At 60.5% G+C, this 57,412-nt stretch carries 50 protein-coding genes and 1 tRNA gene (2 of these 51 running past the window's edge); 19 read left to right on the top strand and 32 right to left on the bottom strand.

The genetic code is table 11. The annotated features are described in order from the left end of the window. From OH720_RS29270 to OH720_RS29260, 3 genes are all read right to left on the bottom strand, one after another. On the bottom strand, nt 1-1,107 hold the 5' portion of the coding sequence (locus tag OH720_RS29270; RefSeq protein WP_272603799.1) for a PhoX family protein. 795 nt of this gene lie to the left of the window's left edge; 1,107 of the gene's 1,902 nt are visible here — the first part of the coding sequence; it begins with the start codon at nt 1,105-1,107; the stop codon falls past the left edge of the window. Nucleotides 1,108-1,174: 67 nt separating this feature from the next. Further along, nucleotides 1,175-1,939, bottom strand: coding sequence for a TOBE domain-containing protein (locus tag OH720_RS29265; protein ID WP_272603798.1), 765 nt, complete (start codon nt 1,937-1,939; stop codon nt 1,175-1,177). Nucleotides 1,940-2,002: 63 nt separating this feature from the next. Beyond that, on the bottom strand, nt 2,003-2,743 hold the full coding sequence (locus tag OH720_RS29260; protein WP_272603797.1) for a ComF family protein: 741 nt from the start codon (nt 2,741-2,743) through the stop codon (nt 2,003-2,005). A gap of 94 nt (nt 2,744-2,837) precedes the next feature. On the opposite strand from OH720_RS29260, the gene bioB reads away from it, so the two are divergent. From bioB to OH720_RS29210, 10 genes are all read left to right on the top strand, one after another. Beyond that, on the top strand, nt 2,838-3,893 hold the full coding sequence (gene bioB, locus OH720_RS29255) for a biotin synthase BioB (RefSeq protein ID WP_008054545.1): 1,056 nt from the start codon (nt 2,838-2,840) through the stop codon (nt 3,891-3,893). A gap of 155 nt (nt 3,894-4,048) precedes the next feature. Continuing rightward, the gene (gene bioF, locus OH720_RS29250) at nt 4,049-5,227 is read left to right on the top strand and encodes an 8-amino-7-oxononanoate synthase (RefSeq protein WP_272603796.1); all 1,179 of its coding nucleotides are present in this window, start codon (nt 4,049-4,051) and stop codon (nt 5,225-5,227) included. Beyond that, a complete protein-coding gene (locus tag OH720_RS29245; protein WP_272603795.1) occupies nt 5,220-5,951 on the top strand; it encodes an alpha/beta fold hydrolase in 732 nt (243 codons plus the stop codon). The genes bioF and OH720_RS29245 overlap by 8 nt, the downstream gene beginning before the upstream one ends. Continuing rightward, nucleotides 5,944-6,756, top strand: coding sequence for a malonyl-ACP O-methyltransferase BioC (bioC, locus tag OH720_RS29240; RefSeq protein ID WP_272603794.1), 813 nt, complete (start codon nt 5,944-5,946; stop codon nt 6,754-6,756). The genes OH720_RS29245 and bioC overlap by 8 nt, the downstream gene beginning before the upstream one ends. Further along, on the top strand, nt 6,753-7,433 hold the full coding sequence (bioD, locus tag OH720_RS29235) for a dethiobiotin synthase (protein ID WP_272603793.1): 681 nt from the start codon (nt 6,753-6,755) through the stop codon (nt 7,431-7,433). Before bioC ends, bioD begins: the two co-directional genes overlap by 4 nt. Nucleotides 7,434-7,560: 127 nt before the next feature. Continuing rightward, on the top strand, nt 7,561-7,857 hold the full coding sequence (locus OH720_RS29230) for a pyrroloquinoline quinone biosynthesis protein PqqE (protein ID WP_272603792.1): 297 nt from the start codon (nt 7,561-7,563) through the stop codon (nt 7,855-7,857). Between the two features lie 250 nt (nt 7,858-8,107). Beyond that, nucleotides 8,108-9,913 carry a phenylacyl-CoA dehydrogenase gene (locus OH720_RS29225; RefSeq protein WP_272603791.1) on the top strand — a complete coding sequence of 602 codons (1,806 nt, stop codon included), beginning with the start codon at nt 8,108-8,110 and terminating at the stop codon, nt 9,911-9,913. Between the two features lie 295 nt (nt 9,914-10,208). Then, nucleotides 10,209-11,501: a GGDEF domain-containing protein gene (locus tag OH720_RS29220; RefSeq protein ID WP_272603790.1), complete on the top strand. Its 1,293-nt coding sequence runs from the start codon at nt 10,209-10,211 to the stop codon at nt 11,499-11,501. 87 nt (nt 11,502-11,588) lie between these two features. Beyond that, entirely contained in the window at nt 11,589-13,385 is a 1,797-nt protein-coding gene (locus OH720_RS29215) for an acyl-CoA dehydrogenase C-terminal domain-containing protein (protein ID WP_272603789.1), read from the top strand. Nucleotides 13,386-13,649: 264 nt separating this feature from the next. After that, on the top strand, nt 13,650-15,428 hold the full coding sequence (locus OH720_RS29210; protein WP_272603788.1) for an acyl-CoA dehydrogenase C-terminal domain-containing protein: 1,779 nt from the start codon (nt 13,650-13,652) through the stop codon (nt 15,426-15,428). A 227-nt stretch (nt 15,429-15,655) separates the two neighbouring features. Here OH720_RS29210 and OH720_RS29205 read toward each other — a convergent pair whose 3' ends face one another. Beyond that, the gene (locus tag OH720_RS29205) at nt 15,656-16,585 is read right to left on the bottom strand and encodes a LysR family transcriptional regulator (protein WP_272603787.1); all 930 of its coding nucleotides are present in this window, start codon (nt 16,583-16,585) and stop codon (nt 15,656-15,658) included. Nucleotides 16,586-16,754: 169 nt separating this feature from the next. Here OH720_RS29205 and OH720_RS29200 point away from each other — a divergent pair, with 169 nt between their 5' ends. Then, a complete protein-coding gene (locus OH720_RS29200) occupies nt 16,755-18,038 on the top strand; it encodes an aspartate aminotransferase family protein (RefSeq protein ID WP_272603786.1) in 1,284 nt (427 codons plus the stop codon). Nucleotides 18,039-18,255: 217 nt separating this feature from the next. Further along, on the top strand, nt 18,256-18,414 hold the full coding sequence (locus tag OH720_RS29195) for a YqaE/Pmp3 family membrane protein (protein WP_003228885.1): 159 nt from the start codon (nt 18,256-18,258) through the stop codon (nt 18,412-18,414). A gap of 6 nt (nt 18,415-18,420) precedes the next feature. Here the strand turns inward: OH720_RS29195 and OH720_RS29190 are convergent, their stop codons facing one another. From OH720_RS29190 to OH720_RS29145, 10 genes are all read right to left on the bottom strand, one after another. After that, nucleotides 18,421-20,247: a S9 family peptidase gene (locus OH720_RS29190; protein ID WP_272603785.1), complete on the bottom strand. Its 1,827-nt coding sequence runs from the start codon at nt 20,245-20,247 to the stop codon at nt 18,421-18,423. Continuing rightward, nucleotides 20,213-21,343, bottom strand: coding sequence for a pyrroloquinoline quinone biosynthesis protein PqqE (gene pqqE / locus OH720_RS29185; RefSeq protein WP_442967324.1), 1,131 nt, complete (start codon nt 21,341-21,343; stop codon nt 20,213-20,215). Before pqqE ends, OH720_RS29190 begins: the two co-directional genes overlap by 35 nt. A gap of 13 nt (nt 21,344-21,356) precedes the next feature. Then, nucleotides 21,357-21,632, bottom strand: coding sequence for a pyrroloquinoline quinone biosynthesis peptide chaperone PqqD (gene pqqD / locus OH720_RS29180; RefSeq protein WP_272603783.1), 276 nt, complete (start codon nt 21,630-21,632; stop codon nt 21,357-21,359). Next, nucleotides 21,629-22,381: a pyrroloquinoline-quinone synthase PqqC gene (gene pqqC / locus OH720_RS29175; protein ID WP_272603782.1), complete on the bottom strand. Its 753-nt coding sequence runs from the start codon at nt 22,379-22,381 to the stop codon at nt 21,629-21,631. The genes pqqD and pqqC overlap by 4 nt, the downstream gene beginning before the upstream one ends. 146 nt (nt 22,382-22,527) lie before the next feature. Continuing rightward, on the bottom strand, nt 22,528-23,439 hold the full coding sequence (gene pqqB / locus OH720_RS29170; RefSeq protein ID WP_272603781.1) for a pyrroloquinoline quinone biosynthesis protein PqqB: 912 nt from the start codon (nt 23,437-23,439) through the stop codon (nt 22,528-22,530). Between the two features lie 81 nt (nt 23,440-23,520). Next, nucleotides 23,521-23,595, bottom strand: a complete 75-nt coding sequence (pqqA, locus tag OH720_RS29165) for a pyrroloquinoline quinone precursor peptide PqqA (protein ID WP_003444522.1) — start codon at nt 23,593-23,595, stop codon at nt 23,521-23,523. 158 nt (nt 23,596-23,753) lie between these two features. Then, nucleotides 23,754-26,183, bottom strand: coding sequence for a pyrroloquinoline quinone biosynthesis protein PqqF (gene pqqF / locus OH720_RS29160; protein ID WP_272603780.1), 2,430 nt, complete (start codon nt 26,181-26,183; stop codon nt 23,754-23,756). 48 nt (nt 26,184-26,231) lie between these two features. Next, nucleotides 26,232-27,026: a carbon-nitrogen hydrolase family protein gene (locus tag OH720_RS29155; protein ID WP_272603779.1), complete on the bottom strand. Its 795-nt coding sequence runs from the start codon at nt 27,024-27,026 to the stop codon at nt 26,232-26,234. Between the two features lie 12 nt (nt 27,027-27,038). After that, nucleotides 27,039-28,721, bottom strand: coding sequence for a flavin monoamine oxidase family protein (locus OH720_RS29150; protein WP_272603778.1), 1,683 nt, complete (start codon nt 28,719-28,721; stop codon nt 27,039-27,041). Nucleotides 28,722-28,889: 168 nt separating this feature from the next. Next, nucleotides 28,890-29,351 (bottom strand): Lrp/AsnC family transcriptional regulator, encoded by a 462-nt coding sequence (locus OH720_RS29145; RefSeq protein ID WP_272603777.1) that lies wholly within the window; start codon nt 29,349-29,351, stop codon nt 28,890-28,892. A gap of 184 nt (nt 29,352-29,535) precedes the next feature. Between OH720_RS29145 and OH720_RS29140 the strand changes: the two genes are divergently transcribed. From OH720_RS29140 to OH720_RS29125, 4 genes are all read left to right on the top strand, one after another. Beyond that, entirely contained in the window at nt 29,536-31,893 is a 2,358-nt protein-coding gene (locus OH720_RS29140) for a glucose/quinate/shikimate family membrane-bound PQQ-dependent dehydrogenase (RefSeq protein WP_272603776.1), read from the top strand. A gap of 196 nt (nt 31,894-32,089) precedes the next feature. Beyond that, nucleotides 32,090-32,743 (top strand): hypothetical protein, encoded by a 654-nt coding sequence (locus tag OH720_RS29135; protein ID WP_272603775.1) that lies wholly within the window; start codon nt 32,090-32,092, stop codon nt 32,741-32,743. Between the two features lie 89 nt (nt 32,744-32,832). After that, nucleotides 32,833-33,513 (top strand): peptidase M41, encoded by a 681-nt coding sequence (locus OH720_RS29130; protein ID WP_272603774.1) that lies wholly within the window; start codon nt 32,833-32,835, stop codon nt 33,511-33,513. 250 nt (nt 33,514-33,763) lie between these two features. Beyond that, nucleotides 33,764-34,111 (top strand): type II toxin-antitoxin system RelE/ParE family toxin, encoded by a 348-nt coding sequence (locus tag OH720_RS29125; protein WP_272603773.1) that lies wholly within the window; start codon nt 33,764-33,766, stop codon nt 34,109-34,111. Here OH720_RS29125 and OH720_RS29120 read toward each other — a convergent pair. From OH720_RS29120 to rpsU, 6 genes are all read right to left on the bottom strand, one after another. Continuing rightward, nucleotides 34,108-34,428, bottom strand: a complete 321-nt coding sequence (locus OH720_RS29120) for a helix-turn-helix domain-containing protein (RefSeq protein ID WP_272603772.1) — start codon at nt 34,426-34,428, stop codon at nt 34,108-34,110. The genes OH720_RS29125 and OH720_RS29120 overlap by 4 nt on opposite strands. A gap of 196 nt (nt 34,429-34,624) precedes the next feature. Beyond that, nucleotides 34,625-34,701 (bottom strand) — tRNA-Ile (locus OH720_RS29115). Nucleotides 34,702-34,714: 13 nt separating this feature from the next. After that, complete coding sequence (locus OH720_RS29110; RefSeq protein WP_272603771.1) at nt 34,715-38,461, bottom strand: bifunctional diguanylate cyclase/phosphodiesterase; 3,747 nt, start codon at nt 38,459-38,461, stop codon at nt 34,715-34,717. Nucleotides 38,462-38,583: 122 nt separating this feature from the next. Then, nucleotides 38,584-40,431, bottom strand: a complete 1,848-nt coding sequence (rpoD, locus tag OH720_RS29105) for an RNA polymerase sigma factor RpoD (protein ID WP_008061537.1) — start codon at nt 40,429-40,431, stop codon at nt 38,584-38,586. A 67-nt stretch (nt 40,432-40,498) separates the two neighbouring features. Then, nucleotides 40,499-42,466: a DNA primase gene (dnaG, locus tag OH720_RS29100; protein WP_272603770.1), complete on the bottom strand. Its 1,968-nt coding sequence runs from the start codon at nt 42,464-42,466 to the stop codon at nt 40,499-40,501. 482 nt (nt 42,467-42,948) lie between these two features. Further along, the gene (gene rpsU, locus OH720_RS29095) at nt 42,949-43,164 is read right to left on the bottom strand and encodes a 30S ribosomal protein S21 (protein WP_002551877.1); all 216 of its coding nucleotides are present in this window, start codon (nt 43,162-43,164) and stop codon (nt 42,949-42,951) included. 199 nt (nt 43,165-43,363) lie between these two features. On the opposite strand from rpsU, the gene tsaD reads away from it, so the two are divergent. Continuing rightward, nucleotides 43,364-44,389, top strand: a complete 1,026-nt coding sequence (gene tsaD, locus OH720_RS29090) for a tRNA (adenosine(37)-N6)-threonylcarbamoyltransferase complex transferase subunit TsaD (protein ID WP_272603769.1) — start codon at nt 43,364-43,366, stop codon at nt 44,387-44,389. A 23-nt stretch (nt 44,390-44,412) separates the two neighbouring features. Here tsaD and plsY read toward each other — a convergent pair whose 3' ends face one another. Then, the gene (gene plsY, locus OH720_RS29085) at nt 44,413-44,982 is read right to left on the bottom strand and encodes a glycerol-3-phosphate 1-O-acyltransferase PlsY (protein ID WP_008061541.1); all 570 of its coding nucleotides are present in this window, start codon (nt 44,980-44,982) and stop codon (nt 44,413-44,415) included. Between the two features lie 74 nt (nt 44,983-45,056). On the opposite strand from plsY, the gene folB reads away from it, so the two are divergent. Further along, nucleotides 45,057-45,413, top strand: a complete 357-nt coding sequence (gene folB, locus OH720_RS29080; protein WP_008061543.1) for a dihydroneopterin aldolase — start codon at nt 45,057-45,059, stop codon at nt 45,411-45,413. After that, nucleotides 45,404-45,922: a 2-amino-4-hydroxy-6-hydroxymethyldihydropteridine diphosphokinase gene (folK, locus tag OH720_RS29075; protein WP_272603768.1), complete on the top strand. Its 519-nt coding sequence runs from the start codon at nt 45,404-45,406 to the stop codon at nt 45,920-45,922. The genes folB and folK overlap by 10 nt, the downstream gene beginning before the upstream one ends. 64 nt (nt 45,923-45,986) lie before the next feature. On the opposite strand, the gene OH720_RS29070 is transcribed toward folK, so the two are convergent. The 11 genes from OH720_RS29070 to OH720_RS29020 form a co-directional block, all read right to left on the bottom strand. Beyond that, complete coding sequence (locus OH720_RS29070; RefSeq protein ID WP_272603767.1) at nt 45,987-47,216, bottom strand: multifunctional CCA addition/repair protein; 1,230 nt, start codon at nt 47,214-47,216, stop codon at nt 45,987-45,989. 63 nt (nt 47,217-47,279) lie between these two features. After that, entirely contained in the window at nt 47,280-48,842 is a 1,563-nt protein-coding gene (locus tag OH720_RS29065) for a SpoVR family protein (protein ID WP_020798817.1), read from the bottom strand. Further along, complete coding sequence (locus tag OH720_RS29060) at nt 48,839-50,110, bottom strand: YeaH/YhbH family protein (protein ID WP_175387577.1); 1,272 nt, start codon at nt 50,108-50,110, stop codon at nt 48,839-48,841. The genes OH720_RS29065 and OH720_RS29060 overlap by 4 nt, the downstream gene beginning before the upstream one ends. A 204-nt stretch (nt 50,111-50,314) precedes the next feature. Further along, nucleotides 50,315-52,237 carry a PrkA family serine protein kinase gene (locus tag OH720_RS29055; RefSeq protein ID WP_008061555.1) on the bottom strand — a complete coding sequence of 641 codons (1,923 nt, stop codon included), beginning with the start codon at nt 52,235-52,237 and terminating at the stop codon, nt 50,315-50,317. Between the two features lie 296 nt (nt 52,238-52,533). After that, complete coding sequence (gene glpE, locus OH720_RS29050; protein WP_008061556.1) at nt 52,534-52,863, bottom strand: thiosulfate sulfurtransferase GlpE; 330 nt, start codon at nt 52,861-52,863, stop codon at nt 52,534-52,536. A 33-nt stretch (nt 52,864-52,896) separates the two neighbouring features. After that, nucleotides 52,897-53,781, bottom strand: a complete 885-nt coding sequence (locus OH720_RS29045) for a symmetrical bis(5'-nucleosyl)-tetraphosphatase (RefSeq protein WP_272603766.1) — start codon at nt 53,779-53,781, stop codon at nt 52,897-52,899. Further along, nucleotides 53,781-54,161, bottom strand: a complete 381-nt coding sequence (gene apaG / locus OH720_RS29040) for a Co2+/Mg2+ efflux protein ApaG (protein ID WP_272603765.1) — start codon at nt 54,159-54,161, stop codon at nt 53,781-53,783. Before apaG ends, OH720_RS29045 begins: the two co-directional genes overlap by 1 nt. Nucleotides 54,162-54,282: 121 nt before the next feature. After that, nucleotides 54,283-55,101, bottom strand: coding sequence for a 16S rRNA (adenine(1518)-N(6)/adenine(1519)-N(6))-dimethyltransferase RsmA (rsmA, locus tag OH720_RS29035; protein WP_008061562.1), 819 nt, complete (start codon nt 55,099-55,101; stop codon nt 54,283-54,285). Beyond that, nucleotides 55,098-56,087 carry a 4-hydroxythreonine-4-phosphate dehydrogenase PdxA gene (gene pdxA, locus OH720_RS29030; protein ID WP_272603764.1) on the bottom strand — a complete coding sequence of 330 codons (990 nt, stop codon included), beginning with the start codon at nt 56,085-56,087 and terminating at the stop codon, nt 55,098-55,100. Before pdxA ends, rsmA begins: the two co-directional genes overlap by 4 nt. After that, entirely contained in the window at nt 56,084-57,400 is a 1,317-nt protein-coding gene (surA, locus tag OH720_RS29025) for a peptidylprolyl isomerase SurA (RefSeq protein WP_272603763.1), read from the bottom strand. Before surA ends, pdxA begins: the two co-directional genes overlap by 4 nt. After that, nucleotides 57,381-57,412, bottom strand: the end of a protein-coding gene (locus OH720_RS29020; protein ID WP_272603762.1) for an LPS-assembly protein LptD. Its footprint extends 2,767 nt past the window's final position; 32 of the gene's 2,799 nt are visible here — the last part of the coding sequence; its start codon lies beyond the right edge, outside the window; the stop codon is at nt 57,381-57,383. Before OH720_RS29020 ends, surA begins: the two co-directional genes overlap by 20 nt.

The following is a 57,412-nucleotide window of genomic DNA, read 5'->3' as shown; positions in this document are numbered from 1 at the left end:
GCCGTGGTCCAGCAGGTCGCGGTTGGCCTTGGGATTCTGGTGATTGATCTTGTCGCGGCTGACGAACTTGTAGATGAACTCGCCGCGCTCATCGTCGCCCATGTAGACCACGGCGCGGCCGTCCGTGGTTTCGGCCAGGGCGGCGTTTTCATGTTTGAAGCGGCCCAGTGCGGTGCGCTTGACCGGCGTCGACTGCGGGTCGAACGGGTCGATCTCGACCACCCAGCCGTGCCGGTTGAGTTCGTTGGGGTTGTGCGCCAGGTCGAAGCGCGGATCGTGTTGATGCCAGTTGATGTCTTTGCTGGCCGCCACCACGCCGTAGCGTTTTTGTGCGCCATCGAATTTCTGTTCGGCATCGCTGCTGCCAAAGCAGTCGGTGAAGTTCTCTTCGCAGGTCAGGTAGGTGCCCCACGGCGTCTTGCCGTTGGCGCAGTTCTGGAACGTGCCGAGGACTGTCTTGCCTTGCGCATCGGCACGGGTTTTCAGCAGTTCGTGACCGGCGGCCGGCCCGCTCAGGTTGATCGGCGAATTGCCGTGGATGCGCCGGTTATAGCGCGAGCCCTGGACAAACTGCCAATGACCACTCTCGCGCTGCACCTCGATCACCGACACGCCTTCGCAGGCCAGGGCCTTGTGCACTTCTTGTGCCGATTGCGGCATGCCAGCGTGGGGGTAGAGGTAACGGTAATTGGTGTATTCGTTGTTGATCGCCATCAGCGCCCGGTTGTTGTCATCGGGGAAGGCGAACAGGCTCATGCCGTCGTTGTTGTCGCCGAACTGGACTTCCTGATGTTCGGCGGTGCCGTTGCCGCTCACGTCGAACGCCGGGCCGTTTTTCTGCAGGGGCTGGCCCCAACTGATCAGGACCGAAGACTTGTAGCCGGGTGGCAGGCTGATCGCGTCGCTGGTCGCGGCGGGAATGCTTTCGAAACCCAGCAACCGGCTGGTGCCGGCGCTGACACTGGCAGCCAGCACGCTGCGGCTCAGCAGATTGCCGCCGAGGAACATGGCGGCACCGCACAAGGCGCCTGCGCTGATAAAGCCGCGACGGCTGAGGCCGACCATGCGTTCGAGGTCGGTGGACTGGTTTTCTTCTAATAGGCTCACATCAGGCTCCCTGCGATTTTTGCAGTCACCTTAATGGTGGGCGATGACGCTTTTGTTGCAGTTGTATTTAAAGTGGCGTGCCGAGCAATACATTGGAGGGAGAGAATTGCGCACGCACCGGTTTTCCGCAGGTCAGCTTGCGCGATTGCAAATGCCGGGGCTCAGCCAGCGCGCAGAGGGTCTGGCCATTGGGCAGGCCGATTCGCACTTCACAGGGGCCGTCTTCGGCGTCGAGGATCTCCTCGATCACGCCTTCAAGGCAATTGTGTCCTGGTGTTGCTTCATCGCCGCTGCCGAGCACATCGAGCCATCCGGCCTTGATCAGGGCGACGACTTCGGTGCCGGTTTGCAGGTCCAGGCGCACGGTGCTGTCGTGTGTGATCTGCGCCTCGATGCTCAAGCCTTCGGCCAGTTCAAGGCGAACCCGATCGTTGTGGCCCTGGGTTTCAATGGCCGCGATTTTTCCGTGCAACTGATTGCGTGCGCTGGTCCTGAGCATCAGGCGACCGAGCAGGTCAAGGTCGCTGGCGTCTTCAGCGGCTTCCAGTACCTGGGCTTGCAGCGCCTGCAGCTTTTGATAGAGGCGCAGCACACGCTCGCCTTCGGCGGAGAGTTTTGCGCCACCGCCGCCTTTGCCGCCGACACTGCGTTCCACCAGCGGTTTCTGCGCAAGGTTGTTCAGCTCATCGATGGCATCCCAGGCGGCCTTGTAGCTCAAGCCCGCGCTTTTCGCCGCGCGGGTGATCGACCCCTGCTCGGCGATGTGTTGCAGCAGGGCAATGCGTTGCGGGCGACGGACAATGTGCTGGGACAACAACGTAGGCAAGGACATGGCAGGACGCTTTGGGCTATGACGATGGTGAGGACGTTGGCGGCTCGGGGCCCGGGAGTCAAGTCACGGCGACTCGCCGGGTTTGGGTGTGCGTGCCAGGCAATAGACGTCGACCCGCGTAGCGCCTGCGTCCATCAGCAGTCGAGCCAGTGCTTGCGCCGTGGCACCAGTGGTCAGCACGTCGTCCACCAGCGCCAGGTGGCGCCCCCTCACTGATGCGTCGGGTGCCAGGGCGAAGGCGTGGTGCAGGTTCTTTTTGCGTGCCTTGGCGTTCAGGTCTTGTTGGGCATTGGTGTCCTGGGGCCTCGATAGCAGCCGTTCATCGCAAGGTATCTCGAGGCGCTCGCTGAGCCAACGCGCCAGCATCACGGCCTGATTGAAGCCGCGTTGGCGCAGGCGCCGGGTAGCCATCGGCACGGGTACCAGCACCTCAGGTCGCGGCAGATCATCGTCGAAGCGATGTTGCAGCGATTGGACAAGAAGTTCGCCGAGCAGGTGGCCAAACGGCCATTTCGCGCTGTGCTTGAAGCGGGTAATCAGGCTGTCTACCGGGAAGCTGTAAGTCCAGGGGGCGACCACCTGCTCGAAGGCCGGCGGCTGCATGAGGCATTGGCCGCAAGTCATGCCGGCGGCGGGCAAGGGCAGCGCGCAGGTCTGGCAGTGATCGCCGAGCCAGGGCAACTCGGTTTCGCAGGCCATGCAAATGGGCGTGGCGCCATCGGCGACTTCATCGCACAGCAAACAGTGCTGGTTGTTTTTTAACCAGATGTAAACCTGCTTATCGTGTCGTGGTTGACAGTGCATGACTCTTCCTTAAATATGCCGAAACACCTGTGATGCGCCGGCGGAAATTCCATTTCCCGGTCGCCTGCCAAAGCATAAAACAAAGGAAACGCCCATGAGCGCCAGCACCTCTGCAACTTTGCGTCATGACTGGTCTTTGGCCGAAGTCAAAGCACTCTTCGTTCAGCCATTCAATGACCTGTTGTTCCAGGCGCAGACGGTGCACCGCGCGCATTTCGACGCCAACCGCGTCCAGGTATCGACCCTGCTGTCGATCAAGACCGGTGCTTGCCCGGAAGATTGCAAATATTGTCCGCAGTCCGGTCACTACAACACCGGCCTGGAAAAAGAAAAGCTGATGGAAGTGCAGAAGGTCCTCGAAGAGGCCGCGCGTGCCAAGGCCATCGGGTCGACCCGCTTCTGCATGGGCGCGGCGTGGAAACACCCGTCGGCCAAAGACATGCCTTACGTGCTGAAGATGGTCGAAGGCGTCAAGGCCCTTGGCCTGGAAACCTGCATGACCCTCGGCCGCCTCGATCAGGACCAGACCGAAGCGCTGGCCAAGGCCGGCCTCGACTACTACAACCACAACCTCGACACCTCGCCTGAGTTCTACGGCAGCATCATCACCACCCGCACTTACAGCGAGCGCCTGCAAACCCTGGCCTACGTACGTGAGTCGGGGATGAAGATCTGCTCCGGTGGCATCCTCGGCATGGGCGAATCCCTCGATGACCGCGCCAACCTGCTGATCCAGCTGGCCAACCTGCCGGAGCATCCGGAGTCGGTGCCGATCAACATGTTGGTGAAAGTCGCCGGCACGCCGCTGGAAAATGCCGACGACGTCGACCCGTTCGACTTCATCCGCATGCTCGCGGTAGCGCGGATCCTGATGCCCAAGTCCCACGTGCGCCTGTCCGCTGGCCGCGAAGCCATGAACGAGCAGATGCAGGCCCTGGCCTTCTTCGCCGGCGCCAACTCGATTTTCTACGGCGAGAAACTGCTGACCACCGCCAACCCGCAGGCCGACAAGGACATGCAACTGTTCGCACGCCTGGGGATCCTGCCGGAAGCCCGCGAAGAGCACGCCGACGAAGTGCATCAGGCCGCCATTGAACAGGCGCTGGTGGAGCAGAAGAGCAGCGAGCAGTTTTATAACGCGGCTGTCTGATCTCCGATCCTTCTGAAGAAATGCAAAACCCCTGTAGGAGCGAGCCTGCTCGCGATTGCGGTATGACATCCAATAACGATGTCGACTGACACACCGCCATCGCGAGCAGGCTCACTCCTACAAGGGATCTGTGTCATCTGAAAGTCGAGGCCTGCATGTCTTTCGATCTCGCCGCACGCCTGGCTGCCCGTCGTGCTGAAAACCTCTACCGCCAACGTCCATTGCTCGAAAGCCCGCAAGGCCCGCAAGTGGTGGTGGACGGCCAGCCATTGCTGGCGTTCTGCAACAACGACTACCTGGGCCTGGCCAATCACCCACAAGTGATCGAAGCCTGGCGCGCAGGGGCTGCAAAGTGGGGCGTGGGTGGCGGGGCTTCGCATCTGGTCATCGGCCATAGCGGTCCGCATCACGCCCTCGAAGAAGCCTTGGCCGACTTCACCGGTCGCCCGCGTGCCCTGCTGTTCACCACCGGCTACATGGCCAATCTCGGGGCGGTCACGGCGCTGGTGGGGCAGGGCGATACGGTGCTCGAAGACCGGCTCAATCACGCCTCGTTGCTGGACGCGGGACTGTTGTCCGGGGCACGTTTCAATCGTTACTTGCACAACGATGCGGCGAGCCTGGCCAATCGTCTTGAGAAAGCCACCGGCAATACGCTGGTCGTCACCGACGGTGTCTTCAGCATGGACGGCGACATCGCCGACCTGCCGGCGCTGGCGCGAGAAGCCAAGGCCAAAGGTGCATGGTTGATGGTCGATGACGCCCACGGTTTCGGCCCGCTGGGCGCCAATGGTGGCGGGAGCGTCGAGCATTTCGGCCTGGGCATGGACGACGTGCCGGTACTGGTCGGCACGCTCGGCAAGGCGTTCGGCACGGCGGGAGCTTTTGTGGCCGGCAGCGAAGAGTTGATCGAGAGCCTGATCCAGTTCGCTCGCCCCTACATCTACACCACCAGCCAGCCACCGGCCCTGGCCTGTGCGACCCTCAAAAGCCTGGAACTGCTGCGTAGCGAGCATTGGCGCCGCGAGCATTTGCAGACGCTGATCCGCCAGTTCCGCCAGGGCGCCGAGCAGATCGGCCTGGAGCTGATGGACAGCTTCACGCCGATCCAGCCGATCATGATCGGTGACGCCGGGCGCGCGGTGCGCTTGTCGCAGATGCTGCGCGAACGCGGCTTGATGGTGAGCGCGATCCGCCCGCCCACCGTGCCGGCCGGCAGTGCCCGACTGCGCGTGACCCTGACCGCCGCCCATAGCGAGGCGCAAGTACAGCTATTGTTAGAGGGACTGGCCGATTGTTACCAACGACTGGGAGCGGAGCCTGGCCATGCGTGATCGACTGATTCTGCTGCCCGGCTGGGGCCTCGGAATTTCACCGCTGCAACCCTTGGCCGCAGCCTTGCAGGGCCTGGACGAACACCTGCGAGTCGAAATCGAGCCGCTGCCTGAGCTGGAGTCGAGCAATCTTGAGCACTGGCTCGATGAACTCGACGCCAGCGTGCCACAGGACGCCTGGCTGGGCGGGTGGTCGCTGGGTGGCATGCTCGCGTCCGAATTGGCGGCGCGCCGCGGCGACCGTTGCTGTGGCTTGCTGACCCTGGCGAGCAACCCTTCTTTTGTGAGCCATGAACAATGGCCAAGCGCAATGCCCGGCGAAACGTTCGATGCCTTCCTGGCGGGTTGCGCTGCCGATCCGCGCACGACCTTGAAGCGCTTTTCATTGCTCTGCGCCCAAGGTGGGGAAGACCCGCGCGGCTTGTCGAGGCTGTTGCTCGGGGGTGCGCCACACTCCACGGCGGCCGTGCTGATGAGTGGCCTGGAGTTGCTTGCGCAACTGGACACCCGCCAGGCCCTGCAGACTTTCCGCGGTCCGCAATTGCACCTGTTTGCCGGCCTCGACGGGCTGGTGCCGGCTGAAGCCGCCGAGGCGTTGTTGGCGTTGCTTCCGGATGTCGAAATCGGCCTGATCGAACAGGCCAGCCACGCGTTTCTCCTGGAAAATCCCCACGGTGTCGCGGGGGCGATCCAGGCCTTTTTGCATGAGTGCGGCGATGACTGATTTAGCCTTTCCAAAATTGCCCGGCGGCTTGCCTGACAAGCGCCAGGTAGCCGCCTCGTTTTCCCGTGCAGCGGCAAGCTACGACAGCGTGGCCGAGTTGCAACGTGATGTCGGTGGCCAGTTGCTGCGCCGTTTGCCGCAGGCGTTCGTACCCCGGCGCTGGCTCGATCTTGGCTGCGGCACCGGCTATTTCAGCCGAGCGTTGGGTGAGCGCTTTCCCGACGGCCAGGGCGTGGCGCTGGATATCGCCGAAGGCATGCTCAATCACGCCCGGCCATTGGGTGGGGCTACACACTTCATCGCTGGCGACGCCGAGCGCATGCCGTTTCGCGATGCGACCTGCGACCTGATTTTCTCCAGCCTGGCCGTGCAATGGTGTGCGGACTTCGCGTCGGTGCTCAGCGAAGCGCATCGGGTGCTCAAACCGGGCGGTGTCTTTGCATTTGCTAGTCTCTGTGTGGGCACGTTGTTCGAGCTGCGTGACAGCTGGCGTGAGGTGGATGGCATGGTGCACGTCAACCGCTTCCGCGAGTTCAACGTTTATCAACAGCTGTGCGCGGCCAGCGGCTTGCGGGCGATCAGCCTGGAAAACCAGGCGCATGTACTGCATTACCCGGACGTGCGCAGCCTGACCCATGAACTCAAGGCCTTGGGGGCGCACAACCTGAACCCTGGGCGTCCGGGCGGCTTGACCGGTCGGGCGCGGATTCTCGGCCTGGTCGAGGCTTATGAGCAGTTTCGTCAGGCCAAAGGCCTGCCCGCGACTTATCAAGTGGTGTACGCCGTTTTGGAGAAACCCTTATGAGCTCCGCGTATTTCATCACCGGTACCGACACCGATGTCGGAAAAACCACGATTGCCGCTGGCCTGCTGAATGCCGCGCGATCAGCCGGGTTAAGTACAGCTGCGGGCAAGCCGGTGGCCTCTGGCTGCTCGGTGACGCCCAAGGGCCTGCGCAATGCCGACGCGCTGGCGCTGCTGGCGGAGTGTTCGGTGCCCTTGACCTACCCCCAGGTCAATCCGGTGGCGCTGGAACCGGCGATTGCGCCGCACCTGGCCGCGCGTGAGGCCGGCATTGCGTTGACTGTGCAATCGCTGCTGACTCCGATGCAACAGATACTCGACATGCAGGCCGACTTCACCCTGATCGAGGGGGCTGGAGGCTGGCGCGTGCCCTTGGCGGACCAGGACAACCTGTCGGACCTGGCGAAGGCGCTGGGCTTGCCAGTCATTCTGGTGGTCGGCGTGCGCCTGGGGTGCATCAACCACGCATTGCTGACGGCCGAGGCGATTGCCCGGGACGGTTTGCAGCTTGCGGGATGGGTGGCGAACATCATCGATCCGAAAACCTCGCGCCTGGAAGAAAACCTCGCGACACTCGCCGAACGCCTGCCAGCGCCATGCCTGGGCCGGGTGCCCAAGCTCAAGGTGGTCACGGCCGAAGCGGTGGCGGAGCACCTGCAACTGGACCTTTTGGACTAGGTATTGGCTATGGCACGGCACGGTGCCATTAGCGTTTTTGACGGGCGATTTCTCGGTATGTCTGCTTCAATGAGTGTTGATGGCTCTTTGACCATTGATGTCTCTTTTAGCAAGGACGAGCAATTCCATGGAAATCTCGGGAAATACCGCTTTTTATGCCGGCCTGAGCACGATTCAGGCGGGGCGGAACCGTGTCGACCAAGCCGCGGGACAAATCGCGAATACGACGATCGAGCGTTCGGTGACCAGCCAGTCTTCCGAAGCTCAGGTCGATCGCCTGCGTTCGGTCGATCGCAGCCGGCAATCGGACCTCGTCAGCCATAGCATCGAAATGGCCGAAGGTCGGTTTCAGGTGGAGCTGGGCGCCAAAGTCGCCAAGGCTTCCGATGAAGTGCTCGGCACCCTGATCGACACCTACGCCTGAACTCACGCTGAAAGCGCACCGTCCGACGGTACGCTTTCAGCGTGAGTCCTGTATCCATCCTCTTTCTCGCGCTGCGCGTTGCTCGTGCAATGGCGTCAGGCTCGCGTGCGCGCTGATTGGTCATGGAATGACGAATGGCAAAAGATCGGTGCTTGACAAGATTTGGGCGTAAACGTATGTTTCAAACAACTGTTTGATCGTTTCGACAACGGTCGCTCACTCCCGGTTACATCAGCAGAGGTTTATCGCTATGCCTGACTACAAGGCCCCCTTGCGTGATATTCGCTTCGTTCGTGACGAACTGCTCGGCTACGAAGCGCACTATCAGAGCCTTCCGGCTTGTGCAGACGCAACTCCAGACATGGTTGACGCCATTCTCGAAGAAGGCGCCAAGTTTTGTGAGCAGGTGCTGGCTCCGCTGAACCGCGTGGGTGACACCGAAGGCTGCACCTGGAGCGAGTCGGGCGTTAAAACGCCGACCGGTTTCAAAGAGGCCTACAAGCAATTTGTCGAAGGCGGCTGGCCAAGCCTGGCCCACGACGTGGAGCACGGCGGCCAAGGCCTGCCGGAATCCCTGGGTCTGGCAGTCAGCGAAATGGTCGGCGAAGCCAACTGGTCGTGGGGCATGTACCCAGGCCTGTCCCATGGCGCGATGAACACCATCTCCGAGCACGGCACGCCTGAGCAACAAGAGGCTTACCTGACCAAGCTGGTTTCCGGCGAATGGACCGGCACCATGTGCCTGACCGAACCGCACTGCGGCACCGACCTGGGCATGTTGCGCACCAAGGCCGAGCCTCAGGCCGACGGTTCCTACAAAGTGTCCGGCACCAAGATCTTCATCTCGGCCGGTGAACACGACATGGCCGACAACATCGTGCACATCGTGCTGGCCCGCCTGCCGGATGCACCGGCTGGCACCAAAGGCATTTCGCTGTTCATCGTGCCGAAGTTCCTGCCAAACGCCGATGGTTCGATCGGTGCGCGTAACGCCGTGTCCTGTGGTTCCCTGGAACACAAGATGGGCATCCACGGTAACGCCACCTGCGTGATGAACTTCGACGCGGCCACCGGTTTCCTGATCGGCCCGGCGAACAAAGGCCTGAACTGCATGTTCACCTTCATGAACACCGCACGTCTGGGTACCGCGCTGCAAGGCCTGGCCCACGCCGAAATCGGTTTCCAGGGTGGCCTGAAATACGCTCGCGATCGCCTGCAAATGCGCTCGCTGACCGGGCCGAAAGCGCCGGAAAAAGCCGCTGACCCGATCATCGTGCACCCGGATGTACGTCGCATGCTGTTGACCATGAAGGCATTCGCCGAAGGCAACCGCGCGATGGTGTACTTCACTGCCAAACAGGTCGACATCGTTAAATACGGCGTGGACGAAGAAGAGAAAAAGAAAGCCGACGCACTGCTGGCCTTCATGACTCCGATCGCCAAGGCCTTCATGACCGAAGTCGGTTTCGAATCCGCCAACCACGGTGTGCAAATCTACGGCGGCCACGGCTTCATCGCCGAGTGGGGCATGGAGCAGAACGTTCGCGACAGCCGCATTTCGATGCTGTACGAAGGCACCACCGGCATCCAGGCACTCGACCTGCTGGGCCGCAAAGTGCTGATGACTCAAGGCGAAGCCCTCAAGGGTTTCACCAAGATCGTCCACAAGTTCTGCCAGACCAACGAAGGTAACGAAGCGGTCAAGGAATTCGTTGCGCCGCTGGCTGCACTGAACAAGGAATGGGGCGAGCTGACCATGAAGGTCGGTATGGCCGCCATGAAAGATCGCGAAGAAGTCGGCGCGGCCTCCGTGGACTACCTGATGTACTCCGGTTACGCCTGCCTGGCCTACTTCTGGGCTGACATGGCACGCCTGGCTGCCGAGAAACTGGCTGCCGGCACGTCCGACGAGGCGTTCTACAACGCCAAGCTGCAGACTGCGCGCTTCTACTTCCAGCGTATCCTGCCGCGCACCCGCACTCACGTTGCAACCATGCTGTCGGGCGCCAACAACCTGATGGACATGAAAGAAGAGGACTTCGCGCTGGGCTACTAAGTCTTAACGCGTTACTTCAAGAGCCGCTGTTCCTTCGGGAGCGGCGGCTTTTTTGTTTATTTAACATTTGCCAGCATCCAGCTCACACCGATCGACACCGAGGTCCGCAGACCCGAGGAGGGCCATTGCAGCCGTTCTATAACGACCTCTGAGTGACTTCCCCTGGAGTCACGGCCGGCACTGATTGCTGCCCGTGACGCTGTTTTACAAAAAATCACTCAGTAAGTCGGGGTTGGTGCCGTTACAGTTGTTGGCACATTGCCATCAATTGAAATGACGGGTCGGAGTTTTACCCTTGCAACGTTCTTCCGCTGTCCGCATGAGTCATTTTTTGCCGTCCTTACTGCTGTTACTGGCGGGGCTCGCGGCTGCCTATATCAAGGACCTGAACGTTTTCTTCACGTCACTGTTCAACGTGCTGCCAACCCTGGTGCTGTTGCTCGGCGGTGCCTACTGCGCGGTTTACCGACGCCAGCGTGAGCTGTTCCTGATGGTCACGGTGTACATCGCCTACTTCCTGCTCGACACCCAGACCGATTACTACCGTGACAACGGCAAGGTGCGTGATGACGCCGCGGTGGTTTTCCATTTGTGTTGCCTGCTGTTGCCGTTGCTGTTCGGCGTATTCGCCGCCTGGCAGGAGCGTACGCATCTGTTCCAGGACATGGTCGCCCGTTTCGCCGTGTTGCTGGCTGTCGGCAGCGTCGCATTGGCGCTTGAACAAAGTTACCCACAGGCGTTGCTGGCGTGGTTGGCGGAGATTCGCTGGCCGGCCTTGCATGGCGCCTGGATGAGCCTGATCCAGTTGTCCTATCCGGTGTTCATCGCCTCGTTCGGGCTGCTGGCCTACCAGTATTGGCGCCACCCCAGACCCCTGCATGCGGCACAGTTGGTGGGATTGCTCGGGCTGTTCTGGATGTTGCCGAAAACCTTCATCCTGCCCTTCACCCTGAACATCATGTGCAGCCAGGTGATGCTGATGATCGCCGCCGCCGTTGCCCATGAGGCCTATCAAATGGCCTTCCGTGACGAACTGACCGGGCTGCCGGGACGCCGTGCGTTGAATGAGCGCATGCAGCGCCTGGGGCGCAACTATGTGTTGGCCATGAGTGACGTCGACCACTTCAAGAAATTCAACGACACCCACGGCCATGACGTGGGTGACCAAGTGCTGCGACTGGTCGCCAGCAAGCTGTCGAAAATCGGCGGAGGCGGTAAGGCTTATCGCTACGGTGGTGAGGAGTTCGCCCTGGTGTTTGCCGGCAAGACCCTCGAAGAGTGCATGCCGCACCTGGAAGTCATTCGCGAATCCATCGCCACCTACAACATTCATCTGCGCAACCAGGACAGTCGTCCACAGGATGACAATCAGGGTCGCCAGCGTCGCGCCGGCGCCAGTGCCTCGAGTGTGTCGGTGACTGTCAGCATCGGCGTTGCCGAGCGCGTGGAGCAACGCACGCCCGAGCGAGTGCTCAAGTCCGCTGACGAAGCGCTTTACAGTGCCAAGGGCGCCGGGCGCAATTGCGTGATGGCGTTCGGGCAGAACCGCCGTGGTGCCGTGCGCATGGGCGCCGCTGCGGTTGAGTGATGACGGCGCATTCAGCGTCTGGACTGTCATTGTGAAGGGCGAGGCGGCGGCAGTAGGTTTGAGTCATCTACCGCCGGAGAAATGACCATGCCCGCCTACAAGGCCCCCCTGCGCGACATGCGCTTTCTGATTGACCACGTCTTCGATTTCCACAGTAACTACGCAACCCTGGGCGCCTCCGATGCCAGCCCGGACATGGTCAGTGCGATCCTCGAAGAGGGCGCCAGATTCTGTGAGAACGTGCTGTCGCCACTCAACCGTAGCGGCGACGAAGAGGGCTGCCATTTCGACAACGGTGTGGTCACGACGCCCGCAGGTTTCAAGCAGGCTTTCGCCCAATACGTCGAGGGTGGCTGGCATGGCCTGGCGGCTGATCCGGCGTATGGCGGCCAGGGTCTGCCCGGCTCACTGGGGCTGGTCATCAGCGAAATGGTGGGGTCGAGCAACACGTCCTGGGGCATGTACCCCGGTCTGACTCACGGCGCCATGTCGGCGATCCACGCCCATGGCACTCAAAAGCAGAAACAAACCTACCTGAGCAAACTCACCGCCGGCCAATGGACTGGCACCATGTGCCTGACGGAAGCCCATTGCGGCACCGACCTGGGCATCATCAAGACCCGCGCCGTGCCGCAGGCCGATGGCAGTTACGCGATCACCGGCAGCAAGATTTTCATCTCCGCCGGCGAGCACGACATGAGCGCCAACATCATTCACCTGGTACTGGCGAAGCTGCCGGATGCACCGGCCGGGACCAAGGGCATTTCGCTGTTTATCGTGCCCAAGTTCCTGCCCGATGCCGCGGGTGAAGCGGGCGAGCGCAATGCTGTTGCCTGTGGTTCCATCGAGCACAAGATGGGGATCAAGGCTTCGGCTACCTGCGTGCTGAATTTCGACGGGGCCAAGGGCTTTTTGATCGGTGAGGCGAACAAGGGTCTCAACTGTATGTTCACCATGATGAACCACGCGCGACTCGGCACGGGCATGCAGGGTTTGTGTCTGGGCGAGGCGAGTTTCCAGGGCGCGATCAAGTACGCCAACGACCGTTTGCAGATGCGCGCTTTGACAGGTCCCAAGGCACCGGAAAAAGCCGCCGACCCGATCATCGTGCATCCGGATGTACGTCGGATGTTGCTGACCATGAAAGCCTTCAACGAAGGCAACCGGGCACTGACTTACTTCACTGCGCAGTTGCTCGACGTCGCGCACCTGAGCGCTGATGCAGCGGCGCGTCAGGATGCCGAAGACCTGCTGGCGTTCCTGACGCCGATCTGCAAAGCCTTCATGACCGAAACGGGGCTGGAAGTGACCAACCATGGTATGCAGGTGTTCGGTGGACACGGCTTCATTCGTGAATGGGGTATGGAGCAGCTGGTGCGCGACTGCCGAATCGCGCCGATCTATGAGGGCACCAATGGCATCCAGGCGCTGGACCTGCTCGGGCGCAAAATCCTCGGCAGCCAGGGCAAGCTGCTGCGCGGCTTCACTAAAATCGTCCACAAGTTCTGTGCAGCGAACGCTGAGCATCCGCAGTTGGCCGGTTATGTGGCGCAACTCGACGAGTTGAATCAGCAGTGGGGCGAACTGACCACCAAGGTCGGCATGGCCGCAATGAAAAATCCGGATGAAGTCGGCGCGGCATCGGTGGATTACCTGATGTACAGCGGTTACATCATCCTCGGCTATCTGTGGTTGCGCATGGCGTTGGTGGCGCAGGCGCAGCTCGATGCCGGCAGCGGCGACGCGGATTTCTGCCGGGCCAAACTGGCGACCAGCGAGTTCTATTTCAAGCGTTTGTTGCCGCGTACCGCAGCGCATCGCACCGCTGTCGAAGCGGGCAGCGATTGCCTGATGCAGTTGCCGGCGGAGCTGTTTGCGCTCTGACGCACCCCCCTGTAGGAGCGAGCATGCTCGCGATGGTCGTGAACGATAACGCTGGAAGTCAGGTACCCCGCGGCGTTCTCAGGTTTATCGCGAGCAGGCTCGCTCCTACAATTCTTGCGTTTCGCCTCTGCATTTGTTGATGACTAAAAATTACAAATCAGTCATGTGCTGACCCTATGTGTCGCAAAAGTTGTTGGGTTACACTCGGACCCAAAGAAAACATCTTTCCTACGAACCACCTGTTTAGATCTTGCGAGGTTTGCCATGGCTGACTACAAAGCGCCCCTGCGCGATATGCGCTTCGTCCTCAATGAAGTATTCGAGGTCGCCAAACTCTGGGCCGAGCTGCCAGCACTGGCCGATTCCATTGATGCTGAAACAGTCGAAGCCATTCTCGAAGAAGCCGGCAAGGTCACCAGCAAAACCGTCGCGCCGCTGAGCCGTGCGGCTGACGAAGAAGGTTGCCACTGGGCGGACGGTGCCGTCACCACGCCGGCAGGTTTCCCACAGGCTTACCAGACTTACGCTGAAGGCGGTTGGGTCGGTGTCGGTGGCGACCCTGCCTACGGTGGCATGGGCATGCCCAAGGCCGTTTCGGCCCAGGTCGAAGAGATGGTCAACTCGGCCAGCCTGGCGTTCGGCCTGTACCCGATGCTGACCGCCGGTGCCTGCCTGTCGATCAACGCCCACGCCAGTGAAGAACTGAAGGCCGCCTACCTGCCGAACATGTACGCCGGGGTCTGGGCCGGTTCCATGTGCCTGACCGAACCGCACGCCGGTACCGACCTGGGGATCATCCGCACCAAGGCCGAGCCTCAGGCCGACGGTTCCTACAAGGTCAGCGGCACCAAGATCTTCATCACCGGCGGTGAACACGACCTGACCGAAAACATCATCCACCTGGTGCTGGCCAAGCTGCCGGATGCACCGGCTGGCCCTAAAGGGATTTCGCTGTTCCTGGTGCCCAAGTTCATGGTCAATGCCGACGGCAGCCTGGGCGCGCGCAACCCGGCAAACTGTGGCTCGATCGAGCACAAGATGGGCATCCAGGCCTCGGCGACCTGCGTGATGAACTTCGACGAAGCGGTGGGTTACCTGGTCGGCGAGCCGAACAAAGGCCTGGCGGCGATGTTCACCATGATGAACTACGAGCGTCTGGGCGTCGGCATCCAGGGCCTGGCCACCGGCGAGCGCTCTTATCAGAATGCCGTCGAGTACGCCCGCGATCGCCTGCAGAGCCGTTCGCCAACCGGCGCGCAGAACAAAGACAAAGTCGCTGACCCGATCATCGTCCACCCGGACGTGCGTCGCATGCTGCTGACCATGAAAGCCTCGAACGAAGGCGGTCGCGCCTTCTCCACCTACGTGGCCATGCAACTGGACACCGCCAAGTTCAGTGAAGACGCCACCACGCGCAAGCGCGCAGAAGATCTGGTGGCCTTGCTGACCCCGGTGGCCAAGGCGTTCCTGACCGATCTGGGCCTGGAAACCACGGTTCACGGCCAGCAGGTGTTCGGCGGCCACGGTTACATCCGTGAGTGGGGCCAGGAGCAACTGGTGCGTGACGTGCGCATCACCCAGATCTACGAAGGCACCAACGGCATCCAGGCGCTGGACCTGGTGGGGCGCAAGATCGTCGGCAGCGGCGGGGCGTTCTACAATCTGTTTGCCGACGAGATTCGCCACTTCACCGCAACGGCCAGCACTGACCTGGGAGAGTTCACCAAGCCGCTCAACGATGCGGTGACGACCCTTGACGAGGTGACTGCATGGCTGCTGGACCGGGCGAAAAACAACCCGAATGAAATCGGCGCGGCGTCGGTCGAGTACCTGCAGGTATTTGGCTACGTGGCCTATGCCTACATGTGGGCGTTGATGGCCAAGGCTGCCTTGGGCAAAGAAACCCAGGACGATTTCTACGCCAGCAAACTGGGCACCGCACGCTTCTATTTCGCCCGCTTGCTGCCGCGTATCCACTCGCTCAGCGCGTCGGTGAAGGCCGGTAGCGAATCGCTGTTCCTGCTGGATGCCGGGCAATTCTGATGTTGTAACCTTATGTAAGCATTCTCTTACATGACGTGCTGCTGTTCTCCCATAGTCGTAAATTGGATCCACGGCTAATCTACTTCTCATGGACGTAGCGCAGGAAGCGCAAAGCAACAACACGGACACGTAGGATTCTGCCAGGACGGCGGAGTGAAATGGATGTCAGGGAAACAGTCTGCAAAGCCCCGCTTCGGCGGGGTTTTCTTATGTCTCGAGAAAAGTGTTCAGCCCAGGCCATCCAGTGCCGGCGGGCTGTTCAAGCGCTCATCCGGCCGATTGATCACCTCTTCCAGCAACGTGCGCAGCAAGGCCAGCGATGCCTGTTGCCGTTGCACATCGCGACAGACCAACCCGACTTTCAGCGGCACCCGCGGCTCGCTCAGGGGTTTCCACAACAATTGCTGGTTGCCGTGGGTCTTCTGTGAGCGTCCGGGCAGTACCGTCGCCAGTCGCGTGTGCGGCAGGCTGTCGAGAATGCCAGCCATGTTGTTCAACTCGGCCTGGACCTGCGGACGTCGTCCCAGGCTGGCCAGTTGCGCCTGCCAGATCTGCCGTATCTGAAACTCTTCACCCAGCAACAACATGGGCAGTTCGGCGGCCTGGCTCATGGAGACTTTCTTGAATTCGCGCAGGGGATGGTCTGCCGGGATGACCAGCGTCAGTTCGTCCTCGTACAACAGCACCCCATGCAGGCCTGGCTGGCGAGGCGGCAAGTAGCCTATGCCGATGTCGAGCGATCCATTGAGCAGGCGCCGCTCGATTTCCAGCCCCGTCAGTTCATAGATCTGCACCACCAGATGGGGCTGCGCCTTGCGCACCCTTTCGAGCATTTGCGGCACCAGGCTGGTGTGCACGGTTTGCAGTACGCCAATGGCCAGGGTGCGCAGCGCGTGGCCCTTGAAGTTGCCCAGTGCTTCGCGTGCCCGTTGCAGGCCGTCGAGCAAGGGCAGGGCATGGTTGTACAGCGTATGGGCTGCCAGGGTCGGCAACAGGCGTTTGCTGCTGCGTTCGAACAGGCTCACATCGAGGGTTTGTTCGAGCTGGCGGATCTGCTGGGACAGCGCCGGCTGGGAAATGGACAGCCGCTCGGCCGCCCGGCCCACGTGGCCCTCTTCGTAGACCGCGACGAAATAACGCAGTTGCTTGAAATCCATAAGTAATGCTTATCGAAAATGCTGGGAAATCGAAATGGCTCATCGCCTTGCCTGAGCCTAGTCTAACCGCATTCACACGGCTTACAGGGCCCCGGAACGCGATGAATACCCTTTGCTTCGATGGCGTTTGCATAGGTAACGCAAAAAACCTGCTGCGAGGGTTGAACCCATGAATCTGTTCAGCCTGCGTCGAAACGCGCCCAGTCTCGATGATTTGCTCGCGGACAGTTCCTCTGCGCTCAAAGGAGACAATCTTTGCAGCGAGTACCTGATGCCCAGTGTCGTTCGGCCCCAGCAGGTTTTTACCCGCGGCCAGGGTTCCTGGTTGTGGGACAGCGATGACCGTGCGTATCTGGATTTCTCCCAGGGCGGCGGCGCCAACAGCCTCGGCCACAGCCCCAAGGCACTGGTCAGTGCCATTACCGCGCAGGCGCAAGCGCTGATCAATCCCGGTTTCGCCCTGCATAACCGCGGCCTGCTCAAGCTCGCCGAGCGACTCTGTGCCAGCACTGGCAGCGACCAGGCTTACCTGCTCAACAGTGGCAGCGAGGCCTGCGAGGCGGCGATCAAGCTGGCGCGCAAATGGGGTCAGCGCCATCGCGGTGGCGCTTCGCGAATTATCGTGGCCAACCAGGCTTGCCATGGGCGTAGCCTGGGGACGATTTCAGCATCCGACAGTGCGACCCTGGTCAACCGTTTCGAGCCGCAGCTTCCGGGCTTCAGCCGCGTCCCCTTCAACGATCTTGCGGCGCTGAACGCGGCGGTGGATGAACGGACCGTGGCGATCATGCTCGAGCCGATCCAGAGTGAAGCCGGGGTAATTGCGGCCACTGCGCATTACCTCAAAGGGGTCGAGCGCCTGTGCCGCGAACTGGGCATCCTGCTGATCTTCGACGAAGTACAAACCGGTATCGGTCGCTGTGGCAACTTGCTGGCAGAGCAGTCCTACGGCGTGCGGGCCGATATTGTCGTGCTCGGCAAAGGGCTTGGCGGTGGAGTTCCGGTGGCGGCGCTGCTGGCGCGGGGCAAGGCCTGTTGCTTCGAAACGGGCGAAATGAGCGGTACCCATCATGGCAATGCGCTGCTGAGCGCCGCCGGCCTGGCGGTGCTCGACAGCGTGCAGGACAAAGGCTTTCTCGAGCATGTCGGGGAGATGGCGCAGCACCTGCGCGAAGGCCTGCAGCGCTTATCCCATCGTTACGGCCACGGCGAACTGCGCGGACAAGGGCTGCTCTGGGGGCTGACCCTCTCCGACGACTCGGCCGACGCCGTGGTCAAGGCCGCGTTGTACGAAGGGCTGTTGCTCGATGCGCCGCAAGCCGATTGCCTGCGATTCACCCCGGCGCTGACAGTCAGCAAATCCAACATCGATGAAATGCTGCTGCGCCTGGCCCGCGCTTTCTCCCGCGTGCGCACCGCGCAGCTGCAATGCCGCAAAGGGATTGCCGTCTGAGTCGTCGCCCCCGCACGAATTCCCGAATCGTCTCGCGGTATAACGCACGCCCCACGCCTGATTTTTTTGGCGTGGGGCGTTTTTTTTGTGGCGATTGCTTCATTCAGAAACATGGCCTGGGTACATTGGCCTGAACAATCGGGCTGAACCCTGACCAACGGTACAGGTCGATAGGTTATGGGCTCGCGTGAGCCCACTTCAATCAGGAGCTGCGTCCATGGACTTTATCCGCATCATCATCGCCATTCTGTTGCCGCCACTGGGTGTGTTTCTTCAAGTGGGGTTCGGCGGAGCGTTCTGGCTGAACATTCTCCTGACGCTGTGCGGCTACATTCCCGGCATCGTGCATGCGGTGTACATCATTGCCAAGCGTTGAGGCGGTTCAATTGGCAAACGCCATCACCCGCCGATAGAACAACCATTCCTGCTCCAGCGCATGCGCCTGGTTGCCAGCTTTGCGAAAGCCGTGGCGTTCGTCTGCGTAGTAATGGGCTTCGACCAGAATGCCGTTCTCCTGCAGGGCCTCGACCATGTCGCGGGTCTGCTGCGGCACCACCACGGCATCCAGCTCGCCTTGAAAGAAGATCACCGGCACGCGAATGTTGCCGGCATGCAGTAACGGCGTGCGGGCGGCGTAGCATTCGGCATCCTGTTGTGGATCACCGATCAGCCAGTCCAGGTAGTCACCCTCGAACTTGTGTGTCGCCCGGCCCAGCGCCACAGGGTCGCTGACCCCGTAAAGACTGGCGCCGGCACGAAACACCTGGTGGAACGCCAGCGCGCACAGGGCGGTGTAGCCGCCAGCGCTGCCACCGCGAATGAACGCCTGCTGGCCGTCGATCAAGCCGCGTTCGGCGAGGTGGCTGACCACCGCGCTTGCGTCTTCGACATCGACTTCGCCCCAGCGCAAATGCAGGGCCTGGCGATAGTCCCGGCCGTAACCGCTGCTACCGCGATAGTTGAGATCGGCCACGGCGAAACCGCGTTGCGCCCAGTACTGGATGCGCGTATCGAGCATCGGATAACACGCCGAGGTCGGGCCGCCATGGATGAACACCACCAGTGGCGGCTTGGCGTCGCCAGTCATCGCCGGGTAGAAGAAGCCGTGGGCTTCACCGGACCCGCTTGGGTAACGCAGGGTTTGCGGGCGACTGATTTGCTCGGGGGGCAGCGGTGCAATACCGCCGGCGAGAACCTTCACTTGCCGGGTCTGGCGGTCGATGGCGATCACCGCCGCTGAACTGACGGGGGAGGCTGCAATGCAGTAGATGAACTGGTCATCCACAGCAAGATGGCGGAAGCGGCTGTAATCGCCGGTAAAGTCGTCGCACCCGGTGGCGCAAAGCCCCAATCGGCCGAAGCCGGCCTCTGTCCAGCTGGCGAGGTAGCTGCCCTCGCTCAGGGGTAACCAGGTGCAGCCGCCCAGTTGCCAGGGCGCCGGGCCGTGATCGGCAGCGGCGCTGGGCAATGGTGCCAGGCCATCGGCTGATTCCACCCAGGGCTGCCAGTAACCAGCGCGATCGGTCAGGCAGAACAAGCGACCGTTACCATCGAAGCGAGGTTGTTGCAGCGACTCTTGCCCCTGGTCGCCAGCCACGCAGCAGGGCGCCACGAAGCCGCCATCGGCCTGGCGTTGCGCAACCATCAAACGGGTCGCGGTCCAGGGCTGATTCGGGCGACTCCACTCGATCCAGGCCAGGCGTTGCGCATCGGGGCTCAAGGTCGGCGCGGCGTAGAAATCCGCGCCTTCGGCCAACAAGTGCCGCGTGCCATCTGCCAAGTCGATCGCCACCAGGCGGTGTTCATTGCGGTTTTCCTCAACCGCCAACACCTGGCCATTGGCGAACTGCAGGTCGCCGTATCGACACACGCCAGACGTCAGCACCTCGGGCGTTTCGCCTTGCAGTGATTGGCGATACAGCTGCTGATCGGCCTCGTTGACGAAGACCACGCCGTCGTCGGTCAGGCAAAACGCACCACCGCCATATTCGTACACCCGACTGCGCACGCTGAACGGGGGTGGCGTCAGGCAGTTGGCCACGCCATCACGCCAGTGCCAGATCCGGCACGCGGCATCCTCCGGGCGGTATTCGTTCCAGAACAAGCCATGGGGGCCGACCTGCAGCTCGGCAAAATCGATGCCGGCGGCGACGGCGTTGGCGGCGCTGAAGGGTTCAGCTTTTGGCGATGAGGCGTGAGTTTCGTTCATTGCGAAAGGCCAGTTGTTCAATGGTCTGGGTCGCGTGCTCCGCCTCTTCGCGGGCCTTGAGGATCACGCCGTGATGGGGCGACTTGCTGCACACCGGGTCGGCGTTGCGCGCATCCCCCGTGAGCATGAACGCCTGGCAGCGACAGCCGCCGAAGTCCTTTTCCTTCTCGTCGCAGGAGCGGCACGGTTCGGGCATCCAGTCGTAGCCGCGAAAGCGGTTGAAGCCGAACGAGTCGTACCAGATGTGCTGCATGCTGTGGTCGCGTACGTTGGGAAACTGCACCGGCAGCTGGCGGGCGCCGTGACAGGGCAGCGCGGTGCCGTCCGGCGTCACGGTCAGGAAGATACTGCCCCAGCCGTTCATGCAGGCTTTCGGGCGTTCTTCGTAGTAGTCCGGCGTGACGAAAATCAGCTTGCACGGATGCCCTTCGGCTTCCAGTTTGGCGCGGTATTCATTGGTGATGCGTTCGGCGCGTACCAGCTGCTCTTTAGTTGGCAATAACCCGACTCGATTGAGCTGCGCCCAGCCGTAGAACTGGCAGGTGGCGAGTTCGACGAAGTCGGCTTCCAGGGCGATGCACAGCTCGATGATGCGGTCGATCTTGTCGATGTTGTGCCGATGGGTCACGAAGTTCAGCACCATCGGGTAGCCATGGGCTTTCACGGCGCGGGCCATTTCCAGCTTCTGCGCGAAGGCCTTTTTCGAGCCCGCCAGCAGGTTGTTCACCTGCTCGTCGCTGGCCTGGAAACTGATCTGGATGTGATCGAGGCCGGCTTGCTTGAAGTCGCTGATTTTCTGCTCGGTCAGGCCGATGCCGGAGGTGATCAGGTTGGTGTAGAAACCCAGCTGGCGCGCCTCGGCAATCAGCTCGGCGAGGTCCTGGCGCACCAGCGGCTCACCGCCGGAAAAGCCCAGTTGCGCCGCGCCCATCTCGCGCGCCTCGCGGAACACCTTGATCCACTGTTCGGTGCTCAATTCCTTGCCTTGCTCGGCAAAATCCAGCGGATTGGAGCAGTACGGGCATTGCAGCGGGCAGCGGTAGGTCAGCTCGGCCAGCAACCACAGCGGTAGGCCGATCTCGGGTGTGGGCGGCACTTGCCTCGACGAGTCAGGCAAGTTCGATCCAGTGCTGCGCACGGGCAACCTCCATGAATTGCTCGATGTCGTCACCGAGCTCGGGCACGCCGGGGAACTGCCGGTCGAGCTCGGCGATGATCGCGGCGACATCGCGTTGACCATCGATCAAACCGCCGATCAGCGCGGCGCTTTCATTGAGTTTGATCATGCCTTCGGGATACAGCAGCACATGGCCTTTCTGCGCCGGTTCGTACTGGAAACGGTAGCCTGGGCGCCAGGTCGGGGTCTTGCTGCGATCGAAACTCATAGGGTGATTCCTTTATGCCAGACCCGTTGTTCGGTCACGCTGTGATACGGCGGGCGATTGAGTTCATAGGCCATGCTCATGGCGTCGAGCATGCTCCAAAGAATGTCCAGTTTGAACTGGAGAATTTCCAGCATGCGCTCCTGGCCTTCCCGCGTCTTGTAGTGCTCGAGGGTGATGGCCAGGCCGTGCTCGACATCACGTCGCGCCTGGCCCAGGCGCGTGCGGAAATATTCGTAGCCGGCGGGGTCGATCCACGGGTAGTGCTGCGGCCAGCTGTCCAGGCGCGACTGGTGGATCTGCGGGGCGAACAGTTCGGTCAGCGAGCTGCTGGCGGCTTCCTGCCAACAGGCGCGGCGGGCGAAGTTGACGTAGGCGTCGACGGCGAAGCGCACGCCGGGCAGCACCAGTTCCTGGGAGCGCAATTGGTCCGGGTCGAGGCCGACCGCCTGGCCCAGGCGCAGCCAGGCTTCGATGCCGCCGTCTTCGCCGGGGGCGCCGTCATGGTCGAGCAGGCGTTGAATCCATTCGCGGCGGATTTCGCGGTCCGGGCAGTTGGCCAGGATGGCGGCGTCTTTCAGGGGGATGTTCACCTGATAGTAAAAGCGGTTGGCGACCCAGCCCTGGATCTGCTCGCGGCTCGCCCGGCCCTGGTACATCGCCACGTGATAGGGGTGATGGATGTGGTAGTAGGCGCCCTTGGCGCGCAGGGCGGCTTCGAATTCGGCGGGGGACATGGGGGTGTCGGTCATTGCTGCTCTCCGGGGGTGTCTGGTCTGACGCGCCTTCACTGTAGGAGCCAGGCTTGCCGGCGAACCGGGCGCTGCGGTGCAACAGATGCACCGCGTAATCGTTCTTCGCCGGCAAGCCTGGCTCCTACAGGCGATAGGGCCCTGCGCTACAGCACAATACTCATGCCGTCATACGCCACTTCAACCTGGCGCCGCTCCAGCTCCGCCCGCTGCGGCGAATCTTCGTCGAGAATCGGGTTGGTGTTGTTGATGTGGATAAGCACCTTGCGCTGTTCGGGCAGTTGTTCCAGCACTTCGAGCATGCCGCCGGGGCCGTTCTGCGCCAGGTGGCCCATCTCCCGACCGGTGCGGGTGCCAACGCCACGGCGCTGCATTTCGTCGTCGTCCCACAGCGTGCCGTCGACCAACAGGCAATCGCTGGCGGCCATGATCTCCAGCAGCGGCTCATCGACTTTGCCCAGCCCCGGCGCATAGAACAGCTTGCCGCCGGTATTGAGGTCTTCGACGATCAGGCCGATGTTGTCGCCCGGATGCGGGTCGAAGCGATGCGGCGAGTAAGGTGGCGCAGCGCTGCGCAGTGGCAGCGGGGTGAAGCGCAGGTTCGGGCAGGCCGGGATGCTGAAACTCTGGTCGAGTTCGATGCGGTTCCAGTTCAGGCCACCGTTCCAGTGGGTCAGCATGTTGAACAGCGGGAACCCGGTGCTCAAATCCTCATGGACCATGTCGGTGCACCAGACCTGGTGCGGGCAACCTTCACGCAGCATGAGCAGGCCGGTGGTGTGGTCGATCTGGCTGTCCATCAGGATGATCGCGCTGATCCCGGTATCGCGCAGTGCGCGCCCCGGTTGCATGGGCGCGAAACTCTGGAGCTGGGCACGGATGTCCGGGGAGGTGTTGCACAACACCCAATTCACGCCATTATCGGAAATCGCGATGGACGATTGGGTGCGCGCCTTGGCCCGCAGGCTGCCATTGCGAAAACCTGCGCAGTTCTCGCAATTGCAGTTCCACTGAGGAAAACCACCGCCGGCGGCGGAACCTAGGATCTGGACAAACATGGGCGCTCCATCATTTCAACGCTGAAAATAAAACGCCTCGGATAACCGAGGCGTTGTGCTGCATTCCTGCCAGGGCAGAAATCAGCGGCTTGCGAAGTACATGGTGACTTCAAAGCCGATACGCAGGTCGGTGTAAGCCGGTTTGGTCCAGGCCATCAGTTGAACTCCTTCAGGTAAGGTTGGACAGCGCTATCTATAGGTATAGTCCACCTCCAGCGGGAGATGTTCCAAATAGTTAGGCTGCTATGTTACTCAAAATTTCACAGGGATTGCCCGTGAAACTTTGAAAAAGCTCCTTACAGTCTGGGTAATGATCATTTTGTCGCTTGCCAGGGCGCGCCGGGTGCAGGGCTGTTCGCCAGGCAGCGCCAGCCCCCTTCGGCCCGGTTCAAGCGCTGAACCGCGGCCAGCAGCGCGGCACGGTCGGTCAGGAGAATGGCCTGGGGCAACTGCGTCAGATAATCCGACGGGCGGCCAGCCAACTTGCCCTGCCAGAGCAATTCCGCGGTTTGGCTGGTGGTCAGGGTGGCGCTGGAAAACTGATCCACCAACGCTTGGCGTTGGCTGATGAAAGCGCTCTCGTCGAGGGACTGGATCAGCGCCGGCAACCCGTTCAGGAACTGTTCGATGTGCTGCAGGATTGCCGCTACGGCAACATTCGGCGATTGCACACCCAGCAGCAGTCCGGTCTGCCCGTGAACCTGCCGCAGCGCACTGAACACCGCATAGCCCAGTTGCAACTCCACTCGCAGGCGCTGATAGAACGGCGTCTGGCAGACATGGGCGAGCAAGCGCCAGGCGGCTTCGTCGGCCAGTTCCCGGGTGGCTGTGGGGCAGAACAACAGCAGCGCATGCTCGCTGGAGTCGGCCTCTACGGTGCTCCAAAGATGCTGCGCATGAATCGAGGATGTCGATGGCTGTTGCGTATCCGCAGTACCCGGCACGCGGCTCAACGCCAGCCCCATGGCCGCTTGAGTCTGGGCAGAAAAACCGCTCGCCAGGCCGGTCCAGTGAGCACTCGACCACAGTTGCGCCAGGTTGTCCGATTCGGCCGATGGCTCAAGGCAGTGATCGGGCAGCACCTTGAGTAGCTGTCGAATCGGCATCAAGGCGGGGGGCGTCGGTGTTTGCGGTGCGCGTGCTGCATCAGGTTGGGTCAGCAGGTTCAGCGCATGTTCGAGGATGGTGGGCATCGGCGCTTGCAGGCCGGTCATTTTCAACAGCCATTGATTGCCCGATGCACCGAAGGAAAAATCCACACCGGCCTGGCTTGCGTCTTCGCGCAGCGCTTGCAGGTTGTTCTCCAGGCGCGATTGGAGGCTGGCGCCGGGGGCCGCTTCCAGGTGCCAACGCAGGTACACCGCGCCGTCGGTGCCGTTATCCGGCAACGACGGGCAAAATTGCATCGGTGAACGTTCGCGACGGCTGCGTGAGCGGTCCTGGGCAAAGGTGCGCAGGCCCCGGTGGGCGCTGGTTTGTCCGCGAATCAGACCGGCGTTGGGAGCCGCCGCTTCTGTGTGCAGGAACGGATTGGGCGCGGGGAGTTGCCAGGTGCCGCTTAAGTTATCCACAGCGCCGATTTTTTCCAGAACAGACTTGAGGGCCATAACGCCGGCTTCGGATAACCCCACTTCGCGCGCTTCGCTGTCCTGCCGGACCTGTTGCAGTGCACTGCTGACCTGTTGCTGGCGCTGGCGCAGTGCCGCGTATTCCTCGCGCAACCCGCGCCAGTCTTGCCGGGCGAAAAAGCCCAGCCAGTCCTGCAATTGCTCGCCAATCCCGCTCGCCATCGAATTGGCAGGCAGTGTGAACTCAATGTGCAGCAAGGCTTGGCCGGCGAACTGATACAGCGGCCGTGCCTTGAGGTTGTCAGCCAGGCCCTGTTTGCGCAGTTCAGCCAACAGTCCCCCGGGTTTCGCGGTGCTCAGCCAATGGCACAAAAAATCCAGCGCCTCGGGCGATGAGTCGGGCAGTGCTTCAAGGGCGAACAGCAGGTCCAGCCGATACTCGCTGGCCTGTTGATAACGGTTGTCCGTTCCTGCCATCAGCGCTGTGGGGGTTTGTTGCGGGACCTTCTCGCCCTTGGCAATGACCTTGCCGAATGCTTCGGCCAACAGCCTCAATTCATCAAGGCTCTGGGGGCCGGCAAGGCTCAAGGTCATTTGTCCGGTCTGGTAATAGCGCTGATGGAAATCCTGCAAGGCCTGCTGGAATTCTGGTTGCGGCACCGGCAAGGTGTCGCGGTTGCCCGCATGAAAACCGCGCAACGGATGAGCGTCGCTAAGCCCGCCCAACAGGGCCACCTGCTGCTGCGCCGTACCATCCTGCGACCAGGCGATGAATTCTGCGTGCAGCACTTCCCGTTCCCGGTTCTGGTCATCCAGGTTCATGCGTGGATGGGCGAGCATGTCGGCCAGCCGTTCCAGGCCCTTGGCAAACGCCTGGGGTGGCAGCTCGAAAAAGTAATCGGTGGTGCGCTCGCAGGTTTGCGCATTGACCTGTCCGCCGTGACGCTGGACGTAGGCCATCAGCCCTTGATCGGCGGCAAAGCGTTCGGTACCGAGAAACAGCAGGTGTTCCAGAAAGTGCGCCAGGCCTGGCCAGGCCAACGGCACGTCATGGCTGCCGGCGGCAACCCGCAACGCCGCCGCGCAGCGCTTCAAGTCCGGGGCATGACGCAGCGTCACCCGCAAGCCGTTGGCCAGGGTTTCAGTGTGGGGGCGAGGGTGATTCAGCGCAGGCATGGGCACTTCCAGAACAGAGAAGTGCCAATGCTAGCGGATAACAGTGGCTCAGCGCTTGTTCAGCGCGCCGTATAGCTCGGGGCGGCGATCGATCAGGTAGCGATTGGCGGCGCGCGAATCGACCATCAACTGGCGGTCCAGCTCGCCGACAATCAGCGCTTCATCGAGTCCGGCCTGGGCGATGCGGCTGCCATCCGGTGCGGCGATGCTGCTTTGGCCGCAGTAGTGGATATCGCCTTCGTGCCCGCAATAGTTGGCATACACCACATAGCACTGATTCTCGTAAGCCCGGGCGCGGACAGTGACGTCAGCGATGAAGTCGAACGGGATCATGTTGGCTGTCGGTGCCAGTATCAGCTCGGCACCGGCCAAGGCCAGGCGCCGGGCGTTTTCCGGAAACTCGAGGTCATAGCAAATCAGGAACCCGAGCTTCCAGCCGTTGAGTTCAACGATGGGGAAGTCGTCGGGGCCGGCGCTGAACATCGAGCGGTCGAGGTCGCCGAACAGGTGCGTCTTGCGGTAATTGCACAGGCGTTCGCCATTGGCGTCGATCAGTTGCACGGCGTTGTAGATCTGCCCGTCCGCGGTGCGTTCGGGATAGCCGTACAAAATGGCGATTCCGGTGGTCTTGGCTATGCGCGCAATCTGTTGCGCCGACTCACCGTTGTACACCTCCGCCAACACGCTGACGGCATCGACGCCGATGTTGTAGCCGGTCAGGAACATCTCCGGCAGTACCAGCAAGTCGGCGCCCTTAGCCTCCAGTGCCAGCTGATGCAGGCGCTGAAGGTTGCCTGCGACATCCAGGGGCAACGGTGGACATTGGTAGAGAGCTACGCGCATTTCGGATTCCTCTTACTCGGGCAGGGCGATCGGACCGATCTCGTTGAACACATCTCCTGGACCCGGATTCTCGGCGTGAGTTGCACCGCCGAAGTGTTTCATGATGCCCCACACCGCGTTGAGCGAGGTTTGCACCGCGCCTTCGACCCAGGCCGGCGTCCACGAAACGTCGTCGCCGGCGATGAAAATCCCGCGTTGTTCGGCCGGCATGTCGTCCTGCATGAAGTGCGCGTACATGCGCTGGTTGTAGCGGTAGTGGCCGGGCAGGGCACCCTTGAAGGCGCCGAGGAAATGCGGGTCGGCTTCCCAGGACACGGTGATCGGATCGCCGATGATGCGCGCGGCGATGTCGACTTTCGGATAGATCTTCTTCAGCGCATCCAACGCCAGCTTCACGCGTTTTTCCACCGGGTGCGGGAGCATTTTCAAGGCGTCGCTCATCCACGAGTACGACAGGCAAATCACCCCCGGCTTGTCGTCGCCGTTGTCGAACAGGTAGGTACCGCGGGTCAGGCGATCGGTGAGGGTCATACTCATCAGGTCGCGGCCGGTTTCCGGATCCTTGTCCTTCCAGAACGGGCGGTCAACCATCACGAAGGTTTTCGACGACTGCATGTAGCGGGTACGGTCCAGGGCCATCCACATCTTCTGCGAGAACAGGCTTTCATCGCATTCGATCTGGGTGGTCAAAAGCCAGCTCTGGCAGGTGGTCAGCACCGCCGCGTATTCACGGGTATCGCCGTTGTTGTCGGTGACCGCAAAACGACCTCCCGGCGCATGGGCGATTTTCTTCACGCCGGAGCGTGGCGCACCGCTGTGCAACGACTTGAGGCTGGTGCCCTGCGGCCAGTGCACGCAGCGTTCCGGGACATGGCGCCAGATGCCCTGCGGCACTTGTTCCACGCCACCGACCACCAGGTGCTGGTGATCGTCGCAGTTGGTCATCACCACGCGGAAGATTTCCAGCATCGAGTTGGGGAAGTCCGAGTCCCAGCCTCCGGTGCCGAAACCGACCTGGCCGAACACTTCGCGGTGATGAAACGACAGCTTGGCGAAGGCTTTGGACGTGGCAACGAAATCGTAGAAGGTGCGGTCGTCCCACAGCGGCACGAGGGTGTTCCACAGCTCCTTGAGGCGTGGGACGTCGCGGTCGCGAATCGCTTGCTGGATGTCGGAGAACTGCGAACCGGCCTCCAGGGCGTCGGCCCAGGCGTCAGCCACTTCCTGGAACAGTGCAGGAAGATCCGCCAGTTTCTGTGCGTAATGGGTCTTGCCTTCCAGGTCGATCACGGTGCTGCCCGAGGCAGGCGTCAGCGGGTTGGGGAAAGGTTTGGTTTCGAGCCCCAGCTTGTCGACGTAGTGATAGAACGCGGTGGACGATACCGGAAAACGCATGCCACCCAACTCGGCGACGATGCCGTCGGTGCCATTGAACGCTTGGGAGCGCAGGCGACCACCTAGCTTCGAGGCCTCGTAGACCACCGGCTTGAGGCCGAGCTTCATCAGTTCGTAGGCGGCTACCAGCCCGGCGATACCGGCACCGACAATCGCCACTTCGGCACCGTGATGGTGCTGGGGAATGCTGCCCAGGCCGGCCGGGTGTTCGATCCAGTCGTCGAAGGCGAAAGGAAAGTCGGGACCGAAAATGGTGACTGGTTTTTTACCGTCTGCAGGATGGCGATTGTTCTTGTTCATGGCTGACCTTGCTGGCGACCCGACGCGGAGTGCGCATCTGAGTATAGGAAAAGATGCCAGCCATTCTAGAGAGCGTAGAACACGTTAATAAGACGCAAAGTGTCGTCGTTTTGCCAATTAATTGATCAATATGACGATCTATTACTGCATACCGTCAAGCGTGAGGACTTAAACTGGCTGCCCCCGATCAATCTTGCTGCTCAAGATGATCGACGTCGTCGTCTTCTCCACCCCATCGACACTGCCAATCTGATCCAGCAGCTGATCCAGCTGCTCCGGCGAGTCGCTGCGCAACCAGGCCACATAATCAAATTCGCCACTCACCGCACAAAGCTGCTGCACCTGGGCCATCGCACTGAGGCGCCGCAACACTTCCTTGCCGGAGCGCGGCTGCACGGTGATCCCCACATACGCCTGCAGCCCGCCATCCACCACGCGCTGGCCGAGCCGTACGCCATAACCGGTAATGACCTTGGCCTTTTCCAGCCGCGCCAGGCGCGAGGTGACGGTGGTCCGGGCGATGCCCAGTTGCCGGGCGAGCATGGCCACGCTTTCGCGGGCATTGATCTGCAGGGCCGCAATCAACTGACGGTCGATTTCGTCAAGAACGGGCGGGCGAGTGTCAGGCAAGGGCGGTCTCCAGCGGCATGGATCAATGTCCAGGCATGTTACAGGCACATCCCCCGCAGCGCTCGCGGCGGATATCTGGACTAGCCTCAATACCGTTCATGACATTTCTGCCTGCGACAAATTGCCATAAGTAACTAGTTAGTACATTATTCCGCCCTTGTCACAAATGGGGAAAATTTCCGACATGAATAATTCTGGGGCTGCCGCCGGCAGCAAATGGCTGCTGACGGGGCTGGGTGTCTTGATAGCACTGATCGGGCTTGGCCTGGCTGGCGGCGGCGGTTATCTGATCACGCTTGGCGGCAGCTGGTATTTCCTGCTGATGGGCCTGGCGATGCTGGTCTCGGGGTTGATGATCGCCCGGCGTAGACCGCTGGGGGCGTGGCTGTATGGTCTGGCGCTGACCCTCACGGCCGTCTGGGCAGTGTGGGATGCCGGTCTTGAATATTGGCCACTGGTTTCGCGGGTACTGACGTTTGCTGTGATCGGCCTGGTTGTGGCGCTGATCTATCCGACCCTGGTGCGCGCTTCGGGTGCGTCCGGCGGGCGTGGTGCTTACGGACTTGCCGGAGTTTTGGGCGTGGGAGTCGTTGCGACGATGGCCTACATGTTCGTCCCGACCCACGTGGTCAAGGCTGCCGTTGAGCCTGCGGTAACGCCGGTCGTACCGGGTACCGAACAGAAAGACTGGGCGCACTGGGGCAACACCACCGCCGGCAACCGCTTTGCCGCGCTGGACCAGATCAACAAAGGCAACATCGACAAATTGCAGGTGGCCTGGACCTTCCGCACCGGCGATATCCCGCAAAGTACCGGCGCCGGAGCCGAAGACCAGAACACCCCGCTGCAGATCGGTGACACGGTCTACACCTGCACCGCGTACGGCAAGGTTTTCGCCCTGGACGCCGATACGGGCGCCCAGCGCTGGAAGTTCGACCCGCAAGGCACCGCGCCCAACTGGCAGCGCTGCCGTGGCCTGGGCTACTTCGATTCTGGCGCAACGCCTGTAGCCGAGCAGCCTGGCGCTTGTACGAAACGTCTGTTCCTGCCGACTGGCGATGCCCGCCTGATCGCCATCAATGCCGAAACCGGCAAGCCGTGCGAAGAGTTCGGCAACCAGGGCACCGTCGACCTGACCACTGACATGGGTGAAGTCAAACCCGGTTACTACCAGCAGACCTCGACGCCGCTGGTCGCAGGGGACGTGGTGATTGTCGGTGGCCGTGTCGCCGACAACTACTCCATTGGCGAGCCGCCAGGTGTGGTCCGCGCCTACGACGTGCGCAGCGGCGAGCTGGTGTGGGCGTGGGATCCGGGTAACCCGAACACCACCAAACGCCCACCCGCTGGCGAGACCTACACCCGGGGTACGCCGAACGTCTGGTCGGCGATGTCTTACGACGCCAAGCTCGGTCTGGTGTACCTGCCAACCGGCAACGCGACACCGGACTTCTTCGGCGGTCAACGCACTGCCATGGACGACAAATGGAACTCGTCCATTGTTGCCATCGACGTGAAGACCGGCCAGGTACGCTGGCACTTCCAGACCACCCACAACGATCTATGGGACTTCGACCTGCCCGCACAACCGCTGCTGTATGACGTGCCGGACGACAAGGGCGGCACCCAGCCGGCCTTGGCGCAAGTGACCAAGCAGGGCGAGATTTTCCTGCTCAACCGCGAAACCGGTGTGCCGATAGCGCGGGTCGAAGAGCGTCCAGTACCGCAGGGCCATGTGCCTGGCGAACGCTACTCGCCAACCCAGCCGTTCTCGGTGGACATGCCGTCAATCGGCAACAAGACCCTGACCGAGTCCGACATGTGGGGCGCCACGCCGTTTGACCAGTTGATGTGCCGCATCCAGTTCAAGGGCATGCGTCATGAAGGCGTCTACACCCCGCCAGGCATGGACCGCGCCCTGCAATTCCCGGGCTCGCTGGGCGGGATGAACTGGGGCAGCGTCTCGGTCGACCCGAACACGAACTACATGTTCGTCAACGACATGCGCCTGGGCCTGGCCAACTACATGATCCCGCGCGACAAGATCAAAGCAGGGGCCAGTGGCATCGAAATGGGCGTGGTACCCCAGGAAGGCACGCCGTTCGGCGCCATGCGCGAGCGTTTCCTTTCTGCGGTCGGCATTCCGTGCCAAAAACCACCGTTCGGCACCATGTCCGCCATTGACCTCAAAACCCACAAACTGATGTGGCAGGTACCGGTCGGCACCGTACAGGACACCGGCCCGCTGGGCATCCGCATGCACCTGCCGATCCCGATCGGCATGCCGACCCTCGGCGCCTCGCTTGCCACTCAGTCGGGCTTGCTGTTCTTCGCCGGCACCCAGGATTTCTACCTGCGTGCCTTCGATACTGGCAACGGCAACGAAATCTGGAAGGCGCGGTTGCCGGTGGGCAGCCAGTCCGGGCCGATGACCTATGTTTCGCCGAAAACAGGCAAGCAGTACATCCTGCTCACCGTTGGCGGCGCACGTCAGTCGACGGACCGTGGCGATTATGTGATTGCCTACGCATTGCCTAAATAAGGGTTGAGTCCCAGGTACGAAAAAGAGATACGAAAAAGCCGCGCAATGTCGCGGCTTTTTCGTGGGCGATGATCAGAGGGAAAAAAGCAACGCTATTTCAGGACGTGTCTGACATACAGGGCGGGGCCCATTTGTTGATCATTGATTTTTCCGTGGCATGGGGCCGCGGAGAGGTCTGTGAAGTGCCAAGGGGCGGATGGAAAGGCTCTCGTTCGATGTTGATCACGTGTACTGCATATCCCTGAGTGAGCGCCAGGACAGGCGGCAACTATTGCGCAGCACCGTCGCCACGCTCATTTCGAATCCGATCGAGTTTTTCATTACGCAGCGCTGCAGCGACCCGATCCAAGGCTGTTATGAGTCGCATCAGGCACTGGCCAGAAAAGTCCTGGCCGAAGGTTGGCAGCGGGTGTTGATCTTCGAGGACGATGCCAAACCCTACAGGTTGCATCCGGTACAGGTGTACTGGGTGAACCGGTTTATTCGCAGTCAAAGGTTTGAGGCGCTGCATCTGGGGTACAGCATGGGGCGCACATGGCTGACCTGGTTCCCGTTCATTGCCCGTGGCAACGTGGTGGCGCTGCACGCCTACATCATCTCCCGCGAAGGCTGCAGGGTACTGGCTGAAACACCTTATGCCGGAGAGCCGGTCGATGTCCTGTTCAAACGGCAGATCAAACAACATTGCGTGTTTCCCATGCTGTTTCGCCAGCATGCAGCGGCGGTGGCAGGCAGCGACATCGAGGCGCTCGCCACGAATGAAGATGAATGGTGGGCGCGCAACTGGAAGAAACACAAACGCTCGGTGTGGAAAAACATCTGGCGAACTGTGGTTCGATTCAGGTTTTGATGATTGACCCTGGACCTGCTTTGGGTCTGTGATGTATGACAATTACTAAAGGAATGCTCAATTGAAGCCGTGGCGCGAGGGGACAAGTCATGACGAAGAAATTGCCTCCTGCTGTATGGGATCACGCCTGGGAGATTGCCCATCACGAAATGGGCCACTACGTCGTGGCTCGTGCCCTGGGTTTTGCCACGGGTAGCGTGAGCCTGACAGTCACCATGGACTTGCGGCATCACGGCGGGGCATCCATCAGCCTGGTGCGGCCGATTTCGTCGATAGACGCCATGAAGCAACATCTGGAGGCCCGGATGATGGTCCTCCTGGCTGGCTCGATGGCGCAGACGCTGCCTTCGAAATATTCCGCCGGGCAGCGCGTCGACAAGTCGAAGGCGACAGCCATCCTCAAAGGCGAGCAGGGCGCGCAACAGGATTACGCAAAGATCAGGGAGCTGCAGCATCTGCTGCGCAATATCCTCTACCCCGACACCGATCCGGCTTCATCAGAGCGCATAACGGCTGAGCTTAAAACGCTGACGGATCGCGCATGGCAGCGAACTCAAGACATCGTGGAAGAACTGTCCGGGATCATTGCCGAATTGGCAGCGGTCCTGGTTGACGGAATGGTTATCGTGGAGCAATGGGGGCGGGCTGCCGATACGTATGAGGTTACGCTAATGGGGCAGATGCTTGAACGGATGAGGGTAGTGCAGGCCATACCGTCGTTGCATGTTTTGACTAACAGTTGCGGTGATGCCGTTCAGCACTGGAAGTAACGAATGGCCGAAGAATCTGCCTCCTATCAGTTCGGAAAATATCCCGTCGAGCAAAGCACAACAACACGGCAAAGTGCCCAAGTGCGAGATTCGGAATTTGCCTACAAGGTTTACGGACGTCATCCGATATTTCGACACCCCTCATTAAATCAAAACTAATGCGGCGAGCCATTTTCCAGGCCTGTGAATTCATGCTGTCTCCTGAGTTTTTCAGGAGCATCCATTAGCCATAGGGAGGGCCCGTCTATCGATGAAAAAATTTGCGTTTGTAAGTGCCGCAGCAACACGCGAGTACAAAGATCTGCCCGAGTGGGTTCAGGATGAATTTGGCAAAGATTTGATGCGTGTGCAGTACAGCGGGGATCCCGAGTTATCAATCAAGCAGTTGAGCTCTGTCGGCGCAGGGGCTACTGAGCTGATTATCAATGGAAGCCCAGCATACCGATGCGTCTACATTGCCAAGTATGCGGACACCGTTTTCGTCCTGCATTCGTTCGTCAAAACTACGAATGGAACCGATCGCCACGCGATGGCTATTGCGCAAGATCGATTGAAGGAGCTTAAGAGGGAGCTTCGAGAGCTTGGATACAACGTCTAGCGGACCTGTGCCTGAGCAATGATGATTTGAGGTGATGCGCCATCGTTGGAGGCCAAGGTAAAGGTGGTGCGAAAGCCAAGTTTATCCAGCATGTCCATCATGGCGTCGATGGTGAATTTCTCGATCTTGCCATTGGCAAGTTCGGAAACGCGCGATTGAGTCACGCCTAGCCTGGCTGCGGCCTCGCTCTGTTTGAGGCCCAGTTTTTTGATGCAATCAGTGATGAAAATGGAAAGCTCCATTTTTAACGCCATCTTGCTGGCGGTTTCTTCATCGTGTGTGACGTGGAACGGGCTATCGAAAAATTGAAGCGCCATGGGCATTACCCCCTTCAGGGTGGTATCTAAAATTTACGATAAAACTTTAGCAGTTTGCTAACGGCGGGTGCAAACAAAAATGCTTAACGGCAGATGTTTACTAGCGTTACGCGCACTTTGTCACCACTCAGGCGGCGACAGAGGAAAAAGAGTTATGCAGACACGCAAAAGCCGCGCATTGCGCGGCTTTCTTGTTTGGTGGGCCCACACGGACTTGAACCGTGGACCAAAGGATTATGAGTCCTCTGCTCTAACCAACTGAGCTATAGGCCCCATTGGTCGGGGATTATAGCGATGGTTTCGCGGCTGTGCTATCCGAAAAATCCATTACTGTTGTACGAAGAAACGTCGCGGCGAATTCGTCGGGGGGTAGGGGCAGGCTGACGATGTAGCCCTGGATCTGCTCACAGCCTTCCGCGGCCAGGAATTGCTGCTGCGCCTGGGTTTCGACGCCCTCGGCGATAACCGTGAATTGCATGCTGCGGCCGAGCGCGATGATGGCGCGCACGATGGCTGCGTCGTGGGGGTCGTCCGGCAGGCCACGGACGAAGGACTGGTCGATCTTGAGGATGTCCAGCGGCAGGCGCTTGAGGTAACTCAGCGAGGAGTACCCGGTCCCGAAGTCGTCGATTGCCAGTTGCACGCCCAGATGCTTGAGTTGATGCAGGACGGCGAGCGCTTCTTCGGCCTGGCTCATGATGAAGTTTTCGGTGATTTCCAGTTGCAGGAAACCGGGCTGGAGGCGGTTTTCCTTGAGCAGTTGCTCTATCCGCCCCAGTAGATTCGGTTGGCGCAGCTGGGCGCCGGCGAGATTGACCGACAGCGGACCGAGGCCTTCGTACATCTGGTTCCATTCAAACATCTGCCGGCAGGCGGTCTCGAGTACCCAGTCGCCGATCTGCAGGATCATGCCGTTTTCTTCGGCAAGGGAGATGAAGTGTTCGGGCGGTACGTCGCCGAAGGTCGGATGACGCCAACGAATCAGCGCTTCCGCTCCCACCAGGCGATAGTCGTCGAGGCTGATCTTCGGTTGGTAGCACAGGTGCAGTTCATTGCGCTCAATGGCGCGTCGCAGTTCGTGCTCCAGCGCCACGCGCTCGCTGGCTTGGGCAGTGAGGTCGCAGGTGTAGCTTTCGACGCGGTTGCGGCCTTTGGCCTTGGAACGGTACATCGCCGCGTCAGCGTTCTTGATCAGCGTGGCCACGTCGCAGCCATCCTTGGGATAGAGGCTGGTGCCGATGCTGGAGCTGATGAAAAATTCATGTTCGCCGGCCTGGAACGGCGCTGTAAAGCAATTGAGCAGTTTGGTGGCGATGTTGTCGGCGTCGCTGGCTTGCTGCAGGCCGGGGAGCAGGATGATGAATTCGTCGCCGCCCAGGCGTGCGACGGTGTCGATGTCGCGCAACTGGTCCTTGAGGCGCACGGCAATGCCCTTGAGCAATAGATCGCCGACTGGGTGACCGAGACTGTCGTTGATGTGCTTGAAACGGTCCAGATCGAGGAACAGCACTGCACCCTGGCCGCCGTTTTCTTTCTGGTGATTGAGCGCGTTGAGCAGGCGGCTTTCGAACAGCGTGCGGTTTGGCAGACCGGTCAGCGGATCGTGGTGAGCCTGGTAGTCGAGTTTGGCCTGGGCGTGTTTGAGGCTGGAGATGTCGGCGAACACGGCCACGAAGTGGGTGATGAAGTTGTCGCGATTGCGCACGGCGCTGATGGTCAGCCAGCTCGGATAGAGTTCGCCATTCTTGCGTCGGTTGGAAATCTCGCCTTGCCAATGACCTTCGTCGGTCAGTTGATGCCACATGGCGGCGTAGAACGCACTGTCATGCAGGCCCGAGGCAAGCAGGCGCGGGGTGTGGCCCAGGGCTTCGCTTTCGCTGTAGCCGGTGATTTCGGTGAAGGCGCGGTTGACCGCACTGATGTGTTGCTGGGTATCGGTGATCAGCACGCCTTCTGCCGTGCTCTCGAATACCGTTGCGGCCTGTTGCAGTTTTTCCTGCATCAGGTGGCGCTCGGTGATGTCCCGGGCGATGGTCAGCATGCAGTCGTCGTCACCGATCGGCAGCGGACGGCTGGAGACCTCGCAGAGGCGGATCTGCCCATCGCTGCGGCGGATATGGCAGCTGAAATCGCGGACGAAACCGTCCCGGTGCAACAGGTCGAGCATTTTTTTGCGTTCGTTGAGGTTGACCCAGATTCCCAGGTCCAGGGCCGAGCGATCCACCGACATCGCGCTGTTGAAACCAGTGATGCGGCTGAACCCCTCGTTGACCTCCAGCAGCAGGCCATCGCTCTGGCGCGACAGCAGCAAGCCGTCGGGGGAGGCGTGGAAGGCCTTGGCGAACTTTTCTTCGGAGGTTTGCAGCTGTTGTTGGGTTTCCTTGAGTTGGGTGATGTCCCGCACCACGACCACCAGCGCCGGGGTCGTATCGAGGTCGAAGGGCTCGGCCGAGATCAGGCCGGTGAACACCTGGCCATTGCTGCGGCGAAAGGGCATCTCCAGGTTGCGGATGCTGCCGGCCTGCAAGCGCTGTAGCAGCCCAGGCCCGACACCCGGGATGCCCCAGATGTTGAGTTCGGTGGCGGTCTGGCCGATGACGTCTTCGGCCCGGAGGCCAATCTGTTCTTCGAACGCCTCGTTGACCTCCAGCAGGCAGCCGTCGCTCAGACGTGCGATCACCAGGATGTCCGGGCACTGCTGGAACACCGAGGCAAACTTCTGTTCGGACAGGCGCAGTGCTTCTTCGGTGCGTTTGGTTTCGCTGATGTCGATCATCAAGCCGCGCATCACCGGCTCATGACCGTGTTCGATCAGGCTGACGATGTCACGGACCCACAGGCAGCGCCCGTCAGCGGTGATGACACGGTAATCCAGGCTGTGGTCTCGCCCGGCCAACACTTCGTGGTCGCAGAAGCTCTGCGCGCGGGTGAGGTCGGCGGGGTGAATGATATTGCGCCAGAAGCCCGGGATCAGCCAATGGGACAGGGGGTAACCGAGCAGGTCTTCGGCGTGGGGCGACACATAGCTGTAGGTGAAGTCGCTCATGCGCGCTTCCCAGGCGATGGCCGACAGGCTCTCCACCAGCCCGCGGTAGTGGTACTCGCTGCTGCGCAGTTCCTGCTCCAGGTCGACCCTGCGGGCAATTTCCGAGCTCAAGCGGCGGTTGACGCGGATCACGGCCGCCAGCACGGCGATCAGCAACAGCAGCCCAGGCAAGCCGTAGATCAGCAGATCGGACCAGAACGTTCGATGATCGAGTACGTTGCCGACCCAATGCTCCTGGATCGAGCTGATTTCAGCGGGTGTCATGTCGGCCAGTACTTTATCCAGGATGCCGACCAGTATTTTGTTGTCCCGTGGTACGCCCATGGCCAGTTGATAGCGGTAGGGGGTTTCGCCGCTGACATACAGCCCGTCGAGCTTCAGCTGGCGCAAACTCCAGACACTGGAGGCGAGATCGCCTACCACGGCGTCTACTTCGTCGGTGGCCAGCGCCTGCAGGGCCGAGCTGACGTTGGGCATCGCCACCAGGTTCAAATCGGGATTGTGGGTGCGCAGCAGTTCGTGAGGTGCGTAGTTTTCCACGACGGCGATTTTCAGCCCGTACAGGTCTTTGAGTTTGCGCGGCTGGGCGCCTCCGACGTGCGCCAGGATGACGATCGGGAAGTCCAGGTAGGGACGGGTGAATGACAGGTAGGCCTGGCGTTCCGGGGTCGACATGATGCCCGGCAAAAGGTCCAGCTTGCCTTGTTTGGCCTGGTCCAGGACAACCGTCCAGCTCACGGGCTCGATAGGCGTGAGCTTGATGGCCAGTCGCTGGCGAATACGGTCGATATAGTCTGCCGCAAGGCCCTGGTAACGCCCCTGGTCGTCGCGAAACTCAAAAGGTGGCCAGGATGCATCGACACCCAGGCGCAGGTCCGGGTGGGCCGCAAGCCAGCTACGTTCTTCGTCGGTTAGAGTCAGCGCGCCAGCCGTTGCGGTCCAGGTCATTAGCGACAGCAAAAAAAACACGGTCGGCAGTCTGGGCATAACGGTCTCGTTATGGCTCGGGGAATGCTTCGAGTGTAGACGGGCAAATCGGCGGGTGGGGTGGCGCAGGGGGATTTTATCTGCAAAAACAAAACCCCCGGCCTGGGCCGGGGGTTCTGGTATCACTCGTCGAGGAAGGAGCGCAGGTGCTCGCTTCTCGTCGGGTGGCGCAGCTTGCGCAGCGCCTTGGCTTCGATCTGACGAATCCGTTCACGGGTCACGTCGAATTGCTTACCAACCTCCTCAAGGGTGTGGTCGGTATTCATGTCGATACCGAAGCGCATGCGCAGTACCTTGGCTTCACGGGCAGTGAGGCCGGACAGCACTTCGCGCGTCGCTTCCTTAAGGCTCTCAACGGTCGCGACATCGATTGGCGACTGCATGGTCGAGTCTTCGATGAAGTCGCCCAGATGGGAGTCTTCGTCATCACCGATCGGGGTTTCCATGGAGATCGGCTCTTTAGCGATCTTCAATACCTTGCGGATCTTGTCCTCAGGCATTTCCATGCGTTCGCCCAGCTCTTCCGGGGTCGGTTCGCGACCCATTTCCTGCAACATCTGACGGGAAATACGGTTGAGCTTGTTGATCGTCTCGATCATGTGCACCGGAATACGGATGGTGCGGGCCTGGTCGGCGATCGAGCGAGTGATCGCCTGACGGATCCACCAGGTGGCATAAGTCGAGAATTTGTAGCCGCGACGGTATTCGAACTTGTCTACCGCCTTCATCAGACCGATGTTGCCTTCCTGGATCAGGTCGAGGAATTGCAGGCCACGGTTGGTGTACTTCTTGGCGATGGAGATCACCAGACGCAAGTTCGCTTCGACCATCTCTTTCTTCGCGCGGCGGGCCTTGGCCTCACCGATCGACATGCGACGGTTGATGTCCTTGATCTCGGCGATCGTCAAACCGGTTTCGGTTTCCAGCGCGGTCAGCTTCTGCTGGCAGCGAATGATGTCCGGCTGCACGCGACCGATGGCTTCAGCGTATTTGCTTTTGCCTTTGGCCAGTGCATCGCTCCAGCTTTCGTCGACTTCGTTGCCCGGGAACTGGCGCAGGAAGTCAGCACGCGGCATGCGTGCATCACGAACGCAGAGCTGCATGATTGCACGCTCTTGCTGACGCAGACGATCCAGGGCGCTGCGCACACGCTCGACCAGGCCTTCGAATTGCTTCGGAACCAGTTTGATCGGCATGAACAGGTCGGCAAGGGCCAACAGCTCGGCAATCGCCAGCTTGTTGTGGCGACCGTGCTTTTTCAGCGCCTTGCGGGTGATTTCCATCTGATCGGCGACAGCACCAAAGCGCTGGGCGGCGATGATCGGATCCGGACCGCTTTCGGCTTCTTCTTCGTCATCGGAAGCTTCGGCGTCATCGTCGTCGGAATCGTCATCCGCTTTCGCGGTCTTGGTGTCGATCGGCGGTGGCACCTCCGCTGCAGGCGGCGCAATACCGTCGTCCGGGTCGATATAACCGCTCAGGACGTCGGACAGGCGGCCACCTTCGGTGGTGACGCGAGTGTATTCGGAGAGAATATGATCAACCGTGCCAGGGAAGTGCGCGATTGCGCTCATCACTTCACGGATGCCCTCTTCAATACGCTTGGCGATTTCGATTTCGCCTTCACGCGTGAGGAGCTCGACCGTACCCATTTCACGCATGTACATGCGCACCGGGTCGGTTGTGCGACCAATGTCGGTCTCGACCGCTGCCAACGCAGCAGCTGCCTCTTCGGCCGCGGCTTCGTCGGTATCGGCGTCGGCCAGCATAAGGGAATCCTTATCTGGCGCAACCTCGAATACGTTGATCCCCATGTCGTTGATCATGCGGATGATGTCTTCCACCTGTTCCGGATCTGAAATATCCTCCGGCAGGTGGTCGTTGACCTCCGCGTAAGTCAGGTAGCCCTGCTCACGACCCAGTTTGATCAACTCAATAATACGAGACTGCTGTTGCGCTTTTCCGGACATAACACCCTATCCACTGAAGGTCTTGGCGGGCAAAAAACAAGCCGAGGATTATACCTGAGCTATGACCTCACGCGCCAGTTGAGGTCGGGTTTGATGCGGAAACATTGCGACTTAGTAGGTCGCGCAGTTGATTTTTCTCTTCTGTGCTCAGCTCGCTTTGACGGGCTTTCCTGAGCAGTTGTTCCAGGTTTCGCTCGCGTTGGCGGGCTGACAAGCTAGTAATGGTGTCGAAAAACTGTTGTTCAAGGTTATCTCCGTCAATCAGCCATTCCTTTTCTGCCAGCGCCTTGAGCAAGCGTCCTTGCTCCGTGCCGTGCCAGCGCGCAATCAACTGAAATGAGTTTAGCTTGGGATTCTTCTGTACGGCTTCGAGCAGCGCCACCAGCAGTTGCGTGTTGGTGTGGTCCTCGGCGGCAAAGTGCCCGGCATCCTCGACTTTCTCAGCCAGTTGCGGGTGGTGGAGCAGTGTGCGCAATGCGGCGAGCGTCGGAGGCTCAACGGCCGCCGGCACCCTGGGCGCACGGGGTTGGTCGCGATCACCGCCACGTTTGCCGTTCTTGTCCCAAGGCTTCTTGTCCCACTTCTTGCCGCCCGCGCCGGGCTTCTTCGGCGTCCATTCCTGCTGCGGTACGTACATTTCCTGCGATTGCGGCTGATGATAGTCGCTGTAATCGGGCATCGCGTCGTAATCGAAGCCGGGATCGTAGGCCGGCGGCGCTTCTTGCGGGGCGCTCTGCACCAACTGGCTGACGGCTTCCCCGCTCAGGCCGGTGATTTCGCTTAGGCGCTGGCGCATCAGGATGCGCAGGTTGGCTCCCGGAACTTTGTCGATCAACGGTGCTGCCAAGGTGGCCATGTGGGCCTTGCCTTCGAGTGAGCGCGGGTCGGCTTCTTCCGTCAGTTGCTGGAAAAAATAATCGGCTAATGGTTGCGCATGCTGGTTGATGCGCGCGCGGAAGGCGTCGGTGCCTTCGGAGCGGACCAGGGTGTCCGGGTCTTCGCCTTCGGGCAGGAACAGGAATCGGGCGCGACGGCCATCCTGCAGGCTCGACAGCGTGGCTTCCAGGGCTCGCCAGGCAGCGTTGCGGCCGGCCTGGTCGCCATCGAAGCAGAACAGCACGCTGGGCACGACGCGAAACAGCCGTTTCATGTGCTCTTCGCTGGTGGCGGTGCCCAGGGTTGCGACGGCATTGCGCAAGCCTTGCTGGGCGAGGGCGATGACGTCCATGTAGCCCTCGACGACGATGATTTCGTCGAGGTTGCGGTTGTTCTTGCGTGCTTCGTACAGGCCGTATAGTTCCTGGCCTTTATGAAAGACCGGGGTTTCCGGTGAGTTGAGGTACTTGGGCTTGTCGTCGCCCAGCACCCGGCCACCAAAAGCGATGATGCGCCCGCGACTGTCGCGGATCGGGAACATCACGCGATCACGAAAACGGTCGTAGCGTTTGCCGGTTTCGGCGTTCTCGATCAGCAGGCCGGCATCGATCATGGCTTTTTGCTGCAGGGTATCGCTGCTCAAGTGCTTGAACAGGTTGTCCCAGCCGGGTGGCGCAAAGCCGAGGCCGAAGTCCCGGGCGATTTCACCGGTCAGCCCGCGCCCTTTGAGGTAGTCCACGGCGGCTTTACGCGACGGATGGCTTTTCAGGGCTTGACGATAGAAGTCGGCGGCGGCGGTGAGCAGCGGGTACAGCGGCGAATCGGTTGGCTGGCGCGGCTTGTGCGGGCGCCCGCTTTCTTCGCGGGGGATTTCCATCCCGGCGGCTTTGGCCAGTTCCTCGACAGCCTGGGGAAAGTCCAGGTTGTCGTGGTCCATGATGAAACCCAGGGCATTACCGCCAGCGCCGCAGCCAAAGCAGTAATAGAACTGCTTGTCGGGGCTCACGCTGAAAGAGGGGGTCTTCTCTTTGTGGAACGGGCAGCAGGCAGTGTGGTTCTTGCCGGCCTTTTTCAGTTGCAGGCGCGAGCTGACCACGTCGACGATGTCGGTGCGGTTCAGAAGGTCGTCAATGAAGCTCTGGGGAATTAGCCCGGCCATGGCGTTCTCGTCATCTGCGCTGAAAAGGAACCGAAGCGAAGGGTAGCTGGGCGCGGGTCATTGCTTGAGGCGCGCAAAATATGCGGCTCGACCGGTATTGCCTGCATGATCGCTTTCGGGAAGTGTATCTGCCGAAAATCCACTGACGTTACTGCTAATCAGTATTCGACTATTTGAAAATGTTGCGCTGAATCCGGCTGCGACCAGTCAATGGTCTCGGATAGCTCATTATCTTGCACGCAAGCAGGTGCCTTGGGCTGATCGTCGTGAGAGGAATCAGTGGGTGTGCTCGTCAGTAGCCTTGAAAGGCTCGTCAGAAAAGACGTGCACCGCTGGCAAAAGAGCCAGGTCTGACGCGGTGAAGCAGATTTGTCTCGGTCGCATCTGCGGCTTCGACGGTGAAGCATCAAGCGTTTTACGCAAATGCCATAAGCCCGGCTCAGAGCCGGGCTTGGCAGAAGCTTGCTACGATCGTCTGTGTATTAGTACAGACGAACGGCGCGGCGCTGTTCGCGCTGAACTTTCTTGGCGTGACGCTTAACAGCGGCTGCTGCTTTACGCTTACGCTCAGAAGTTGGCTTCTCGTAAAATTCGCGGCTACGAACTTCAGCCAGTACACCGGCTTTTTCGCAGGAGCGCTTGAAACGACGCAGAGCTACGTCGAAGGGTTCGTTCTCTTTTACTTTGACGGCTGGCATCCAGAGCTACCTTCATTCATTACCGGGGTCAACATCCTCGCGGCAAAAGAGCACTTGAAGACGTCGGTTTTTAAGGGTTGCGGATGTTAACCCCTCATCGCACGGAATGCAAAGCCTCTGATCGAAAACCGCTGGTCGGGGCATCACGCGGCGACTATTATGCGCGCCTTCGAATTCAGCCTAAACAAGGCGCAAACCCATGCTAGTACTGGGATTAGAAACTTCTTGCGACGAAACCGGTGTCGCACTTTACGACAGTGAGCGCGGCCTGCTGGCCGACGCGCTGTTCAGCCAGATCGACCTGCATCGTGCGTATGGTGGCGTAGTGCCGGAGCTGGCCTCGCGTGATCACGTCAAGCGCATGCTGCCCTTGATTCGTCAGGTGTTGGCCGAAGCCGACTGCGTGCCAACCGAGATCGACGCCATCGCTTATACCGCGGGTCCTGGCCTGGTCGGGGCGTTGCTGGTCGGTGCTTCCTGTGCTCAGGCACTGGCCTTTGCCTGGGGCATTCCGGCGCTGGGCGTGCACCACATGGAAGGTCACCTGCTGGCGCCGATGCTGGAGCCGCAACCGCCGGAATTCCCGTTCGTCGCTTTGTTGGTATCGGGCGGCCATACGCAGTTGGTTCAGGTCGACGGAATCGGTCAGTACACGCTTTTAGGCGAGACCCTGGACGATGCTGCGGGCGAAGCCTTCGACAAGACGGCGAAGATGATGGGGCTCAATTATCCGGGCGGACCGGAAATCGCCCGCCTGGCAGAGCAGGGTGTTGCAGGGCGTTTCGTCTTCCCGCGTCCGATGTGCGACCGTCCTGGCCTGGACTTCAGCTTCAGCGGCTTGAAAACCTTCGCCCTGAACACCTGGCAGCAGTGTGTGAGCGCCGGGGACGACGGTGAGCAAGCCCGTTGCGACATCTCGCTGGCGTTCCAGCAGGCCGTGGTGGAGACTTTGACCATCAAGTGCAAGCGCGCCCTGAAAGCGGCTGGCATGAAGCGCCTGGTGATTGCTGGGGGTGTCAGTGCCAACAAGGCGTTGCGCACTTCCCTGGAAAAAATGCTCGGCGACATGAGGGGCGATGTTTTTTATGCCCGTCCGCAGTTCTGCACCGATAATGGCGCCATGATTGCGTTTGCCGGCTGCCAGCGGCTGCAGGCCGGCCAGCAGGAAAGCCTGGCGATCAGTGTGCAGGCGCGGTGGCCGATGGAGCAGTTGTCGCCCTTGTGATGAAGGAGGCTCATGCCTGGCTGCTAAAAATGCCGTTCGCGCCCGGCGAACAGGTCGCGTAGATTGCCTCGGTGGCGCCAGACGATCATGCCGGTCAAGGCGCACATGGGCAGCAGTGCTGCCGGTTCTTGCCAGGCCAGCAGTGGCAGGGTCAAGGGTGTGGCGATCAAGGCGGCCAGCGAGCTGGTGCGGGTCAGGTAGAACGTCAGCAGCCAGGCGCAGACCGCCATCAAGGCCGCAGGCGGGTATAGGCCCAGCAACATGCCGGCAGCGGTGGCGACACCCTTGCCACCGCGAAAGCGGAAGTACAGCGGGAACAGGTGACCGATGACGGCGCAAACGCCGATCCAGGCCTGGTCTTGAAGTGACAAGCCTGCGCTGCCGGCGACCAGCACGGGCAACAGGCCTTTGCAGAGGTCGCCGAGCAAGGTCAGGATGGCGAGTTTCTTGCCGGCCAGGCGCAACATGTTGGTGGCGCCAGCATTGCCCGAGCCACTCATTCGCGGGTCGGGGCTACCGGTCAGGCGGCTGAGCAAGATGGCAAAGGACAGAGAGCCGAGCAGGTAGGCGAGGATCGCCAGTAACCAAAACATGCTAACCATTCCGGGCGAGGACGCCCTGATTCTAACGGCGCATTGCGCCCTTGTCGTGTAGCGGAGAAAAGTGCTTGGACAGAGTGTTTATCGAGGGCCTGGAAGTCGACACCGTAATCGGTGCCTATGACTGGGAGCGAGGCATCCGACAGTGCTTGCGGCTTGACCTGAGTTTCGCTTGGGACAATCGTCCGGCCGCCGCTGGCGATGACCTGACCCTGGCGCTTGATTATGCGAGCGTTTCATCGCGCGTCCAGGCTTTTGCCGAGCAGGCGCAGTTCCAGTTGGTCGAGACCTTTGCCGAGCGCCTGGTCGAAGTGCTGATGAGCGAATTCAAGATCACCTGGATGCGCCTCAAGCTGACCAAGCCCGGTGCGGTTCCTGCCGCTACAGGTGGCGTGGGCGTGGAGATCGAGCGCGGATGTCGCTGACTCAGGTGTATCTCGGGCTCGGCAGCAACATCGAGCGCGAAACCCATTTGCAGGCCGGCCTGGACGCCCTGGCGGGTTTTCTGGTGGATATACGTTGCTCGGCGGTCTTCGAAAGCCAGCCGGTGGGGATCAAGAGCGGACCGTTCTTCAATTTCGTGGTGTCGGCCTATACCGACTTGCCGCTGATGGAGCTGGATCGTCGCCTTAAATTCATCGAGGCGGATAATGGACGTTATGCGCCTGATCGCCGAGGTTTGCCTCTGGATATCGACGTTTTGCTGTTCGGTGACCTGGTGGGTAATTTCGATGGCCTGGTGCTGCCGAGGGCGGAAATTCTTAAAAATGCGTTCGTGTTGTGGCCGTTGTCGCTGATTGCGCCGGATCGGGTGCATCCTGGCGTAGGCAAGAGCTTTGCGACGTTGTGGGATGAAGCGCAGATTGATCAGGTGTTGGCGCCGGTGGCGTTTGAGTGGCGTGGGGAGCAGCTGACGTCTTCAGATCTGCTTTGATGCCGCTGACGTCTTCGCGGGCAAGCCTCGCTCCTACAAGGAGCAGGGCTTGCCCGCGATGCATTCAGGAGGACGCCGATTCTTTGTAGGCCTTCAGTGCCTTGAGCCGTTCACGCTTGATGGCCTCGCCCAACTCAGGCCCTTTGTATCCCTGCTCCAGCAATGGTTGAACGGCAACGCTGCGCGCCGCCGTCGCCGCCCCGCGCAAGTAATCCGCCTGTGGATAACTTGTCTGCTCCAGCCCCTTGCGCCCGCGCGCATCCATCTCGCACGCCGCAATGAATTCCTCGAACCGTTGGGGTCGGCGGTAAACGTCGAAGCTTTGCAGTAATTCCAGCAGCGTCGATGGCTTCAGTTCCAAAGCGCGATGGCCATGCGTGTGATATTCGCCCACCAGCAACGCCAGCTCCTGGCAATCCTTTGGTGCCTTGAAGCGTTCGTTGACCGCTTTGATCAATTTCAGCCCCTTGGACTCGTGGCCTATGTGGCGCGGCCATTGCTCCTCTGGCGTCAGTCCTTTACCCAGGTCATGCAGCAGGCAAGCCCAGCGCACGGTCAATGGTTGTTGGTGTCTTGCCGCTTGCTGCAGCACGCTCAGGGTGTGGACGCCAGTGTCGATTTCCGGGTGGTGGGTGGCGGGCTGCGGGACACCGAACAGCGCGTCGACTTCCGGCATCAGCACTTTGAGCGCACCGCAGTCGCGCAATACCTCGATGAACACCTGTGGCTGATTTTCCATGAGGGCGCGTGAGATTTCTTTCCAGCTGCGTTCCGCCGTCAGCGCCTGGAGTTCGCCTGACTCACTGAGCTGGCGCATCAGTTCGAGGGTTTCGGGGGCGACAGTAAAGCCGAGATCGGCATAGCGAGCCGCAAAACGGGCAACGCGCAAAACTCTGAGGGGATCTTCGGCAAACGCGGGGGAAACGTGACGAAGCACGCAGGCCTCGAGATCGCGCTGGCCGTGATAGGGGTCGGTCAGGTTCTGCTGATCGTCCTCGGCCATCGCGTTGATCGTCAGGTCGCGGCGAATCAGGTCTTCTTCGAGGGTTACATCGGGGCTGGCGTGGAACGTGAATCCGCCGTAGCCGCGTCCACTTTTGCGTTCGGTCCGGGCGAGGGCGTATTCCTCGCCGGTTTTCGGATGAAGAAACACCGGAAAATCAGCGCCTACCGGCCGAAAACCCAGGGCGAGCATTTCTTCAGTGGTCGCGCCGACCACGACTCGGTCGATGTCGGTGACAGCTATGCCGAGCAGGCGATCGCGTACGGCGCCGCCAACTTTATAAATCTGCATGAAAAACCTCCGTTAGCTCGACAGGATAACCGTTACGTCGAGCGTTCGGAGGTGCAAACAGGATCACAAATGGATGACGGCCAGGTCCAGTCGGCCGTAATCGCCTTCGCTGTGTTCTCCTTTGGGGGGCACATGGTGGGTTTTCATGACCTGGTCACCCTGCAGGGTTTCCAGGTGAATATCGAAGCCCCAGAGGCGATGCAAGTGCTTGAGCACTTCCTCGGTGGACTCTCCCAGGGGTTTACGGTCGTGCTGTTGGTGACGCAGGGTCAGGGAGCGATCGCCGCGTCTGTCGATGCTGTAGATCTGTACGTTGGGTTCGCGATTGCCCAGGTTGTATTGGGCCGCCAGGGTTTCACGAATGATCCGATAACCGCCTTCGTCGTGAATGGCCGGTACCAGCAGATCGTCCTTCTGGTCGTCATCGAGAATACTGAACAGCTTCAGGTCGCGGATCACTTTAGGTGAAAGGTACTGCAGGATGAAACTCTCATCCTTGAAGCTGCTCATGGCGAACTTGATGGCTGCCAGCCAGTCGGTGCCGGCAATGTCCGGGAACCAGCGATAGTCCTCCTCAGTAGGTTCTTCACACATGCGACGGATGTCGCGGTACATGGCAAAGCCCAGGGCGTAGGGGTTGATGCCGCTGTAGTAGGGGCTGTCGAAACCAGGCTGGAAGACCACGCTGGTGTGGGATGTGAGGAACTCCATCATGAAACCGTCGGTCACCAGGCCTTCGTCGTACAGGTCGTTCATCAGAGTGTAGTGCCAGAAGGTCGCCCAGCCTTCGTTCATGACCTGGGTTTGGCGCTGTGGATAAAAGTACTGGGCGATCTTGCGTACGATCCGCACGATTTCCCTCTGCCAGGGCTCCAGCAGCGGCGCATGTTTTTCGATGAAGTACAGGATGTTTTCCTGCGGTTCGGCGGGGAAGCGCGCGTTGTCCTTGTCGCTGTACTTGTCCGCGCCTTTGGGTATGGTGCGCCAAAGATCGTTGATCTGCTTCTGCAGGTGTTCTTCCCGGTCCTTTTGCCGGCGCCGTTCTTCCTCCGCGGAAATAGGGTAGGGACGTTTGTAGCGGTCGACCCCGTAGTTCATCAGGGCGTGGCAGGAGTCGAGCAAGTCTTCGACCGCATCGATGCCATGGCGCTCTTCGCATTGCATGATGTACTGCTTGGCGAACACCAGGTAATCGATGATCGAGCTGGCATCGGTCCAGGTGCGGAACAGATAGTTGCCCTTGAAGAAGCTGTTGTGTCCGTAGCACGCGTGCGCCACCACGAGCGCCTGCATGCAGATCGTGTTTTCCTCCATGAGGTAGGCGATGCACGGGTCGGAGTTGATCACAATTTCATAGGCCAGTCCCATCTGGCCGCGTGTGTAGGACTTTTCGGTACTGAGGAAGTGTTTGCCATAGGACCAGTGGTGATAACCCAGCGGCATGCCGACGGACGCGTAGGCGTCCATCATCTGTTCAGCGGTGATCACTTCGATCTGGTTAGGGTACGTATCGAGCGCGTAGCGAGCTGCAATACGACTGATTTCACGGTCGTACGCCTGGATCAGCTCGAACGTCCACTCCGATCCGGTGGATATGGGTTGGCGCTTCAGCTCTTTGGCGGTCATGTCACTAACCTGCGCTGGAAGAGTTCACGGAAGACCGGATAGATATCCCCGGCCGAGACCAGTTGTTGCTGGGCAAAAGTGTCGGAAAAGGCTTCGGCGATACGCTCGTACTCGAACCACAGGGCCTGGTGTTCCCGTGGGGTGATCTCAACGTAAGTGTAGTACTGCACGAATGGCATGATCTGGTTGATCAGGATGTCGCGGCAAATCGGCGAGTCGTCGTTCCAGTTGTCGCCGTCGGATGCCTGAGCGGCGTAGATGTTCCATTCGTTGGCCGGATAGCGCTCGGCCATGATCTCTTGCATCAGTTTCAAGGCGCTGGACACGATGGTTCCGCCGGTTTCCCGGGAGTAGAAGAATTCTTCCTCGTCCACTTCGCGGGCACTGGTGTGGTGACGGATGAACACCACGTCGATCTTGTCGTAGTTACGCTTGAGAAACAGGTACAGCAGGATGAAGAAGCGCTTGGCGATGTCCTTGGTTGCCTGGGTCATGGAGCCGGAAACGTCCATGAGGCAAAACATCACCGCCTTCGAGCTGGGGTTGGGTTGCTTGATCAGCAAGTTGTACTTGAGGTCGAAGGTATCGAGAAACGGTACGCGATGAATGCGTGCGCTGAGTTTTTCGATTTCTGCCTCAAGATCCTGGATATCGCCGAAGTTATCCGGTTCTTCCTGCTTGAGTCGCAGGAGTTCTTCCTTGGCTTCGCGCAGTTTCGCCCGGCTGCTGCCCGAGAGGGCGATTCGCCGTGCATGGGCTGAGCGCAAGGTGCGGATGATGTTGATCCGCGACGGGTTGCCCTCGTTGCTGATCCCCGCGCGCACAGTCTTGAAGGTGTCGGTGCCGGTCAGGTTGCGCTTGACCAGGTTCGGCAGCTCGAGGTCTTCGAACATGAATTCGAGGAATTCTTCCTGGGTGATCTGGAAGACGAATTCGTCCATCCCTTCGCCCGAGTTGCCGGCCTTGCCAGGCCCTCTGCCGCCGCCACCCCCGGGCGGTCGGGCAATGTGTTCGCCGCTGGTGAATTCCTTGTTGCCCGGGTGCACGATGGTCTGTTTGCCACCGCGACCGTGGTGAAGCACCGGTTCGTCGATGTCACGCCCCGGGATGCTGATTTGCTCACCGTGTTCCATATCGGTAATGGAACGCCGGCTGACCGCCTCTTCGACAGCCTTTTTGATGTGATCACGGTAACGCCGCAGAAACCGCTGGCGGTTTACCGTGCTCTTGTTCTTGCCATTGAGACGTCGGTCGATCACATAGCTCATGACTGCTCCTTAGAAGCTGTCCTGAAAGGGGCGAGCGGTGATGCAGCATCGGACCGAGAGCCAAGGGATAATCAACGCTCCCCCAAGCGCTTTGGATGCTGCCTGAACTCGCTACCGACTTTCGAACACCTTCCAGAGGCCTGTGTATCAGAAAAAGCACGCACAGGTCTCTGGCTGACGACAACCGGTCTGACCGGCAGCGGGTTATTGTGATTTTCTGACCCGCAGGTACCACTCGGACAGCAGCCGTACCTGTTTGTCGGTATAACCCCGCTCGACCATCCGTGTGACGAAGTCGTTGTGTTTCTGCTGGTCCTCTTTGCTGGCCTTGGCGTTGAAGCTGATGACTGGCAGCAGGTCTTCGGTGTTGGAGAACATTTTCTTCTCGATGACCACCCGCAGTTTTTCGTAGCTGAGCCAGGTCGGATTCTTGCCGTTGTTGTTGGCACGGGCGCGCAGTACGAAGTTGACGATTTCGTTGCGGAAATCTTTCGGATTGCTGATGCCGGCCGGTTTTTCGATTTTCTCCAGTTCTTCGTTCAGCGCTACGCGGTTGAGGATCTCGCCGGTTTCCGGGTCGCGGTACTCCTGGTCCTGAATCCAGAAATCGGCGTACAGCACGTAACGATCGAAGATGTTCTGGCCGTACTCGCTGTAGGACTCGAGGTAGGCGGTCTGGATTTCCTTGCCGATGAATTCGATGTACCGCGGTGCCAGGTACTCCTTGAGGAAGCGCAGGTAGCGTTCGCGGGTTTCGGCCTGGAACTGTTCCTGCTCGATCTGTTGTTCCAGCACGTAGAGCAGGTGTACCGGGTTGGCGGCGATTTCGTGGGGATCGAAGTTGAAGACCTTGGACAGGATCTTGAACGCAAAGCGGGTCGACAGACCGTTCATGCCTTCGTCGACACCGGCGTTGTCGCGATACTCCTGGATCGACTTGGCCTTCGGATCGGTGTCTTTGAGGTTTTCGCCGTCATACACGCGCATCTTGGAGTAGATGTTGGAGTTTTCCGGCTCCTTGAGGCGTGACAGCACGGTGAACTGGGCGAGCATCTTCAAGGTGTCGGGCGCGCAATGGGCTTTGGCCAGCGAGCTGTTGAACAGCAACTTGTCGTAGATCTTCACTTCGTCGCTGACCCGCAGGCAGTACGGCACCTTGACGATGTAGATCCGGTCGATGAACGCTTCGTTGTTCTTGTTGTTACGGAAGGTATGCCACTCCGATTCGTTGGAGTGGGCCAGCAGGATCCCGGTAAACGGAATCGCGCCCAAGCCTTCGGTACTGTTGTAGTTACCTTCCTGGGTGGCCGTCAGCAGTGGGTGCAGCACCTTGATCGGCGCCTTGAACATTTCGACGAATTCCATCAGGCCCTGGTTGGCCCGGCACAGTGCGCCCGAATAGCTGTAGGCATCGGCGTCGTTCTGTGGGAACTCTTCCAGTTTTCGGATATCGACCTTGCCCACCAGTGCCGAGATGTCCTGGTTGTTTTCATCTCCCGGCTCGGTCTTGGCCACGGCGATCTGGTTGAGGATCGACGGATAGAGCTTGACCACGCGGAACTGGCTGATGTCGCCGCCGAATTCGGCCAGGCGCTTGGTGGCCCATGGCGACATGATGGTGTTGAGGTAGCGCCGTGGGATGCCGAAGTCTTCCTCGAGGATCGCGCCATCTTCAGTGGCGTTGAACAGACCCAGGGGCGATTCGAATACCGGCGAGCCCTTGATTGCGTAGAAGGGCACTCGCTCCATCAGTTGTTTGAGTTTTTCGGCCAGGGACGACTTACCGCCGCCGACGGGACCGAGCAGATAAAGGATCTGTTTCTTCTCTTCCAGGCCTTGGGCGGCATGGCGGAAATACGACACGATCTGGTCGATGCATTCTTCCATCCCATGGAAGTCTTCAAAGGCCGGGTAGCGACGGATTACCTTGTTGGAGAAGATTCGCGACAGCCTCGAGTTGGTCGAGGTGTCGAGCAGCTCCGGTTCACCGATGGCCAGCAACAGACGCTCGGCGGCGGAAACGTAGGCGCTACGGTCCTTTTTGCACAACTCCAGATACTCTTGCAGAGAGAGTTCTTCCTGGCGTGTGGACTCGAAACGTTGTTGGAAGTGGCTAAAGATACTCATGACGTCACCTCGCTCGATACGTGGAGCCGACGCCGGATCACTCAGTCGATGCTGGCAGCAACCGAACAGGCGGTCGCTGTTTACCCCCCAGAACTCTTTCGGAGCTGACTACCCCGAAAGCTACTCCCGATGACCCGTGCGCCGGTGTACCGGCTCTCCCCTGTTTTGGATGGCCTGCGCTTAAGGATAGTTGCTTATTCGGGAGGTAAAGGCGAGATACGTAATTAGTTGTGGCTGACCGTTCGTCTGCCACCGCGCAAGCCCGCGGTGGCCGGGGCTTGCGCATGACAAAAAAATTATTCGCTGGTGCCTTGGGCCGTTTCCGCAGGATACGTCGTACGCCACAGCTCAAAACCGCCATCCATGCTGTAGACGTCGGAGAAGCCCTGGCTGATCAGGTAGGCAGCGGCACCCTGGCTGGAGTTGCCGTGATAGCAGACCACCACGGTTGGCGCGTCCAGATCGGCACCCTGGATGAAGGCGTGCAGGGAGTGGTTGTCCAGATGCTTCGAGCCGCTGATGTGCAGGGCGGCAAAGGTCGCAGGATCCCGGACGTCGACCACCACTGCGCCTTGCTCGCGCAGGGCTTGGGCCTGTTCCGGGGGAATACGTTTGAATTCGCTCATGGCGGGCTCCTGTGGCTCGGCAGAAAGTGCAGTCTAGCGCGGGGCGCTGACTGGCGATGGTTCGGAAATCCGTGGGGCGACTGGCGGTTCGGCGGCATGGCCATGCTCGTCGCATTTGCAGGCCAGGCGTTCACCCGTGTCGACATTCATCAGGGTCAGGGCGCCGCCCCAGACGCAACCGGTGTCGAGGGCCGAGATACCCGGTTCCTGGATCTTGCCTTCCAGCGCCGCCCAGTGGCCGAAGATGATTTTCACGTCCCTGGTCTTGCGTTCCTTGTGCTGGAACCAGGGCTTGTAGCCTGCAGGGGCCGTGCCCAGGCCTTCCTTGCTCTTGAGGTCGAGCTTGCCCTCGGCCGTACAGAAGCGCATGCGCGTGAAATAGTTGGTAATCACCCGCAGACGCGTCACGCCCTTGAGGTCACTGTCCCATTTCGCCGGATCGTTACCGTACATGCCATCGAGGTAGGGCGGCAGCAGGTTGTCATCACGCAGGGCCGTCTCGACTTCGGACGCGTATTTCAATGCTTTGCGCAGTGACCACTGCGGCGGAATGCCAGCATGCACCATCGCCACGTTGCGCTGTTCATCGTAGTGCATGAGTTTTTGCTGGCGCAGCCATTCCAGTAGCTCGGCGCTATCGGGGGCTTCGATGATCTCGCGCAGAGTGTCGGCTTTCTTCAGGCGCTCGATGTTCTTTCCGGCCGCCAGCAAGTGCAGGTCGTGGTTGCCGAGCACGCACACCAGTGAGTGACGGATGCTATAGAGGAAACGCAGGGTTTCCAGCGACTGCGGGCCGCGGTTGACCAGGTCGCCTACCAGCCACAGACGGTCTTTTGCCGGGTCGAAGGCGACCTTCTTGAGCAGGCATTGCAATGCCTCGAGGCAGCCTTGCAGGTCGCCGACGGCATAGGTTGCCATCAGTGCAAGGCTCCGGGCACCGCCAGGCGGAATGGGGCGATGATGGCATCGAAATGTTTGCCATCCTCGGCGCGCATCTCGTAGCTGCCCTGCATGGTGCCGACTTTGGTGGTCATGACGGTGCCGCTGCTATAAGTATGGCTTTTACCGGGCTCGATCTCCGGTTGCTGGCCAACTACGCCCGCACCGCGAACTTCCTCGACATGCCCATCGCCATCGGTGATGACCCAATGCCGTGACAACAGTCTGGCCGGTAGCAGGCCGTTATTTTTCACGGTGATGGTGTACGCGAAGGCAAAACGCTCTTGCTCGGGTTGCGATTGTTCTGCCAGATAGCGGGTGACGACGCTGACGTCGACCTGATAACGAGGATCGGACATGCAAAGGGCCTTAAAAACGAAGCGGAACGCGGGACGTAGCTGATAAGTCAGTCTAGGCCAGGTATCGGATAGTAAACCAGACATGGGCGCTGGTGTCCTACCCGATAACGCTTCAGTTCTGTCAGGCGTCCGCGGCTTTCTGTAGGACTTGTTCGCTAAGCTTGTCGGCAAGGCGCACGAATGCCGCCAGATCAAGCTGCTCGGGGCGCAAGCTGCCATCGACGCCGGCGGCTTCGATTTCGGCGTTGCTCAGCAACAGCTTGAGGGTGTTGCGCAGGGTTTTGCGGCGCTGATTGAAAGCCTCGCGCACGACGCGCTCCAGCAAACGGTGGTCCTTGGCCGGGTGCGGCAATACCGCGTGGGGCACCAGGCGCACGATGGCCGAGTCGACCTTCGGTGGTGGATTGAACGCGCCGGGTCCTACGTTGAACAGATGTTCGACCCGGCAGTGGTACTGGACCATGATCGACAGCCGGCCCCAGTCACCGCCGCCAGGCCCTGCCGCCAGACGCTCGACCACTTCTTTCTGCAGCATGAAGTGCATGTCGCGGATCAGGTGGGCGTTGTGCAGCAGGTGGAAAATCAGCGGTGTAGAGATGTTGTACGGCAGGTTGCCGACTACACGCAGGCTACCAGGTGCGGCATTCAGGCTGGTGAAATCGAACTTCAACGCATCACCCTGATGCAGGTTGAAGTTGCTCTTGCCGGCGAACTGCTGGTTGAGGATCGGGATCAGGTCCTTGTCCAGTTCCACCACGTCGAGCTGGGCACCGCTGCTGAGCAGGCCTTGGGTCAGCGCGCCCTGGCCAGGGCCGATTTCCAGTAGACGGTCTTCGGCCTTGGCATGGATGGAGCGCAGGATGCGGTCGATAACGCCAGCATCGTGCAGGAAGTTCTGGCCAAAACGCTTGCGCGCCTTGTGTTGGTATTGCTCGGTCATAAACGGGTCTCGGCCATCTGGTAGGCGGTTTCCAGGGCGACTTGCAGGCTGCCGGTGTCGATCTTGCCACTGCCGGCCAGGTCCAGGGCGGTGCCGTGGTCGACCGATGTGCGGATGATTGGCAAGCCGAGGGTCACATTGACTGCTGCGCCGAAGCCTTTGTATTTCAGCACAGGCAGGCCCTGGTCGTGGTACATCGCCAGCACTGCATCGCAGTGCTCCAGATATTTGGGGGTAAACAGAGTGTCGGCGGGCAACGGGCCACGTAGGTCCATGCCTTCGCCGCGCAGGCGCTCTAGCGTGGGTTCGATGATATCGATTTCTTCATGGCCCAGGTGTCCGCCTTCACCGGCATGGGGGTTGAGCCCGCACACCAGGATACGTGGCTGGGCGATGCCGAACTTTTCTTTCAGGTCGCTGTGCAGGATTCGCGTGACCCGCTCCAGACGCTCCGGCGTGATCGCATCGGCAATCTCGCGCAGGGGCAGGTGAGTGGTGACCAGCGCCACGCGCAGGCCGCGGGTGGCGAGCATCATGACCACTTGCGAGGTGTGGGTCAGGTCGGCGAGAAATTCCGTGTGCCCGGAAAACGCGATACCGGATTCATTGATCACGCCCTTGTGCACCGGGGCGGTGATCATGCCGGCAAAATGCCCGTCCAGGCAGCCCTGGCCAGCGCGGGTCAGGGTCTCCAGGACGAAAGCGGCGTTAGCCTTGTCCAGCTGCCCAGCGACCACCTTGGCGTTGAGCGGTGTATCCCACACATACAGGCTATTGGCGGGAGCGGGAGCATCCGGCCAGTTGTCCGGCATGACGGGCAGCACATCGACGACCACGCCCAGCTGCGCGGCCCGCTCAAGGAGCAGGTCGCGGCTGGTAATGGCAATCAGGGGGTGTGGCTGGGCGTGCGCGGCGAGCAGCAGGCACAGGTCGGGACCTATGCCGGCCGGTTCGCCGGGTGTCAGCGCGAAACGCTTGGGTTTCACTGTGCTGCCTGGTCGGCGCCAGGGAGTTTGATTTCCACGTACGCTTCGTCACGGATCTGACGCAGCCAGGTTTGCAGCTCTTCGTCGTACTTGCGGTTACGCAGTACGGTCATCGCTTGCTGCTCGCGAGCCTGGGTCGTGCTGTCGGTGGCGCGGCGACCGAGGACTTCCAGGACGTGCCAGCCGTATTGAGTCTGGAATGGCTTGGACAGCTGACCTTGCGGGGTCTTGGCCATCACTTCGCGGAACTCCGGAACCAATACATTCGGGTCGATCCAGTTCAGGTCGCCGCCATTGAGGGCGGAACCCGGGTCTTCCGAGTAGCTTTTTGCCAGTTCGCCGAAATCTTCGCCTGCTTCGATGCGGGTGTAGAGCGACTCGGCCAGGGCCTTGGTTTTTGCTTCGTCACGGATCGGACTTGGTTTGACCAGGATGTGACGGACGTGCACTTCGTCACGCACCTGCGCCCCACCGCCACGCTTGTCGGTGATCTTCAGGATGATGAAGCCCCCCGGCGTGCGCATGGGTTGGGTGATGTCGCCAACCGCCATGGTGCTCAACAGGCGATCGAAGGGTGGTGGCAATTGAGCAGCTTTACGCCAGCCCATGTCGCCACCTTCCAGTGCGGTTTCGCTGGCGGACTTGGCGATTGCCAACTGACCGAAGTCAGCGCCTTGCTTGAGCTGCTGGTAAACCGCGTCGGCCTGCTTGGCGGCATTCTGGATGGCGTCGGAGTTGGCGCTTTCCGGCGTAGGAATCAGGATGTTGGCCAGGCGGAACTCTTCGGACAGCTGCATTTTGCCAAGATCCGAGGCCAGGAAGTTCTTCACCTCCTGCTCGGAGACCTGGATGCGCTCGGCAACGCGACGCTGACGCACGCGGCTGATGACCATTTCGCGACGAATCTGGTCACGTGCGTCGTCGTAGGACAAGCCGTCACGCGTCAGGGCGGCGCGGAATTGCTCGACCGACATGTTGTTGCGCTGGGCAATGGTGCCGACAGCCTGGTTCAGTTCTTCATCGGTGATACGGATGCCGGAGCGTTCGCCGATCTGCAGTTGCAGGTTCTCGACGATCAGGCGCTCAAGCACCTGTTGTTCCAGTACGCTGGCCGGTGGCACGGCGGAGCCGCGCTTGGCGATGGTTTGCTGGACTTCATGGACCCGTTGGTCCAGTTGGCTCTGCATGACCACGTCGTTGTCGACAATGGCCACCACTTTATCGATGGACTGTACCGCGGCGTTGGCCGCGGTACCCAGGAACAGCGCGCCCAGCAACAGCGGGCGCAGACAATCAGAAAGCTTGGTCTTCACGTTCACGATAAC

The sequence above is a fragment of the Pseudomonas sp. WJP1 genome (genome assembly GCF_028471945.1).
Lineage (GTDB): Bacteria > Pseudomonadota > Gammaproteobacteria > Pseudomonadales > Pseudomonadaceae > Aquipseudomonas.
This window is presented reverse-complemented; position numbering and strand designations above follow the sequence as displayed.

Excerpts from the sequence above, each read along its gene's own strand:
- pqqF (WP_272603780.1), bottom strand. The coding sequence starts at position 26,183 with ATGCCTGCGCTGAATCACCCTCGCCCCCACACTGAAACCCTGGCCAAC.
- OH720_RS29135 (WP_272603775.1), top strand. The coding sequence starts at position 32,090 with ATGGAAAGGCTCTCGTTCGATGTTGATCACGTGTACTGCATATCCCTG.
- pqqB (WP_272603781.1), bottom strand. The coding sequence starts at position 23,439 with ATGTTTGTCCAGATCCTAGGTTCCGCCGCCGGCGGTGGTTTTCCTCAG.
- OH720_RS29045 (WP_272603766.1), bottom strand. The coding sequence starts at position 53,781 with ATGGCAACCTATGCCGTCGGCGACCTGCAAGGCTGCCTCGAGGCATTG.
- OH720_RS29070 (WP_272603767.1), bottom strand. The coding sequence starts at position 47,216 with ATGCAGATTTATAAAGTTGGCGGCGCCGTACGCGATCGCCTGCTCGGC.
- OH720_RS29215 (WP_272603789.1), top strand. The coding sequence starts at position 11,589 with ATGCCCGCCTACAAGGCCCCCCTGCGCGACATGCGCTTTCTGATTGAC.
- pqqC (WP_272603782.1), bottom strand. The coding sequence starts at position 22,381 with ATGACCGACACCCCCATGTCCCCCGCCGAATTCGAAGCCGCCCTGCGC.
- bioF (WP_272603796.1), top strand. The coding sequence starts at position 4,049 with ATGTCTTTCGATCTCGCCGCACGCCTGGCTGCCCGTCGTGCTGAAAAC.
- OH720_RS29245 (WP_272603795.1), top strand. The coding sequence starts at position 5,220 with ATGCGTGATCGACTGATTCTGCTGCCCGGCTGGGGCCTCGGAATTTCA.
- rpsU (WP_002551877.1), bottom strand. The coding sequence starts at position 43,164 with ATGCCAGCCGTCAAAGTAAAAGAGAACGAACCCTTCGACGTAGCTCTG.
- folK (WP_272603768.1), top strand. The coding sequence starts at position 45,404 with ATGTCGCTGACTCAGGTGTATCTCGGGCTCGGCAGCAACATCGAGCGC.
- plsY (WP_008061541.1), bottom strand. The coding sequence starts at position 44,982 with ATGTTTTGGTTACTGGCGATCCTCGCCTACCTGCTCGGCTCTCTGTCC.
- bioC (WP_272603794.1), top strand. The coding sequence starts at position 5,944 with ATGACTGATTTAGCCTTTCCAAAATTGCCCGGCGGCTTGCCTGACAAG.
- bioB (WP_008054545.1), top strand. The coding sequence starts at position 2,838 with ATGAGCGCCAGCACCTCTGCAACTTTGCGTCATGACTGGTCTTTGGCC.
- tsaD (WP_272603769.1), top strand. The coding sequence starts at position 43,364 with ATGCTAGTACTGGGATTAGAAACTTCTTGCGACGAAACCGGTGTCGCA.
- OH720_RS29110 (WP_272603771.1), bottom strand. The coding sequence starts at position 38,461 with ATGCCCAGACTGCCGACCGTGTTTTTTTTGCTGTCGCTAATGACCTGG.
- rsmA (WP_008061562.1), bottom strand. The coding sequence starts at position 55,101 with ATGACCGAGCAATACCAACACAAGGCGCGCAAGCGTTTTGGCCAGAAC.
- rpoD (WP_008061537.1), bottom strand. The coding sequence starts at position 40,431 with ATGTCCGGAAAAGCGCAACAGCAGTCTCGTATTATTGAGTTGATCAAA.
- apaG (WP_272603765.1), bottom strand. The coding sequence starts at position 54,161 with ATGTCCGATCCTCGTTATCAGGTCGACGTCAGCGTCGTCACCCGCTAT.
- OH720_RS29155 (WP_272603779.1), bottom strand. The coding sequence starts at position 27,026 with ATGCGCGTAGCTCTCTACCAATGTCCACCGTTGCCCCTGGATGTCGCA.
- OH720_RS29125 (WP_272603773.1), top strand. The coding sequence starts at position 33,764 with ATGAAAAAATTTGCGTTTGTAAGTGCCGCAGCAACACGCGAGTACAAA.
- OH720_RS29120 (WP_272603772.1), bottom strand. The coding sequence starts at position 34,428 with ATGGCGCTTCAATTTTTCGATAGCCCGTTCCACGTCACACACGATGAA.
- OH720_RS29195 (WP_003228885.1), top strand. The coding sequence starts at position 18,256 with ATGGACTTTATCCGCATCATCATCGCCATTCTGTTGCCGCCACTGGGT.
- OH720_RS29200 (WP_272603786.1), top strand. The coding sequence starts at position 16,755 with ATGAATCTGTTCAGCCTGCGTCGAAACGCGCCCAGTCTCGATGATTTG.
- OH720_RS29265 (WP_272603798.1), bottom strand. The coding sequence starts at position 1,939 with ATGTCCTTGCCTACGTTGTTGTCCCAGCACATTGTCCGTCGCCCGCAA.
- dnaG (WP_272603770.1), bottom strand. The coding sequence starts at position 42,466 with ATGGCCGGGCTAATTCCCCAGAGCTTCATTGACGACCTTCTGAACCGC.
- OH720_RS29130 (WP_272603774.1), top strand. The coding sequence starts at position 32,833 with ATGACGAAGAAATTGCCTCCTGCTGTATGGGATCACGCCTGGGAGATT.
- OH720_RS29225 (WP_272603791.1), top strand. The coding sequence starts at position 8,108 with ATGCCTGACTACAAGGCCCCCTTGCGTGATATTCGCTTCGTTCGTGAC.
- OH720_RS29140 (WP_272603776.1), top strand. The coding sequence starts at position 29,536 with ATGAATAATTCTGGGGCTGCCGCCGGCAGCAAATGGCTGCTGACGGGG.
- OH720_RS29230 (WP_272603792.1), top strand. The coding sequence starts at position 7,561 with ATGGAAATCTCGGGAAATACCGCTTTTTATGCCGGCCTGAGCACGATT.
- bioD (WP_272603793.1), top strand. The coding sequence starts at position 6,753 with ATGAGCTCCGCGTATTTCATCACCGGTACCGACACCGATGTCGGAAAA.
- OH720_RS29260 (WP_272603797.1), bottom strand. The coding sequence starts at position 2,743 with ATGCACTGTCAACCACGACACGATAAGCAGGTTTACATCTGGTTAAAA.
- OH720_RS29150 (WP_272603778.1), bottom strand. The coding sequence starts at position 28,721 with ATGAACAAGAACAATCGCCATCCTGCAGACGGTAAAAAACCAGTCACC.
- OH720_RS29190 (WP_272603785.1), bottom strand. The coding sequence starts at position 20,247 with ATGAACGAAACTCACGCCTCATCGCCAAAAGCTGAACCCTTCAGCGCC.
- OH720_RS29055 (WP_008061555.1), bottom strand. The coding sequence starts at position 52,237 with ATGAGTATCTTTAGCCACTTCCAACAACGTTTCGAGTCCACACGCCAG.
- OH720_RS29060 (WP_175387577.1), bottom strand. The coding sequence starts at position 50,110 with ATGAGCTATGTGATCGACCGACGTCTCAATGGCAAGAACAAGAGCACG.
- OH720_RS29205 (WP_272603787.1), bottom strand. The coding sequence starts at position 16,585 with ATGGATTTCAAGCAACTGCGTTATTTCGTCGCGGTCTACGAAGAGGGC.
- OH720_RS29210 (WP_272603788.1), top strand. The coding sequence starts at position 13,650 with ATGGCTGACTACAAAGCGCCCCTGCGCGATATGCGCTTCGTCCTCAAT.
- OH720_RS29065 (WP_020798817.1), bottom strand. The coding sequence starts at position 48,842 with ATGACCGCCAAAGAGCTGAAGCGCCAACCCATATCCACCGGATCGGAG.
- glpE (WP_008061556.1), bottom strand. The coding sequence starts at position 52,863 with ATGAGCGAATTCAAACGTATTCCCCCGGAACAGGCCCAAGCCCTGCGC.
- pqqD (WP_272603783.1), bottom strand. The coding sequence starts at position 21,632 with ATGAGTTTCGATCGCAGCAAGACCCCGACCTGGCGCCCAGGCTACCGT.